The sequence below is a fragment of the Shewanella sp. NKUCC06_TVS genome, assembly GCF_019345515.1.
GTDB classification, from domain to species: domain Bacteria; phylum Pseudomonadota; class Gammaproteobacteria; order Enterobacterales; family Shewanellaceae; genus Shewanella; species Shewanella oncorhynchi.
This window is the reverse complement of the sequence record NZ_JAHKQX010000004.1, coordinates 287,147-340,103: the sequence shown is the minus strand read 5'-3', so window position 1 is coordinate 340,103 and position 52,957 is coordinate 287,147. Positions and strand designations below refer to the sequence as shown.

Sequence of the window (52,957 nt, the reverse complement as noted above, 5' to 3'; positions counted from 1 at the left end):
AGCCGTTCGAGACTAGGACGTTGATAGGCATGGTGTGTAAGCGTTGTGAGGCGTTGAGCTAACATGTACTAATGACTCGAGAGGCTTAACCATACAACCCAGATGGGTTTTACTGAAAATGTTCCAGACATTTTCTAGCACTTCCTCCTTCCATGGAGGTCGTACGAAAAGCCTTAGACTGGATACAGATACTTGATAAAGTTAAAGACTCAACAGAAAATCAGCTTTCCGAATTATTATTAACGTGGTCCAGAGATGGACACGGTAATAAACAGAATTTGCTTGGTGACAATAGCCTTGTGGAACCACCTGATCCCATCCCGAACTCAGAAGTGAAACGCAAACGCGCCGATGGTAGTGTGGGGTCTCCCCATGTGAGAGTAGGTCATCGCCAAGCGCCTAATTTAAATAATCTTAATTGATTAGTATAGAATTGCTGATATGGCTCAGTCGGTAGAGCGCATCCTTGGTAAGGATGAGGTCCCCAGTTCGATTCTGGGTATCAGCACCATTACAATCTAGTGTTTAATCCTAGAATAAAGAATTTGCTTGGTGACAATAGCCTTGTGGAACCACCTGATCCCATCCCGAACTCAGAAGTGAAACGCAAACGCGCCGATGGTAGTGTGGGGTCTCCCCATGTGAGAGTAGGTCATCGCCAAGCGCCTAATTATCTCATTGAGATGTAACAAAGCCAGCTGAATAAGCTGGCTTTTTTGCGTCTGTAATCTGAACATTCTTTGCACTAATAGCAATGCTGCCGACTGTAAGTATTGCTATTAGCTTTGTTGGCGAGTCTTTTCTTCCCCTTAATACACAAGCTTTACTTCCAGATTCTTGCACTATTCATCGATAAAAAAAGCAGCCAGAAGGCTGCTTTGAGGTGGTGCTTTTGCATTACTTTCGCATTAGGTTGCTTAAGCTTCTTTAAGCCACTGGGCAGCACGTTTAGCGAAGTAAGTTAAAATACCGTCTGCGCCTGCGCGTTTAAAGCAGAGTAGGGATTCCATGACGATGGCTTTTTCTGCTAACCATCCATTTTGGATTGCAGCCATATGCATGGCGTATTCACCACTGACTTGATAGGCGAATGTTGGTACTGCAAGTTCAGTTTTAACGCGATGCACTATATCTAAATACGGCATACCTGGCTTAACCATCACCATATCGGCTCCTTCTTGGATATCGAGTGCGACTTCATGCAAAGCTTCGTCACTGTTCGCTGGATCCATTTGATAGCTATGCTTATTTCCACCTTTGAGGTTACCCGCTGACCCTACGGCATCACGGAATGGACCGTAGTAGTTTGAAGAGTATTTTGCCGAGTAAGCCATTATTTGGGTGTTGACGTGTCCTGCCGCTTCTAATGCTTGGCGAATCGCGCCAATACGGCCATCCATCATGTCCGATGGTGCAATGATGTCAGCTCCAGCATCGGCGTGTGACAGTGCTTGCTTCACTAAAATCTCGGTGGTGATATCGTTAAGGATATAACCCGTTTCGTCTATGATGCCGTCTTGACCGTGAGTGGTGAAAGGATCTAGTGCCACGTCAGTCATGATGCCTAGCTGTGGAAAGGCTTTTTTGAGCTCGCGCACTGCACGTTGCACTAGGGCATCTGCGTTATAGGCTTCTTCTGCCATTAATGTTTTTTTCTCTGCAGGCGTCACAGGGAAAAGTGCGATCAATGGGATACCTAACTCAACCAGTTCTTCAGCTTCTTTCAGTAGTAAGTCTATCGAGTAGCGCTCAACACCGGGCATAGAGGCTATTTTTTCACTGCGATTAGTGCCTTCTAGAATAAACATTGGGTAAATCAAGTCATTGACCGTTAGATGATTTTCGGCCATGAGGCGACGGCTAAAATCATGTTTACGCATGCGGCGCATTCTACGCTGAGGGAAGGCACTGGTAATGATATTCACATTTGACTCCTAATTAGGTACTGGTCTTGCTTGATCCGACAAATACAAGCTGACTTGATTACGTCCACCGTTTTTGGCTTGGTAGAGGGCTTTATCTGCTTGTTCTAGTAATTTAGTACTGTGTTGATCGTGGGTCACTATATCGGCACTGACTCCGATACTGATAGTCAAAGGTATCGCTTCACCTTCCCATTCAAAATGAATAGAGGCAACAGCGTCTCTTATTGTTTCAGCAACTTGGAGAGCACCTTCTGCAGTTGTATTAGGAAGGATGATAGCAAATTCCTCCCCCCCAAAACGTGACACTAGATCCGTTGGCCGTTTTAAATGCTGCTGTAATGTTTGAGCTATTGTACGTAATGCTTGATCGCCTGCAAGATGACCGAATCTGTCGTTGATCAGCTTGAAGCGATCTATATCAAGCATTAACAGTGCTATGGGAGTTTCTTGCCTGCGACTGATCCGGCTTTCAGCGATTAAACGTTTATCAAAGGCACTGCGGTTTTTGACCCCAGTTAAACTGTCGATAGTGCTTTGTTCAGTGAGTTTTTGGTTTACTTCATGCAATTCTCTGAGGGTGATTTCAAGCTCTAAGGTACGTTCTTGTACCATTTGTTCGAGTTTCTCATTGCTCTCGGCTTCCGCTTTTAGGGCTTCTTCCCGCGCACTACGAATTTTCTGTGCTTGTTTCAAGGCTTCTTGCTGGATACGTAGTTTAGCTTTGCGCTCATCGTTATAGCGGATGGCGAGCACCAGAGACATGAAGATAATTTCAAAAGTCAGCCCAAGCATCACAGGCGTTTGCGGTTTTAAATTGAGGTCAATCACGCTGAGATAAAGCAAGCTACTGATGCAGGCGCCTGTCAGCATACTCACCCAGCCAATAGTGTACATACGTGCCAGTTTATGGCCATTGATAGCCTGAGTAATGGCAAAGACCATCAGGACTAGGCTGAGTACTGCAACGGAAATGATCTCGATATAGAGCGCCGTTCCATATTGGATAAATGGTGTGGCGAGTCCCACACAGAGGATATACACAGCACTATAGCGACAAGTGAGTAACATACGGCGGTTTAAATATTTGAGCTGTAATATTTTTTCAGTAAACATTAACGCAAATGCCATAACGATTGGCAGTAAAAACGGCACCATAACTTGCTGCAATAGCGGCCAGTCTGGCCAGAGGAATCGGAAGGCAAAACCGTTAATCGTGGCAACGAGTAAGGTCATGCTAAGTACATAGCCAGAGTAATAGCTGTAGCTGAATGAGCCCGATGCTATGGCGATAAAAAGACTAAAAATGCCGATTGCGGCAAGTACACCAAGTTGGAATCCATGCTCAACGGCTGTAGATTCGGCAATTTGAGCTAAGTCATTAGAAGACCATAGGTTTAATGGTACTGCAGCACTACCTTCAGTTTGAATATGCAGATAGAAAGTATGGGAGTCATCTGTGTTGATCTTGAAAGGATATAGGAAAATATTGCTCAAGAATGGTCGATCCTCATAGGGGAATATATCACCCATCAGCACAGTATTCATGAGCTTATTATTGACTAAATGGTAGATAGTTACCTTGTCTAACAAAGGGTTATCTAGCGCTAAAATGCGCGAAAGTGTTTCGTCAGGGCTGGTTAAGCTGAAACTGAGCCAAAAATCATGGCCGCTGAGTTTTTGAATGTCTTTATTGGTAAAGTTATGCCAATCAGTTTTTGGCAAAGCTTGTATTTCGGCCAGTTCTTTTGCTGGTGTAGGGTGGCTGACCATTAGCCAAGGCGTAAGGTTTAAAGGTGTCGTGGTTGACTCGTCAATGCTCAATAGGGTTGCTAAGGCCTGTGTTGGGCATATCCATAGCCACAGCAAGAGCATGAGTGGCATGTTTTTGTTAAGCATGGACTCGATCCAAATTAAAAAACGCTAAGCTATTTTGGTAGCAACGTTTTGCAAACTCATCCGCATCTTCTCCGCGTAGGTTTGCAATATAATTTGCGATATAAGGAAGGTATTCGGGCTTGTTTTTGCTCGATTTAGGTTTGGGCCGCATACTACGGGGGAGTAGGTAAGGGCTATCTGTCTCGATTAAAATGCGATTCTGCGGAATAAAGGGAACGAGTTGCGCTAGTTCTTGGCCGCGTCTTTCATCGCAGACCCAACCTGTTATGCCTAAGTGTAAATCGAGGTCAATATAGGCTTCCATCTGTGCGTGAGTGCCAGTGAAACAATGCAAAAGCGCGCCACTAAGCTGTGGGCGATATTCCCGCAGGATAGCAATAAAGTCTTCGTGGGCATCGCGTTCGTGCATTAGCACTGGCATTTGCAGTTCAACGGCTAAGGCGAGTTGGGCAATAAAAGCTTGGCGCTGGATAGGTCTCGGGGAGAAATCACGATTGTAGTCTAAACCACATTCACCAACGGCAACCACTTGCGGTGCGTGACAGAGTTCAGCTTGTCGGGCGTTTGAGCCATCATGCCAACCACTGGCATGGTGGGGATGCACACCAGCAGTGCAGTAAAGTTGGTTAGGATATTGCTCGCATACAGCAATGGCTGCCGCGCTTTCAGTTAAATCGCTGCCAATAACAATTAACGGCGAAACCCCTTGGTCCGCCGCCGCTTGTATTATCGATACAGTATCTTGTTCGAGTGCGCTGCCAAGTAAATTGACAGCGATATCTATGTATGAGGGCATTATTTTAGGCGTTTTACCCGAACCTTGGCATTGCGATCATCGGTACCCATTAAAAAAGAACCTAAAGCGGCTTTTTCAATATAGACAGTTTCACCTTGCTTAACATTGTACTTACGGCCATCAGTTTGTTTCCATACCTGACCGTTAGTGAAAGTCACTTTAATAGCTCCGTAAGCATCTTCAGCTATAGATTGAATCTCTAAATAAATCTTATCGACAGTATTTTCTTGAGCACGCTTGGCTTCCATCCCAAAGTCATCGGCAATTTTTGCCGCTGGTGCTTGGGGGGCGGTTGCCACTATCGCAGCTGCAGTCGTAGGGGCTGCAACTGTTGCTACTGTAGCCGGTATCGCTTGAGTGTTAATGGTGTCAGGTGTCATGCCTTTTACGCTTTCTGCTAGCTTGTCATAGCAAATCAAGCGGTCGAGTTTATCGGCGGTTGCTGCACATTGGGTTAACTGCTGTTCAATGCTGGCATTTGCTTGGACAGATACAAGCATGATCGCTGCCGTGATAAGAGTTAAGCGCATGAGAATGTTCCTTATTATATTATTCCCCTAACGCCTTCGAGGACGTTAGTCGTTTGTTTGTTCAGTCTCTTCGTCTGACTCGTCATCTGGTTTGCTGTAGAAACGAGCCGCTAATAAACCGCCTTCGAACAATAACAGCATTGGTACAGCAAGCATAGTCTGGGAAATCACATCCGGTGGGGTTAATAGCATGCCGACGACAAAGGCGCCCACTATGATGTAAGGACGTTTTTGCTTGAGATCTTCAGGTGTAGTGACACCTGACCAGCAGAGTAAAACAACGGCAATGGGGATTTCAAAGGATAGACCGAAGGCAAAGAATAGCTTCAGAATGAAGTTAAGGTAACTGGTAATATCTGTCGCAACTTGAACTCCCTCTGGCGCATTGTTAGCAAAAAAACCAAAAACAACAGGGAATACAAGATAATAAGCAAATGCAATACCGAGATAAAACAATAAGGTACTGCTGAATAGCAGTGGCATCACTAAGCGTTTTTCATGTTTATATAAACCCGGTGCCACGAAGGACCAAATTTGAAATAACACGTAGGGCACTGCCACAAAAAATGATAAAACGAGGGTTAGTTTGAAAGGTGCAAAAAATGGTGCAGCGACATCCGTCGCAATCATGCTGCCACCAAGAGGTAAAGACTGCATTAAAGGTATTGCCATGTAGTGGTAGATATCATTTGCCCAGTACACACTACAAATGAACACTAATAACACACTGGCAATGGATTTTAGCAGCTTGGACCTAAGTTCAAGCAAATGGCTGATAAGTGGCTGCTGTTGCGACATGAATTATCCGTTGGCTTTCGGGTTAGAACTGGTATCCACGCCCTGAGATGGCTCACTTGGCGTAGCGGGAGAAGCCGATGTTTGACTCGCCTCTACAGTGGCTGTTGGATTAGTTTGGCTAGCTTGAACTGGATTCACTTGAGCAGGAGTGTGAATTTGATTCTCAGGCGCAGGGGTGTCTTTTGACGGATCCTGAACTTGATAAGGGCGATTCACTGACTGCGCCGCTTGCTTTAGTTGCTCAATAGACTCTTTGAGTTCAGGTGAGAGGTTAGATAAACCTTTGCTCTCGGCTTTTTTAAGATCGGCATGCAACTGCTCGATCTTCAGCTCCTGCTCAAGTTCTTCTTTTACCGAGTTCGCCATGCGTTTCATCGCACGGATCCAACTCGTTACCGAACGCACCGCAACCGGTAGACGTTCGGGGCCAAGAACCACTAGCCCCAAAACACCGATCAGCAGCAGCTCCATAAAGCCGATACCGTCAAACATAAAGAGTTACGCCTGTTCTTTGTTAGACTCAGGTTTCTTTTCAGTCGCCTGTTGAGTTGTTTGCGCTGTTTTAGCCGCTTCGGTGTCTTCTAATGCCTTCTTGTCTTCTTCTGAAGACATGGCGTTTTTGAAGCCTTTAACCGCACCACCTAAATCACCACCCAAAGAGCGTAATTTCTTAGTTCCAAACAACAAGACAACGATTAACGCAACGATAAGCAGTTGCCAAATACTAATACCACCCATGAAGGTATCCTCTTAATTGATATCGGTTCTATTATGAACCTCTGATTAATTAGTGCTAGCTAAAATTTGCGATTCTTTGGCCTAGATCGCCATCCTACAAACCACAATATCATGCCTGAAATTAGACAAACATAAGGGGTCCATAGTGTAGCGTCTCTATTAATCAATAACGTGCCACAGATCAATAAAACGGCAGAAGTGATAAGCAAGTAGTTACTCTTGTGTGCCTGCTGCTGGTATTTCAAATACTTATCTAGCATTTGTTGCTGAGAACTCAGCAATTTCCTGCCTAACTTAAGATTATCGTAAATTAGTTCAGGGAATTCAGGTAGTTTATCAGCCCAATATGGCAGTTTTGTGGATACCTTTTTAAACATAGCTTTAGGACCGACTTGGTCGGCCATCCACTGCTCTAAAAAGGGTTTGGCGGTTTGCCATAAATCCAACTGCGGATACAGCTGACGGCCTAAGCCTTCGATGTAGAGTAAGGTTTTTTCCAACAATACCAATTGCGGTTGCACCACGATATCGAAGTGGCGCGCAGTGCGGAATAATTCCAGTAACACATGACCAAAGGAAATTTCGTCGAGCGGCTTGTTGAACATAGGTTCACACACCACTTTGATGGCCTGTTCGAAAGCTTGTAGATCGGTTTTTTCCGATACCCAGCCAGACTCAATATAGAGCTGGGCAATTCTGTGATAATCGCGATTAAAGAAGGCGAGGAAATTTTCGGCGAGATAGCGCTTATCGACTTCGCTGAGTGTGCCCATGATGCCGCAGTCGAGCCCAATGTAGTATGGGTTCTCAGGATGATCGCGGGAAATAAAGATATTGCCCGGATGCATGTCGGCGTGGAAAAAGTTATCGCGGAATACTTGGGTAAAAAATAGTTCAACACCCCGCTCGGCCAATAACTTAAAGTTGGTACCTTGCGCTTTAAGGGCGGTAATATCCGAGACAGAAATACCGTAAATACGTTCCATCACCATCAGGCGTGGATAGCAAAACTCTTCATACACATAAGGCACATAGAGCGCATCTGAGTTGAGGAAGTTGTTGCGTAGCTTGACTGCGTTTAAGGCTTCGAGCTTAAGGTTTAACTCGCCTAAAATGGTCACGCGGTAATCTTCGATCACTTCAGCAGGGCGCAAGCGGTTACCTTCACCGAGGAGGTATTCAATCAGTTTGGCCGTTTGCGACATCAACTGCAGATCGGCTTGAATCTTGGCTTCTACATTCGGGCGTAGCACCTTAAGTACGACGTCTTTGCCGTTAGATTTGAGGGTCGCGGTATGCACCTGAGAAATAGAGGCTGAGGCCAGTGGCGTTTCATTAAAGTCATCGAATAGCGATTCAATCGGCGCTTTTAGCTCAGCTTCAATCGCTTGGCGGGCAAGTGCACCATCAAAGGGCGGCACCTTGTCCTGTAGCATGGCCAATTCACTGGCCCATTCATCGCTGAGTAAATCGCGGCGGGTTGAGAGCATTTGCCCAAGCTTGATATAAACGGGGCCGAGTTCCTGCATCGCCAGTTTTAAGCGTTCGCCACCGGGCTTATTTTTATGCTTATTGCGGATCCAGAATAGGCTGTTACGGGCGAGCTTGAAGTACCAAGGTGTCATCTTTGGCGGCAATACGTCATCTAACCCGTACTGAAGTAAGGTCTTGATGACGTGGTAACCGCGGCGGATACTGGCAAAGGTCATGGCTTAATTTGGTCTCTTAATTGGGCAATCCGTTGTTCAATCGCGCGAGTATCGGCAACTAAATCATCCATTTGATCGCGAAAGTGCATTAACTCAATTGGGTGCGGTGCGAGGCGATACTCTTCAACTGCGAGTTGCCCTAAGTGGGAGCGGGTTTTACGCAACACTTCGAGTGCAAAGTCTTTTGCCAGATGGCTAGAACAGATGAGTTTGTGAGTGGGACCATCACCTAAATAACGGGAAACTGGCTCGGCAAAGTCAAACTCGATACCGCGTAGATATTGGCTAAAGCTTTGTAATAAATTGAGATCGCCCTCAAGCTTGAGTTTATCTTGCTTGATTAGTTCAGTTAGGTTGGCGCCTTCGGACACGCGGTAAAGCGTCGTCGCATCGGCATGTAGACTGACATCAACATCGCCTTCATAGCGGCTCAGTACTTGGATCTCTTTGGCAAACACTAAATAGAATGGCCAGCTGAGCTGCGATAATTGGATACGAAACACTTTGCCATGCAACTGGCGCTGGCGCTGGCGCGAATAATCGTCGCCCGCTTGGGCCTGAAGTTTTTTCAGACCCGTTTCAATTGCGGCGCAGGCAAGCAGCACAACTTCTTGCGGCATCATTAGAATTTATAACCACGGTGCAATGCGACAATGCCGTCGGTCATGTTGGTGTAGTCGACTTGTTCAAAGCCTGCATCAACCATCATTTGTTTTAATGTGTCTTGATCTGGGTGCATGCGGATCGATTCAGCCAGATACTCGTAGCTGTCGGCATCTTTAGTGATGAGCTCGCCCATCTTAGGTAAGACTTTGAAGCTATATAAATCATACACTTTACGCATAATTTCATGCTGAGGCTTAGAGAACTCTAGCACTAATAACTTGCCACCAGGCTTAAGCACGCGATTCATTGAACGCAGCGCCGCATCTTTATCGGTCACGTTACGCAGACCAAAGGCGATGGTAATGATGTCGAAGTGGTTATCGGGAAACGGCAGTGCTTCGGCGTTGGCTTGCACATAACTGACATTGTTGACTATGCCCTTGTCGCGCAACTTAGTGCGCCCGACTTTTAACATGGAATCGTTAATGTCCGCTAAAACCACTTCACCTTTATCGCCCACTAAGTGAGAGAATTTTGCAGTTAAGTCGCCTGTGCCGCCGGCCAAATCGAGCACTTTCATGCCAGGGCGGGCGCCAGAGACTTCAATGGTGTAACGTTTCCAAAATCGGTGAATGCCGAAGGACATCACATCGTTCATTATGTCGTACTTAGCGGCAACAGAATGAAACACGCCGGCAACGAGTTCAGCCTTTTTATCGGCCTCTACGGTTTTGTAACCAAAGTGGGTACTTTTAGATTCGCCCTCAGACATCAATGTGTTCCTATTGTTTTGCAATGTATTAGTTGCGAGTGTAAGCCATCGCCTGCATTTGCTGAATCTTTGATCTATCACTCTGTGATCGAGCTAGTAAACTAACTGCAATGCCTTAGCTTGAGGCACTCCTGAACAGTCGTAGGATTAAGTGCTTAGCGACCACGTAAAATGGACTGGCATTAGACCACAATATCAGGATTTGGTGAATAGCTTAGCGCCCAGTTGGGTGCAACTGGTGATATTCATTGTGCCAAAAATTGCATGCGAGCCTGCACATAAGCGTAGATAAGCTCGCTTAGGCTTTGGCCAACATCCCTAAAACCGGCTTCAATCCCAGCTTCGTGGCAACTTGGTGCAGCCTCGGCTAAATGCAAATAAGCACATGGGCAGTGGCGAGCGATATAACTGACATAATGCGCCGCATCGAGCAATGGCACACCTGCAGCGGTTGAAGCGCTACTGGGCATTTTAGCGATAGCATCTACGTCAAGTTCTAATCCTACGGGTAAACCTGTGTCATTTAGTTTGGCGGCGATTTCAAGTAAAGCTTGGCTAAGGCTGATTTCACGGCGAATCCAAATTTGTTGCAAGCTATGCCAAGTTCCCCCAAATTCGCTGAGTTGGCTTAGGTTTGCTTCGCTGTTTTTTAACTCGTGTAAACCCAGTACATGGTAGCAACCTAAGGCGCCGCGATCGGCTGCGTAACTAAAGCCATTGCCGCTGTGACGACCTTCGAGCAGACGAAAATCCGAATGAGGGTCAAGATTCACCGCGGCGACTTGGCGTTGGTAGTGGCCGTAGGTTGCCATCAACAAACCATAGGCATTGTTGTGGCCGCCGCCTATGAGTATGGGTTCTAAACCCGCTTTTAAAATCGCACTGACGATGCGGATCACGCGCTCATCGAGTTGCTCCACCGCATCACGTAATTCATCTAAGGTGACGTCACTGTTAGCTGTTGTATTGCTCGTAGTTTGTTGCTGCAGATCGGCGGTGTTCACTTGGCCTAACACTAGGCATTCGGCGCCAGAAAGAAAACGATTCGATTGTAAATTGAGCCATTGGCGCATACTGGTTGTGAACGCATCGGTTGCACCGCCGCGGCCTAAATTGGCACGTGGGCCTATATCTTCACCAACGCCGATAATGGCAAAGCTTGCCCCGTGGGCTTTTGCAGTCGCGAGTATGGTCTCTAACGTGTGTTCGTGATTGGCCAGATGGACGCATTGGCCTAGCTTAGTTTCGCCAGTTCTTGGGCTGACGAGTGAGGCGATATCGGTATGGGTAAAAGGAATAAATTCAGGCATAGATTGATATTCTTATTCGGCCAGAGTCGAGCTATTGTGGCCAGAGTAGGGCGAGGATTCAATGGGGAAACGCTGAAAATAGTGAATAAAAAAGCCAGCTTAGCTGGCTTTCTTGAGTGAACAGTGAGATTACTCAATGTCGAGTGGTTCAGGTGATAAAATTACACCTGTGTTATCAGCATAAATGTGATCACCGGGTAAGAAAGTCACACCGCCAAAATTGACTGGAATTTCCACTTCGCCCACTGAATTGCCATCAGCACCCACTGGAATAGAGGCAAGGGCTTGAATACCAATGTCTAACTCTTCCAATGCATCCACATCGCGTACAGAACCGTAAACGATAATGCCTTCCCAGTTGTTGCTGACCGCAAGTTCAGCGATAGCACCATCGATCAGCGCACGGCGTAATGAGCCACCGCCATCAATGAGTAAGACTTTACCTTGGCCATCCTCTTGTAGGACTTCGGTAATTAGGCCGTTGTCTTCAAAGCACTTGATGGTGCTAATAGAACCGCCAAAAGAGCTACAACCACCGTAGTTACTGAACATGGGCTCGACTACATCTACGACATCTAAGTACATGTCACATAGTTCTGAGGTGTTGTATTCCATATTTACACTCCTATTGATCCGCGTTGCGTACAGTTTAGCGAGTTTACGCCAGTATAAAAGGGATTATTGAAAAGAAAAGTGTTATCAATCACGGTATTGTTGCCACTTGGCTGTTAACACATCTGTAGTAAATTTTCGTCACACTATAGAATTTATTCGGTAAAACTTGATATTGGTCATTAAATAACGGTTTTTTATTACAACTCTGTTGCGCACTTTGGTATTATATCTCAAGTTTAAATTAACTTACTTAACTTAATTTGCTTTAGGGGCATGGACCCCCCGTTACGCTTATGGACGGTAGAGGGCCTTCGAGAGGTGCCTATGGAAGCTGTAAATACGATTGAAATTATTGGTTATTTTGCCTCTATAATGGTGGCGATCTCTCTAATGATGAAGAATATCATTTGGTTGCGATGGTTGAATTTTGTAGGATGCACTCTGTTTGTGGTTTATGGGGTGTTTATTTCTGCTTGGCCTGTGGCCGGCATGAATGCGTTTGTTGCTTGTATTAATATTTACCATTTGACAAAAATTTACCGTGCTAAGGCAAATACTCCCGCCGCAGCCTAAGTTTTATTGGATTGTGTTGCTCTTGAGATTAACGTTTAGAGCAACACAATATCCTGTCTCAGTCCTATCGCTATTCCTAAATAAATCCCTTAGCCCCAGCATAACGTCCCTAGAATCCTTCTAGATCAAAACCTCAGCCATGCTTCTTGTCATAAAACCTTCGAGCAGATGTCACTTAGCCGTCACAGGTCTTTCTTAGTCTCAAGCTATCTAATAGTGCTTTAGCTAATGTGATTTAGGTTTAACTATTAGCAAACAGTAAATTAGTCGTGAGCAGTCAATAACGAATTCAATCGTGAATAGAGCTTTGGTGAGTCGGTTGGTTGCAGACTAAGCACTCTAAGCGTCGTCGAGAGAATGCACAGATTAACATCGCAGTAAAACTCGCTGGTATGCCAGCAAGGAGCCTGTTTTATGTTGAGTTACGTTGCAGACTTAGATAAGCGAATGTTTTGCCATATCGTGAGCTTCACCCAGCACCATGGTTTATATGCCCATGCAAAGCGGGTATCAGCGAGTGGCGATGGGCATGTGTATTTATATTTGTCCGTGGGTTTGATGCTGACGCACGCTCAAGGACAGGCTCTATTTAATTTGATGTTAGCGAGTTTTTTGGTTGAGTTACCTCTGTATTTATTATTGAAAAATAGTATTCGTCGCACACGGCCATGCCATGCATTAGTGGGATTTGAGAGTGGTTTTGAACCATCGGATCGCTTCAGCTTACCGTCTGGTCATACAGCTGCGGCCTTTGTGATGGCAACGAGCGTGGCGCAAATCTATCCAGCTGCGGCTCCTGTGGCGTATTTATGGGCTTTTAGCATAGGGGGCTCACGTATTGCACTTGGCGTGCATTATCCCTTAGATATTCTGGCGGGAGCCTCATTGGGGATTGGGTCGGTATTGCTGGTTCATCCAGTGATTTAATTCAAATATGCGCCTGTTAATCATTTCATTAGTGGGAATTCTCCTTCACTCATCAGTTTAAGGATACGTAATGCGAATACTCTACGGAGTTCAAGGCACAGGGAATGGCCACTTAAGTCGTGCACGCGTCATGGCTAAAGCATTGATGAAACAAGATATTGAAGTGGACTTTCTATTTTCGGGACGCAAGCCTGATCAGTTTTTCGATATGGAGTGCTTTGGTGATTATCGCGTTCAAGCGGGAATGACGTTTGCGACGCACTCCGGGCGCGTGAATGTGCCACAAACTGTCCGACAAAATTTGTCCTTGTCGTTATTTAAAGATATTAAAGCCTTAGATCTCAGTTGCTATGATTTAGTACTCAACGACTTTGAACCTGTGTCGGCTTGGGCTGCGCGGCGCCAAGGCGTGCCATCCATTGGGATTAGCCATCAGGCGGCGTTAACTCATCCGGTGCCAAAACTCGGTAGCACTTGGTTTAATGAGATGCTGCTCAATTATTTTGCACCAGTGGATGTGGCGCTGGGGTGTCATTGGCATCATTTTGGCTTCCCTATTTTGCCGCCTTTTGTCGAAGTGGATGCCAGCCCATTCGAACACACGCATCAGATTTTAGTTTATTTGCCTTTTGAAGATGCGGATATGATTGCTCATTTTCTGTCTCATTTTAGTGATTATCAGTTTTTGGTATATCACAGCCAACAACCTAAAGGCCAAGTTGCTGAGCACATTAAATGGCACGGTTTTAATCGTGAGGGGTTTAAGCAACATCTTGCCAGCTGCGGTGGTGTGATAGGCAATGCGGGCTTTGAGCTTGCCAGCGAAGCATTAACCTTAGGTAAAAAACTCTTAGTCAAACCACTGATTGGCCAGTTTGAGCAGTTATCGAATGTGGCGGCGTTACAACTTTTAGCGGCTGCAGATAGTATGATGAGTCTCGATGTGAACATAGTTAAGCGCTGGCTTAAAACGGCATCACCTAATCCAATTGCATATCCAAAGGTGGGGGATACGCTGGTTAAATGGATTAACGGCGGCGACTGGCACAATAGTCAGCCGCTGTGCCAAGAGTTATGGAGCCAAGTCACGCTTCCCGATACTTGGCGTTAAACAGCGTTGCTGTTTAGATGAAAAGCAACTTAGGCACTAGCTGGCTTAATGGCGTTAGCGTATAATTTCGTCAATTTTGCTGTTAGTCCCTTTCAGCACGTCTATTTTGGCCTAGCCTGGCCGTTAGTTATGTTGTTATAAATGAGCCTGAAAAAGTTTACTCAGTACAAGTTACTGTTTTTAATGTTGTTATTACTTTGTGTCTTACTTCCTTTTATTCCAGATCAGGCTTACCACATACCCGGCCCTGATATCGCTAAGCAAAATTTTCATGTGATTGAGTTTAATGATAAAGGTCAGCCCCACGACGAAAGGCAATGGCAAGGTTTAGAGACGCGAATTTTACACCCAGAGCCTGCACAGATCCCTGAATTATTGATTTTTGTCCATGGCTGGCATCATAGCGCTGAGCCTAAGGATGAAAACTTTATTGCCTTTGAGCAGTTTTATCAGCAAATGGCCGCGTCCGATACCCAGCGCAACTTGTTGGGTTTGTATATTGGCTGGCGGGGCGATAAATACGATCCTTTTTGGATCGATGGCTCAGATGATGCAAAAAGTTGGATAGAACCCTTAGATTTTCCTACTATTTTACAGCGTAAACGGGTTGCTAAACGTATCGGGCAGTTAGGTCTATCACAGCTGCTGGATAAGCTTGATAGCTTAGTAACACAGCATAAACTGCTGCGTTACACTGTGATTGGCCATAGTCTTGGCGGTGCTGTTGTTTTGCATGCGAGTAAAGATCGCATCAAAGCCGCCATTGATAATCAGCAGGATAATCCTAATTTATTCTTACTGTTAAATCCCGCCGTACCTGCTAAAGAGTATCAGCCATTAGATACGTTGGTGAGCTTAGATAGACAAAAACCGAGTATGGTGGTGTTGCAATCGAAGGGGGATTTTGCAGTAAAAGAAGCCTTCAATTACATCAAGGACGGCGAGCGCGCTGTCGGGAACTCTTGGGCTATTACTCACGATATTGACAAATGCTCTGGTGGCAATTGCACCACGCCAATGAAGATGCCTTCGGCCTTGATGGCGCACGATCAAATCCCTGGCTGTATGATGACGCTGCCTCAATCGGGCTGGAAAATTCGTGCTCGCCTGCAGGCTCGTCGTACCGTGCAAACCTGCCCCGATGCCAATATGCAAGCCGTATGGGTACTGGCCGTGTCTGACGAAATCGTCTCTGGGCACAATGGCATTCTCACTCCAGAGCATGGTAAAGCCTTGTCTGAGGTGATGCGTATGATTGATTTATATCGAAATCAATTACCTAAACATGCGGTGGAAAGCCCAGCGAACCAAGATCTCGGCACCTTAGCGCCAGAGTCAGAAGCTGCAACATCTACCGAAGGTGAAACGCCTGTGCCACAAGAGCCAGTGATTATTGTCGAGCCTTTACCTGAAGAGCAAAGCTCACCTACACCTAAGGTTAATGCACCATTGCAGGAGCCAAACGTATCACAGGAACAAGATAAGCCTGCTGCGACTGAGGCGCCACCCGCGCCAATTAAAGCGCCGGAATCAAAGCCTGAGGCTAAGCCAAACGACGGCGCAGAGCCTCAGCCTAAGGTTGAGACTGAAGGCATAAAGTGATCTGTAGCTGTACGGAGTAAGTGATAGGCGATACATCTAGTGTTGTATCTCATTGAAAATAGATAATAAGCTGGTGAATAAACTTTATGAGTCAATATGAGAGCTGAGTTAAGAGCAAAAATCATCACTGTTTGTCATAAAAAAATTGAGACTCAAGGTGATAATGTCGGCCTCTCATTTTACGCTTTCTTTGCGAACAAAAATGATGATCCAGAGTTGCTTATGGAAGCGGCGACTTGGTGGATTCAAACTCATCGCTTAGACCATTTTGTTAAGGCTCATAAGGTGATAGAGATAATCCAAAAGGAATCGGAAGAATAGACTCTAAAGCTGTTACTACGGATTTTTGGTTTGCCACCTGCGCCAAGTAAAAGTGATTAGTGCGGCGAGTATTAGGCTGACCATGGCCCATGTGGGGTACTTATGCTGGTGGTAAAACGCCAGCATGGGAGCGATTTCATCGCGGATTAACACTGGGCCTAATCCAAAGAGTGCCACCCAAATGCTGGTGGCGAGAGCATTGCCAATCACAAATTGTTTTAGTGGCATTTTAGCGAGACCGCAGCCGATAAACATAAATTGTTTTAATCCCTCAACAAAACGACTCAGCACTAAAGCGGCAATGCCATATTGGCCAATAACGCCATGGATTTTGTTTTCCAATTGCGGTTTTATCCAACCCTTCTTAAGCAACACATCACCAAAGCGCCAACCGATAAAATATCCCAAGCTGTTACCGCAGAGTGCAGCGCAAACTGCGACGATTAATACTAATGACAGTGACATTTGCCCTGTAGCGGCTAATAAACTGGCGACAATTAATAAGGATTGTCCTGGCGCCGGAATGCCAAAACCCTCGACAGCAATCGCGACAAATAGCAGAACATAACCATATTGCTGCAGCCAAGGCGTGAGTTCGGTGATGATATGTTGTAGCGCTTCTGGCATAGATGAAAGTGATCAAATCAGTGTGACGATTGGCCCATCATACTCGCCAACTTCTCTGGCTGGATAGATTTATGAGCAAAGTTTCATGCCAGTTTTAGTTAGTGGCGGTGAATAGGCGTTACGCAGGGGGGCAGTTTTTACCTGAAATATAAAAAAGGCCGAACTCAGTTCGGCCTTAATACCTGTACTACAGTCGCGACGATAAAGCGACTAGGCGAATGCTGCTTGTAGCTGTGGTACTACTTGTTTCTTACGGCTTAATACGCCGTCTAACCAGACTTTGCCATCGACGGTATCTTTACCGTAGGCACGTTGGGTCAGCTCCGCATCGTCAGACACAATCAACAACTCTGAACCTTCTTTCATGATGTCAGTCAGCAGCAATAAAACGCTGTGGCGGTTACCTTCCACTTTCAGTGCTTTGATATCGGCTTCTAGCTCGGCCTTGATATCGTCAAATACTGACAGGTCGATCACTTCTAACTGGCCGATACCGACCAAGTTACCGTTCATGTTGAAGTCTTTAAAGTCACGCATTACTAAGTCGCGTGCTGGTGTGCCTTGTACGGCGGATTTCACTTTGAACATTTCCATGCCCAGTTCTTTGAAATCTTCAACGCCGGCGATCTCAGCTAATGCTTCAACGCAGCGAATGTCTGCAGTGGTGCAAGTCGGTGATTTGAAAATCACGGTATCGCTCAGAATGGCGCACATCATGATGCCAGCGATATTTTTAGGGATAGCGACTTGGTAAAAGTCGAACATCATCTTGATCACTGTGTTGCTGCAACCCACTGGGCGGATCCAGCATTCTAACGGGGTATCTGTGGTCAGATCGCCAAGTTTGTGGTGATCGACAATCCCGACGATAGTCGCTTGGGCGATATCATCCGGTGCTTGAGTCAGTTCTGAATGGTCAACGATATACACTTGCTCACCAGCGTAGCTGGTTTTGTATTCTGGAGCTTCGAAGCCGAAACGTTCCAAAATAAAAGCGGTTTCTGGTGACAATTCACCTAAACGTGCGGCAATGGCTTCTTCACCGATTTGGTTTTTTAAATAGGCTAATGCGATAGCACCGCAGATTGAATCTGAATCGGGGATCTTGTGACCGACAACGTAAATGGGCATTTCAGGGACTCTCCTTTAAATTTGTGACAATTTTAGCAATATTTGGCTTTAATCGGAAATAGCCAAAGCGCATATCACTGCGCTCTTCAGTTGCTATTTCTCTAAAAATAGAACGCTCAGGTTCGGCAAAGATGGCTTAAGGTTTAGATCTTCACTTTTATCACGACTTTACGCACCGCCGTGGCTATATCGCCTGTGCCGGGCATATGCATGTCACCGGGGAAAAATAACGCAAACATGCCTGCTTTGAGTTTGATATAAGAGGCATTGGCTTGGTTTGCCTCGTAATCAAACTCGGCGTAATCGTGTTTTTCAAAATAGGGTTTCGAGGGTGTTTGCTCCGCTAGTGGCAAGTAACCAAACTCTTCTTCACCGCTGAAAACATATTGCACATCGATATATTTTTGATGAACTTCAAAGGGTTCTGTTGACTTATGCTTGGTTTGATAGTCATTCACTATCACAAAAATATTGTCGCCATCGAGGGGATAATTGCCTACTGGTAGCTGACTAAAGTCGGTCGTCGCTAGATGTTCTAATGCAGTCGCAAGCCGAGGGCTTAAGGATTGATAAATATGGCGGTTTTTTAAGGTATCGACGATCATCGGCTACTCGACATGGTGGAAGTGAAATGGGCGAATGGTAAAGATTATAATCCGATCACCACAGTTAGGACATAAGCTTTGTCGATTGGAAGCAGGTCTAAACATGTCGGCATAAAAAACAGGCCATTGAATGACCTGTTTCTACATCAAGTATTATTAAACTTAGCTAAAACGAGTTTAGTAAGTGTATTTGGCTTCTAAGAAGTAGTAGCCACCATTAAAGCCAAAGGGGGTATTGGTTAATGGGTATACGAAGATACCATTGAAGTTATTGTTATCTGGTCGTTTTTCTGGATACACATCAAACAAGTTTTGCACCCCAGCGGTAAAGCTTAGCGCATCAGTGGCGGCGTATCTTACCGACAGATCCATCACCCACTGATCGCTATAGTTCACATCGCCCGTTGAATAACCTTCACTATAGTCACCAAAGTAGTTTAAGCGGATATTGGTTTTAAAATCCCCGAGTTCATGGGTTAGCCCAATACTGCCCGTGTTATGCGGCGTAGCAGACGTCATGCGGGTTCTTTCTATACCATCAAAGAGTTTCTTTTCTAATCCGCCTAAAATAGACGGCAGATTGATGTCTTGGATCTCGGTTTTATTATAGGCATAGGCTAAATTCGCCTGTAAATCGCCCCAAGTGCCAATATCAAAGTCTTGGCTAACAACAAGATCGATCCCGCGAGTTCGGCTATCGACGGCATTGACGAAGAAGCGTGCTGAATCAGCATTGGTACCTGCTAGTGCGGTCGCAACCGCGGGGCTATCAGCGGGTCTTAGAGCGCCAGATAAAATGATGCGGTCATCAATCTCTATTTGGTAAGTGTCGAGCGTTACCGCTAGACCAGCGTTATTGGTATAAACAAGACCGAGACTAAATGATTGAGATATTTCAGGTTCTAGCTCGTTAATCCCAAGTGCCTTTGTTACTGGAGATAAGGTGTTGAAAGTACCTGATTCTATAGGAACCAGTTGCCCCGTCACTGGATCGGGATTAAATAACGTCGAGATATTGCTGAAGTACAGCTGTTGTACGCTCGGCGCTCTAAAGCCTGTATTGATCGTGCCACGCAGGGCTAAGTTGTCGGTAAAATCGTAACGACCCGCGAGTTTCCAGCTCGTGTTGCCGCCAAAGTCAGAGTAGTTTTCGTAGCGTAGCGCTGCCGCCCAGTAAAACTCGTTGGTTAATTGGTTTTCAAGTTCGGCATAAATGCCTGTGTTATCGCGCGTTTCATCAACCTCAGACTCAGGGGTAAAACCGGTGAAACCTTGGCTACCCGCCGCTTTGCCATTATAGCCACCATTGATATACGAATCTTCTTCTCCGGCTTCAATTTCATAGCCGTTTTGGCGCCATGAAACACCGGTCGCAAACAGAATTTCAGAATCGTTTATAAAGGCAAAATAACGGGAAATATCTAAATTGATATTGGCTTCACGGGTCGATAACGTTCCTGCGTCGAACTCGGTAGGAGTTTCAGGGCCTAAGGAAGCATTTAAAGTATTGACGATATTATAGTTAAATGAATTCTTGCCATATCCCACTGAGGCATCAATATCCCAGTCACTCAGGTTGAATTCATAGCCTAGGGTAAGAGACGAATCGATAATTTTGGGGTTAATTTGTGGTAAAAAACCGTCGGGATACACTTCGGGTAAGTTACGGGCATCGAGAGCTAAACGGTAAAAAGCACCCGATTTAGTTTCACGTTGGCTAATACCACCAAAGGCATATAGTTTTCCGTCGGTAGATATAGGCTGAGCCGCATTGATAAACAAACCGACATTATCATATTCGGCATCACCAACGTGGTGGCTCTTACGGTTAAATGTCGCTTCGCGCGGATCTGCTGAGCCATCTGCTAACTTAGGGTATTGCTGCCGTGGATCTAACCCTGCGCGGTTTGTGCTGTCTTTGTGATGCGCTTCGAGGGCGAGATTCACAAAGCCATCATTGCTTAAACTGATCCCATGGTTAACGCCTACACGCCATTGCTCACCGTCACCTTGGTAGGTTTGTCCGGCTTGCGCCGAGACGCTTCCCCCTTGATCGCTGTCCTTGAGTACCACGTTAATCACGCCAGCAATCGCATCTGAACCGTATTGTGCCGAGGCTCCATCTCGGAGAATTTCAATGCGTTTTATCGCTGTCATTGGAATCGCATTTAAATCGACGTTAGAGGAGCCTTTTCCCATAGTGCCGCTTAAATGTACTAGAGCAGAACCATGGCGACGCTTGCCATTTACGAGTACTAAGGTGTGGTCTGGCGACAGGCCGCGTAAGCTCGCGGGGCGCACCGCATCTGAACCGTCAGTCACCGAGGAGAATGGAAAGCTATAGCTTGGCGCCGCAAATTGCAGCGCTTTCGCGGTTTCCGTCATACCTGTTGATTCGAGTTGTTCGGCTGTGATGATATCGACCGGGGCAACACTGTCAGTTGCCGTGCGTAGTGCTATGCGTGAGCCTATGATCTCGATTTTTTCGAAGCCGGTTTGTTGCTCTTCGGCTTGGATTGCTGGAATAACCAGTGTGGATGACACTGCCAATGCGATAACGGCTAGACGCATAAAAACCTCTCAATGATGTTTGTGACCCAATACTCGAACTTAGGTGTGCAGATTAAATATAAAATAACAATCTGATGCCGAGAAGGTTATCACTGTAACAATTGTTACATTAAGACGTAAATATGCTAACTCAGAGCCTAGTGTTCTAAATAATATTTAAAATGCAGTTGAATATATTGATGAAAACCTCACTATCGGTCTGCGTGCTTTTGAGGCTTCATACGGCACAAGACAAGTTGCCGCATGCACAATACGACTGAGTTAACTCGATGATATGAATTGTTTATTGACGTATACCTTCGTGGTTTACTATTTTATTTTGCTCTAATGGCATTGGTTTTAAGGTACATAGAATTGTCAGCGTTACGATTTCTTGCAGGACCAACTGCATTTAACACCTTGGTAGAACAAGGCCTTAAAACTGAGCATTTTACCCAGTTGCTTGCCGCCTCTGGTGGACCTAAGTGGCTTGGTATCGCAGGGCTAGATAAGTATTTGTTTGCTGAATTTTTCAAAGACAGGCAAACGCCTTTATATACATTAGGCGCTTCCTCTGGGGCTTGGCGTTTAGCGTGTTTGGCGCAGCAAGATCCCCTCATAGCCTATGGCCGCTTAGAGGATTTTTATATTGGTCAGCGTTACGACAATATGCCGACACCGCAGGAAGTCAGTGCGCAAGTTAAAGGCGTAGTGCAGGGCATTTTAGGGGCAAACGGTGGCAGGGAAATCGTTAATAACGCTCATATTCACAGTCATTTCGTCGTGTGCCGAGCTAAACATTTAAATCGTTTAACGGCAAAGCTTCCGCTTGCGGCGGGGCTGGCGATGACGGCGGCGACCAACTTAGTGAGCCGTCGGAGTTTAGGTTGGCATTTTGAGCGTGTGGTCTTTAGCCAACAAGCTGCAGCATCTCCCTTTTTGCAACTCAACGATTTACCCAGTCAGCAGGTCGAATTAACCGAGGCTAATGTCGATGCTGTGATGTTAGCAACGGGGTCGATTCCTTTGTTGCTGGCCCCTGTGTCCCAAATTGAAGGCGTTGCCGATGGGCAGTATTACGATGGCGGCATTACCGACTATCATTTTGATTTGCCTTTATCCCGTGCTAAGGGGCTGACGTTGTATCCGCATTTTTATCCGACCATCAGCCCAGGATGGTTCGATAAATCCTTGAAGTGGCGCCAAGGTCGCGCTAATTATCACAATGCGCTAGTGTTGGCGCCATCGGCCGAATTTGTCGCTTCATTGCCCTTTGGCAAAATCCCCGACCGTGAAGATTTTAAGCAACTGGACACGGCGCAGCGGATGCAATATTGGCGTACGTCTGTGGCTTTGAGTGAACGTCTTGCAGAGGAGTTTGCCTCGGTTGTTGCGAGGGGAAATGTGCTGGATCGGCTAGAGCACTTCTAGGTTGAAGTGATTTGGTCTCGAAAACTGGGTTTGACATGACGTGGTCGAAATGCCCTGATTCAAAATAGCGGGGTCGCAAATTTCTTTGTGCGCTCAGCGGCTTTAGGAAGGAAATTCTTTCACCTGCTACACTCTACAATAATAGGAAATACGAATGCATTGAGTTCGTTTCCTTCTATTTGGGGCAGGAGGTTGCTATGCAAACACGAGAAATGGCGTTACTCATGCGCGATGCCTTGTTACTGCCACAGGGACGGGTGGAGGTTCGCGTGGTTGACCCCGGTCATCTGCGCATGGTGGCCGATGTATTCAAGGGAAAGTATGTGCTCGCCTTTGCCACCATTAGACCCAGTGGTAGTCCGCCCTGTTATCCCACAGCCACCCAATGTGACATTATCGATTTTAATCAGCTAGAAGATGATTCACTCAGCATAGTGCTCGAAGGGCGTCAACGCGTCAGCATCCTCTCGGCGGCGCAGGCCAAAGATAAGCTGTGGATGGCGCGTACTCTACCTTGCCGTAACTGGCAAGAAGAGCCGATTAAAGGTGAATTTGAGTTGATAAGCGCCGCATTAGAGCAATTTTATGAAGTGAATCCCGATCTGTTTGAGCTCTATTCTCAAGTGCATTTGGAAGACGCCGCTTGGGTGAGCCAACGCTGGCTCGAGGTTTTGCCTATGTATAATAAAGATAAATTAGTGTTAGTGAATCAGCCAGATTGCCATAAAACCTTGGACTTTGTGCTGCAACTCATCAAGTCCCATGTGGACTGAAAAACCACAAAAAGGCTAGAATAGCGGCTTTCTATAGCCGCTTTTTTTGTGATATGACTGCATCTGCCCGCGCCGCCCAACCTTCTTACATAGTGCTTCCTGTGAATGTCACAGATAAACCCACAGTGTTTGCCTTTCTCGCACAACATTTTGCCCGTATAGGTGAAGATGTATGGCGTCAGCGGATCCTCGATGGAAAAGTGCATTGGCGGGATGGCAGTTTGATCGCCTTGGACACTGAATATCGCCCTGCGGCACGGGTGTATTACTACCGTGAAGTGCCGGTTGAAGCGAAAATCCCCTTCGAAGAACAGATCCTATTTCAAGATGACAACGTTATTTTGGCCTACAAGCCGCACTTTTTACCTGTGACCCCAAGCGGCAACTATGTGAACGAATGTTTAGTGCATAGACTAAGATTGCGTACTGGCATTGATACTATTGCGCCCGCTCATAGGCTTGATCGTGAAACCGCTGGAGTGATCCTGATGACGGTCGCGCCTGAAACCCGCGCGCTCTATCATCAACTCTTTATCGACGATGCGATTCGTAAAGACTATCAAGCGATTGCCAAGTTGACATCTGAGATTATTGAACAACATCAAAAAGGCTGCTTAACTTTGCCCCTGCACTGGACGGTAACAAACCGCATGCAGCCGAGCGACCCAAGTTTTACCATGAAAATCGTGGAAGGCGAGGCGAATACCCATTCCGAAATCAGCCTAGTAGCGATAAAAGGCGATCTTGGTTTATTTCATTTGAGCCCGATTACCGGTAAAACTCACCAACTTCGTGTGCATATGCAAAGCTTAGGTATGCCATTGTTAAACGACAGATTTTATCCAAGCTTATTACCTAAAGGGCCGGATAACTTTGCGACGCCTCTTAAGTTGATGGCGCAGCGGTTACGTTTTATTGACCCAGTGAGCGGGATGCACCACGACATGCAATGTCAAGGTTTTGAGTTTTAGTCAGCGGAAAGCATTATTTCCAGTCTGTTTAAAGGAAATAATCGGGTGCAATTGTGTGCTTGGCCCTGTGATGGTATGAATACAATCTGCAGTATCTGAGTCTCTGCCATAGGGAGCCATATTACGATTGTTTAAAGGAAGTCCATTATGACCAAATCTGCGATCTTCTCTATCTTGCTTTGCGCTGCAGTATTAGTGGGGGCCATGTATTTTGGTGACTGGACTAAGCAGCCTTATCTGAATGATATTGCCGCCGAGATCCGTAAGGCGAGTGCGGTGATTGAACCGAAGAAACCAAGTTCGTCAGGCGCATCGACAGCAGAAGCCGATGCCGAGCGAGATCAAAGCCCTAAGATCATTTGGGATCAAATGGCGCATGAAAAACCATCGAATAAGTCGCAGCCAGAAGCACTGATTTTCAATCAGGCTCAGCCAAAACCTGACAAAACCGATGAGGCGCTATCCAAAAATACGCCCTTGATGGATTCTGGTTCTGGTGCCACTCAGCCTGAAACGGTTAAACATAATAAACCTGTTTAATCTGTTATTCCTGTTTGGGTGGTTCGAACAGGGTTTCGCTCATATCGCCATGTAAAACCGCAATTTTTGTTGGTGCACCATCATCAGCTAATTCCAACATACCTATTCCGCTTTTATTCACTAGACGTTTACTCGGCTCACCATTTGGTCGCCTGCCGCGCAGCAACATACGTTTACGTTTTGTCAGCAAGTTAAGTGGTGAAAAGTGGCCATAAAACCAGCCATTGAGTTTATCGAAAATCGGTAACAGCTTCTCAGGGAAGTGATTTTTAATACCGCTGCAGGTGATTTGGTAGATGTTAGGGCTACTGCGTCTAAAACGAATACTGATGTCGTAACTAAAGGAGTAATGTACATCACCGGAGAGGATCACAAACTCCTCTGGGGTTTTACGGTGCATAAAAATACTCAGCAGTGCATTGGCGGCGCCCGGGTGGGCCATCCAGTTTTCGGCGTCTACTAACAGGGAACCGCCGATCAGAGTGGCTGTGCGCTGAACAGCTTCAATCAACTTGACCCCAAACATGGGCGCAGGTGAGACGATAATGACCTTCGACTGGCCGAGTAACTCTTGCTGCAAATCCATTAACGCCTCCCAATCCATCAAGCCGGAAGGTTTTGCGAGATTAGATTCACTGCGCCAGCGGCGGGTACGCGTGTCGAGCACGACCAGTTTGGGCGAGGACTCTAAGGTGTAATGCCACTGCTCAAATTTAAGTAATTCGTCGATGAGCAGATCCTGACTTTCGCTTTCTTGTCGCGCAAAAAACGCCTCGAGCAGCGGGCGGATATCGGCGGTAAATTTATCAGGCGCGTTGCCAAGTCCTTGGAATAAGGTGTAGCCGATTAAGGCATTACCAATGATGCGTTTCGAAAATGCGTGTTCGTAGGCCGCTTGTTCCCATTTAGCCGTCAGGTTCCAATCATCGGTGACGTCGTGGTCATCAAACATCATATAAACGGGAATGTGCGCCATAAAGCGCCTGACTTGCCCCAGCCCAGCTTTAAAGCCGAGCAAGTGTTGCCACTCATTTTGCCAGCGGGCGGTATTGGCGGGTGATAAGCCGTCGACATCCTTCGAGATATTCACTAATTCCCACAGCTCAGGTGACCAAGTGAGTAAATACAGGGCGATGATTTCATTTAGGCTGACCAAATGATTTACGGCGATGGAGGAGGTAAAAATGGGGTGATTGCGATACCAACGCCACAGCGCGGTTTTGGCCGGATATTGGGTATGAGGCAACAGGTTTTTATGCCGTTGATACAAATATGCGGGCTGATAATGAATGTCTTCGCTAGTGGTGATGCTCGCGCCTTCAAATTGCTCATGTTTAAGACTAAGCAAATCGATGACTTGCCCTATGGCGCTTAACATAGGTCCCGCAACATCATCAATATAGACCTGATCACCACTCATTATGATAAGTGCAGGGCGATCATCCTCCGCACCCCTGTTGATTATCTTGGCTAAATGGGTATCTGCGGCGACCAGTGCATCGTCACTGTGGTGATGCGGATTGCGGCAGGAACCGTGGAATACTTGGGTTAATTCAGGGGTAAAACGTACACTTGGCGTCGACGCATCGCCGTAGTTTAGCTGGCTTATCGTGGCAAAAATATCACCATGCTGAGCGGCAGACACTTGGTAAGGTGTGACGATATTGGGCGCGAGCAACTCTGGGCGCGACAGTATTATTAGATATTGATGGGCATGTTGCCCGAGTGGCACATAGTGTAAATCGGCATCCTGCAACAGGTACTCTTGCTCACCAAGACGCAGCTTAAGTTCAGTTAATGGCTCACGACTTACAAACCACAGGGTAAAGTGTGAGGCATCGCAGTGGCGCAGCATGGGGCCAGCTAATATCAGAGGAAGTGTCGTACTCAAATTCTGCCTATGGGTATTTGGGTTAATCTTGCATGAGTTAACCCTAAGTAAGTTTGGTTTAGAAGAGTAAACAAGTGCGTTGAATATGAAAAGCTTTTAGAATTGTTAGCCATAAATATGCGTTGAAACTGAATGGGGCGATATGGCTAAGATTATGGTAACAGGCGCGACTGGGCTACTCGGCCGAGCAGTTGTAAAACAGCTTGAATTAACGGGACATGAGGTTATCGCCACAGGTTTTAGCCGCGCAAGTGAACGAGTGCATAAACTCGATCTTACCGCCCCTTTAGATGTCGAGGCATTTATCGCCCGCGAGCAACCGCAAGTGATAGTGCACTGCGCCGCCGAGCGTCGCCCCGATGTTTCCGAGCAAAATCCGCAGGCGGCATTGGCGCTTAACTTAACCGCGAGCCAAGCCTTAGCTATGGCAGCTAAGGCCAATAACGCTTGGCTTATCTATATTTCCACTGACTATGTGTTCGATGGCACTCAACCTAAGTACGCTGAAGATGCAGTCACTCATCCGGTTAATTTTTATGGTGAATCTAAGCTAAAGGGCGAAGAGATAGTGCTAGACACTAGCGCTGATTTTGCCGTGCTACGCTTGCCAATCCTTTACGGTCAAGTAGAAAAGCTGAGTGAATCTGCTGTGCTAGTGCTGGTTAACCAATTGATTGAGCGTCGCGTTCAGGGGGTTGATCATTGGGCGATACGCAGTCCAACCTCGACCGCCGATATTGCCCAAGCCATAGACAAGATGATTGCACAACATATTGTAGCGCCAATAGTGCAGGGGATTTATCATTTTAGCGCCGCCGAGACTATGACTAAGTATCAGATGTTGTTGACCTTAGGAGAGATTTTACAACTCAGTACAGTGCACTTAACGCCTGAGTCTACGCCGACAGATAACGCCAAGCGGCCAAGGGATTGCACCTTAAGCTGTGCGCGTTTAGCTGCGCTGGGGATTAGTTCTGAAATCAATTTTGCCACTGGCGTGCGCCAAGTATTAGCACAATCGAGTGGTGCACTTGCCACGCTCGGACTCACTCTGTAGGAATCGCCATGGCTAAGATCTTAGGGACCAGTCTACAGGCTGCCGACCAAGTCGCATTACTGCGAACCTTAGGTTTGCTGCTGCAAATAGGCTTAACCACGTTTGCCGCCGATACTTTTGGTCTTAGCCTGCAAATGGAGCCGTTAGTGCATGTGTTAGTGCTGGAGGTGTTATACCTTTCGCTCACATTGGCGCTACGTAAACCCTTATTTGCTAAGGAGCGCGGCCTCTTTATTGCGCTCAGCTTAGACACATTATTTTGGATATCTTGGTTGCACTTTTCCGGCGGCGCGACCAATGCGTTTATCTCATTATTACTGTTGCCGATTGCACTTGCGGCTGTGACTTTGCCAATCTGGGCGCCTTGGGCACTGACGGCAATTTCAACCTTTGCCTACAGCATGATGATCTTTACTGTGCCCGAATCCCCCATGCAGCACCACGGTATGGACATGAGTTCCCACTATTTAGGCATGTGGTTCAACTTTGTGATTTCAGCATTGGTGATGACAACCAGCGTGGCGTTAATCACTAAGCGTATGCGCCGCCAAGATGCGCAGTTAGCCTATATGCGCGAAGGGCAATTGCGTCAGGAGCAGCTCTTAGCCCTAGGTACAGTATCGGCGCAGATGGCACATCAACTGGCCACGCCGCTCTCGAGTCTGAGGTTATTACTCGATGAAGTAAAAGAAGACATGAGCGATACCTCGATAACGATTGTCGAGATGGAAACTGCGTTAGGTCGCTGTGAACATACGCTTGCCGAGCTGAGATTAGCGACGGAGTCGATCCGCGATCGCCGCCAGCGCCCACTAAAGATCATTGAGTTGGTGGACAGTTTAAAGCAAAAAACCTTGCTGTTTATGCCGCAAACTGAACTGAATTGGTTGATCACTTGTATGCCAGAACAACTGGCAGAGCAAAGTATTCTGACTGATATGAGCTTAACGCCAGCCATCATGGCCTTGATTGAAAATGCTGCCCGCGCTAGCGCCGAAACCATAGGTGCGCCGCAGGTGGATATCAGTTTAGATATAGCGCCAAACGAAGAGCAGATCTACTTGCAGATCCGCGATTATGGCACTGGTATCGCGCCCGATTTATTGCCACAGTTGGGCACCTTACTCATAGAAAGTCCCAAGGGTTTAGGTGTTGCTTTGCTACTCAGTCATGCCAGTTTAGAGCGTTTGGGTGCAGAGTTGATTTTGGCTAATCATCCCCAAGGTGGCACTGTGGCACAAATTCGTTTCACTATTTTAAGGGAGCTGGCGCCGTCTGTATCGCACAAGACTAAGGCTAGTGACGAGGTAAATTCATGAAACGTTTGTTGATTGTTGAGGATGACCTTTCCCTTGCGAGTATTTTGGGCCGCCGATTAACACGCCATGGCTTTGAATGCCGATTAACCCATGATGCCAGTGATGCACTGCTGGTGGCGCGGGAGTTTCGTCCTAGCCATATTCTTTTAGATATGAAGCTTGCCGAAGCCAATGGCTTAGGGTTAATTGTGCCGCTGCGTCATCTGCTGCCCAAGGTGACTATGGTGTTACTCACAGGTTATGCCAGTATCGCCACTGCGGTGGAAGCGATTCGTCTCGGCGCCGATAATTATTTAGCTAAACCTGTGGATACCCAAACCTTGCTCGCCGCACTGGAAATGGATGGGCATTCCCATACTCTTCAAGAAGATGAAGTCGACGATTCGCCACTTAATCCTAAGCGTTTGGAGTGGGAGCATATTCAGCAAGTGCTCAATGCTAACCAAGGCAATGTGTCCGCCACGGCTCGCCAATTGGGAATGCATCGCCGGACGTTGCAACGTAAATTGCTGAAGAAACCTGTGGGTGAAAGTGGACATTTGAAGTAACGATTCATCCACGTGTGGGCAAGGGGCAACAGCTTAAGGCAAACCTGATTAGGTAATGAGGCAGAGCCGTTTGACCATAAAAAATGCCACTCAAAAGGGCTGAGTGGCATTAACAAGAAAACGAGAAGTGAATCGATGAATTAGCGCTAGGATTTTACGCTAGCGCCATTGCACGATTAGGTTATGCGATTAAAAATTAACGGTTTCTTCGTTTGAGCAAGGGCCGTTAGTTTCACACACTTTATAGGTGAAGCTTGCGCCAGCTAGGTCGGTGAAACGGTCAATAAACGATGAGCTGCTTGAAGTACCCACCGCAACACCGCTACGGAAGATAGTATACTCATCAGCGTTGTGACCATCCCATTCGAGTGCAACACGTATGCTACCGCGACGAGATTTGTTCGCATTTTTTACTGCCATTTCTAATGCGACTTCAGGGACTTCAACCGCAAATTCTGCCGAAGTGCTTGCTGTTGCGCCATCGTTGTCAGTTACAGTCAGTGTGACTGTGTAGCTGCCTGACTCGGCATACTGATGATTGACACTCGCACCTGCGGCATTTGTACCATCACCAAAATCCCAGTTCCATGATGTCAGGTCGCCATCGCTGTCAGTACTGGTGCTTGTGAAGCTGCCGTTGCCGTTAGCAAAGCTTGCAGTAAAGCCTGCAGTTGGAGCTTGGTTTGGTGTGTCATCTCCGTCATAAGCACCCACTAGGCTTACACCTGTGTAGCTGCTATAGCCGCTGACCATCACCCAATAAGTTCCCGTTTGAGCAGGATCAATAGCACAGCTTTCGGCATTACCTGACTTGTATGGACGACAGTCATAGCTGCTAGACGTTGGTGCTTGACCAAATTTAACATACATGTCCGCATCACCTGTGCCGCCTGACATATTGAAGCTCAGGTTAGTTGCACCGCTAGCGACGTCTAGTTTGTAGTATTTTTTGCTACCTGACGCACCCGCTAAACCTGTCACAGCAACACCGTTCGCGAGCTCAGTGGCTTCTGGTGGTGGCGGTGGTGGTGGGGTTTCACAAGGTGTGATACCCACAGCGGCAAACGCAGTAACCACATCGTCAGCACTTAAGCCTAAGTCAGTTGCGGCCGATTTAACACCACAGGCGCCTTGCCAGAATAAGCTGTCCGCCGTCCAATATAATTGGTTAGCGACTACAAATGTTTGGAATGCTTTGCGTGTATCCCAACCCGGTAAGTTAGCTAAAGTGTAGAAAGCTTTATTGAATACACCTGAACTGTGGTGCACGTCGATGCCATCATAGTAATCGTCGATATGACCGATTGAGATACCGTCTAAGGTTGGATCTGCCATGTAGCGCAGTGCACCGCTGCCTTTAAAGATATCGGCGCCGACTAACCAGTCGTTTGTGCCGTGCATGTAAAATTCAGCGGCTTCACCCGCCATATCTGAGAAGGCTTCGTTCATGCCGCCAGATTGATCTGCGTAAACCAGCCCTGAGTTTTGTTCAGTGAAACCGTGGCTCACTTCGTGTGCCGAGACATCTAAGCTCACTAATGGGTGGAAGGTTGTTGCGCCATCACCGAAGGTCATAGCACTGCCGTCCCAGAAAGCGTTTTCGTAGTTGTTGCTGTAGTGAACTCGCATCGTTAACTGAAAGGTTAACGGTGCAGTGTTGTACCACTCGCTATACATCTTGTAGATCACGTTGCCGAAGTAGTGCGCATCGTTTAATGGCGAGTAAGCACCGTTGATCTCTTTGACTGTATTGCGCGGACAAGTATAAGAGAAGGCAGTGGCGCCTGATGTGGCACCGTTTAGGTTAACGGTTTTCACGTTAGGTGAGTTCATGGTGCAAGTGTCACCGCTCACTTCAACGTCTAAGCTAGAAAAATCAGTACCGTATTCGTATTGGCCTGTCTTAATGTTACCGCCTGGACCTGTACCCGTTGCAGCATGGTTAATCCCTTCCCAACGCTTAATCACTTCACCTGAGTGCGCGTCAACCATAGTGAATGGTCGGCTTGGCTCATCGCCATATACTACAAATGAGGTCACATAAACGAGGCGAGTTTTAGCGGCATCATCGAGGTAAAGCCATAATTTTGCTTGTTTGTTTTCAGCTTTTAGGCCTGCAACGGCTTTATCAGACTTGCCACGGATCGCAATATCTAACGCTTTGTTAGCCGTTAAAGTAGGTTTGACAAAATCAGCCGACTTTTCAATATTTTTTAATACGCGGCCAGACATGTCGCTGTAAAAGCCCATGCTCGATTGTGACGTCGCAACAGAGAAACCATAAACTGGTACGCCATGGAAATATTGTTGTAAACGTTGTTTTTGCTTGCCTTGACCTAGGTTGAGTTTTTTCTCGACTTTGAGTTGGCTACCTGCGTCTAAGCTGAACTGAGACACTAAGTTATTGCTTGACGACGCGCTTCTAAGAGTGCCGACATCGACAACATCGGCAGCAAATGCGGATGTGCCTAAAGTGGCCGACACAGCAATGAAGAGTAGCGACAGTTTTTTGTTTAGCATCATGCTTGAAATCCTTTTTCCGTTTTGTAAATAACGTTGGAATGCCATACAGCTTAACTGGCTCGGGCGAGCGTTTTTTTATTGTGATTTCTACAGGGTCGTCGGCATCCCTCTGCCATGGCCGAATAGAATGAGCTGTTGCTCAGGCGGAAATTCTCAGAATTTTATTCTGTGCAAAGCGTGAATAACCGCACGACCCTAGATGTTATTTAAATGTAAAGGTGTTAACAATCGTACAAAGGAACTATCTTCAACGTTCATTTAGATGCTTTTAAATCTGAATTAGGACTTTTGGGTAATAGCGATTTAGCCAAGCGGAAAGGGTGATGTACTTGAGTGTTTTAAAGTAATTTAATGATTTATTTCAATTGTTTATTTTTTTAGTGTTCTTGAAAAGGCTTGGTTAAGGATGGGTTGTGCGTTGGGGTCATCATCCTATCAAGGGGTTGAAACCCTCGGCTTTGATTTATTCACTTAGAAAGACTCCATCGGAGTTGCCGCTGCTTGACTTGCTCTTCAGCTTATTTCACCAAGGTAACTCTGTGCCATCGTAGGCAAAAAAACGCCCAGTTTGTGCGGGTGTAGCATTGGCAATGATGGGCAGTAAGCAGTTGGCGACATACTCAGGTGTAAACAGTTTGCCTTTGGGGACACTCTGTTGAAATGGCTGAGATAATGGCGTGTCTGTCGTGCCCGGATGCAGAGACAACACTACGCCGTGTTTCATGGTGCGTTGCCATTCAATCGCCAGTGTTTTGAGAAACATATTCAGCGCGGCTTTTGAGGCGCGATAGCTGTACCAGCCTCCTAATTTATTATCGGTAATACTGCCGACTCTCGCCGATATCACGGCAAATCTTGCCGAGTGGCTTTGTGTTAATGCCTTAGCAAAGTGCTTCGCCAACATGATGCTGGGCAGGGTATTGAGCGTTAAATTGTGCTGGAAAAAGTCGATATCGATTGACTGTAGGCTTTTTTCTGGCCCTTTATCTTGGGTGTGTAAGATGCCGACACAGTTAATAATCCAATCTAATTCAGTGAGTTGTTCACTTAGCTGTCTAATCTCAGCTTCATTGGTCACATCTAATGCATGCCATTGGATTTTCTCCTGCCTGTCTTGGGGAAGATGATGCCTGTAGGTGGCGTGCACAGTGGCGTTGGGATAGCTTTCTTGAATTCGCTTAACTATGGCTTTGCCAATACCCCCACTCCCGCCGACGATAAGTACTTTCATAGCAAACTCTCCCTATCCAAATATCTATATCAAGCTATTTATATCAATGAGTTACTATATCAATGAGTTACGCTTAGCATTACTTCGCTACAAACGGTTTAGATGAACGAGGTTGTGTTCCGCTGTGGCTAATATGGCGCTTCTTACGGACTCGTCCATTTTGTCCCAAGTCTGGTATAGCATGCCGATCCTAGGATTTTGCGACAATCGCGCGCGGTGTTTTTCCATAAAATGCCAATAAAAGCTATTGAACGGACAGGCAAGTGCACCGCTGCGCTCTTTTATCTTGTAATGACACCCGCTGCAATAATCACTCATTTTATTAATGTAAGAGCCGCTGGCGGCGTAGGGTTTAGTGCCGACAATGCCGCCGTCGGCAAACAATGCCATGCCGCGGGTATTGGGCATTTCAACCCATTCGATGGCATCAACATACACGCCTAAATACCACTCATCGACTTGATTTGGCTCGATTTCGGTTAATAAGCAGAAATTGCCGATCACCATTAAGCGCTGAATATGATGGGCGTAGGCAAAATCTAATGATTGGGATAAGGCTTGTCGCATGCAGCTCATCTTGGTGTCGCCATGCCAAAAATAATCGGGCAGCGTCCCATGGGCATCGAGCGCATTAGTGCTGGCGTACTGCGGCATATTGGCCCAGTAAATGCCGCGAACGTATTCTCGCCAACCTAATATCTGTCGTACAAACCCTTCAACTTGGGCGATATCAATCTCAGCATTCGTTTGATAACTGTCGATGGCCGCATTGATGACTTCTAACGGGCTGATTAATTTACTGTTAAGGCTGAATGATAGTCGACTATGGTACAAGCTCCACTTGGCGGGATGTTGCGCTGTCATGGCATCTTGAAAGCGGCCAAAGGAAGGCAGGCAAACCTGACAAAAATACGTTAATAGCTCGAGGCTTTGCGCACGGTTTATCGGCCACAGCAATGGCGCATCCATGCGACCCATGGTCGGAATTTGGTGACGCTCAAGCCTAGCGAGAATTTCAGTTACATCGAGGCTAAACATCAATGGCGCTGGCAAGACTTTTATATCCTGAGTTTTAAGTTTCTGACGGTTGCTGACATCAAAGTTCCATTGCTCGCCGAGTGGTTTCCCGTCATGCATCAAGATGTTGTAACGCTTACGCATGCGGCGATAAAAGTGCTCCATCATAATGTGTTTGCCGACGGGGAACTGTGCATCGATTTCGTCAAAGGGTAAGATAAAGTGCTCTGTATCGACACAGTTCACCACGGCAGTATTGAGCTTAAGTTGGCTCAATTGTTTGAGTAAGCGGTATTCATCAGGCCTTTGGTATTCAAACTTGATCGCGCCAACCTGCGTCACTTTATGTTGAATGAGCGCAGGTAGATCGCTATAGCCTTGGGTGTCATCATGAGTGTCATCCAGATTCAAATAGAGCACTTGATGCCCTTGCGCCCGCAGCTCTTGGGCAAATTGCGCCATTGCTGCAAAGAAGGCACATATTTTTTGCACATGGTGGGTTACATAAGTGTTTTCTTGGTGCAATTCTGCAATCACATACAGCACTTGATCATCAACACGGTTAAACCAAGAATGCTGGGCATTGAGTTGATCGCCTAAAATTAACCTGACTGTATGGAATTGCTGTAATTGCATTAAGAGGACTCGTTGAATGACTTTCGCGGTTAAGCATTTCGCGATGGGATATTGCCTGACATTACGAATTGGGTTGCAGTGAGGATCACAAAGCAGGGTATTTGTCGTGATTTCGACAAGGAGGTTTATCTAAACTTGGTTTGATAGCTTTTAAAGCAAAGTCAAAGTCGGGGGCTTCACCCCTTGATTTTCAATCAAGAGTCCTTGCCGAACAACGTCCATGTCTAACTGCCAGTTCGTCATCCTTGGTTCTCGTTTGTACCGCTGTTTCGCAGCACTCACCCTAGCGAAGTTACATGCATTAACTCTTTATTTATAAGCAGGGCTTCGTGCTTATTCAAAATAGCTAACGCTTACGGTGGTACATCCCTATTAAATAAAGAATCCGAAAGCTAACTCGGCATCCATGCCTCGCTCACGCGATTTTCTTCAACGCCCTTCAGCAACTTCGCAGGGGAAGATGAACTTCTGAAGTTTTAGTGTTGTTTGTTAGTATTTAAAAAGAGTACTAACACTCCATTTTTAAAATTTAACAATGGGAGTCTAAATAACACGAGCTAATTCATATAATAAGGCTGGGGGAGCACGTTTTATATTACAAAAATGAGATTGGGTATCCTTAGATATAAAAACATCGGCCTAGACCGATGTTTTGGGGTTATCTGATGCAATAAAATTCACATAAACAGTGAGATAGCTAACCACTAATCCCAATATACTGTATAGACATGATAGCCAGCATACGGCTTAGGGGATAGTTGATGTTCGCCATAGGGCCAGCCTGTCCCCATTCCATCTGCCGCGATTCCTTCAATCCATTCTTCCACTTCCGCCAGAGGCGCACAGGTAAGAATATGAATGTTCTCAGCTGCAGGCCATAGCTCATCATCCTCAAGTGCTTCGGACCATTCATCGTGCATCCCAACATAAACACCTTGCACATCTGACCTATGTTCGATTTCTTTCAAGCAACGATAGATTTCTTTGATGGATGGTCGACCATAACCCCAATTATTGGGTGCGATAGACTCTTCATCTTCGTTTTCTAAAAAGTACTCATTTAATGTCACTACCGGACAGTGCTCTGGATCGGCGGTCGATAAGGCGCTTAATTTATTGAGTAATTCCGTTCTCGTTGTCACTGACAATACTCCATTTCTAAGATTTGTTTCCAGCGAAGGTTTAACTGTTTTATCACATATGCAGGGCTAATAATAAATCTGGCCATCCATTTTAGAGCAACAATATAATGCACTTTCAGGTTGCCTACAAAGAAGCTGTTTTCAAGACACCCAGCTTAAATGGCGTGGTAGTTAACCTCCGACTATAAGCATTAAACAAGGAGGTTTATATGCCGCGTCCTATCAGAATTCAGATAAGCCTTGAAGACATTGCTATAGCCGCGTTGTGCGGCGTGCTTTTTTATGTGGCGATGATGCCTATTCTGGAAAAAATTATGACCATCGCCGTAGTTGGGTTGAGTCACTACTGTTTGAACTTGAAGCCGTTTTTGCTATCGATGTTGCAGCCTTTGCGGTGATGTCGAATTATCTGCATGTGGTGCTGCCAGTCGATATCGACAGTGCTAATCGTTGAACTGACTGAGAAGTGCTGGAGCAGTGGCATAAGTTGTTTAAAGGCGATGAATTAATACAAAAATCCGTTTAAGGAGAGCTAGTTGAGGCGCATGAGGTCAACCGATTAAAGCATTCAATTGCAATTTACCGCAGCCGATTATGCGATATTTCATGCCTAAGTTTTCAAAAGAGTGCGATGTTTGAATGAGCTAATAGCAAGACAAGCAAATCAAGAAAATAACTGTACAGGCCGCTTTTAGGAGGGACGGTTTAAATCACAGGCCTTACTTGATGAAGTTGCTGATTTAAAATGGTAGGCCTGATAATTTTCATTCCATTATCCTTGACCATGTGATCGCAGTGTTCGCGCTTCCTTATGCTGCAAATGGCGCCATCAAGCGCTTAGGGATAACTCATTTTTAAATCAAAGTTGGCGAGTCACTGGCGTAATAGTCTTAATCGTTGGGTGCATTGATCAAAAAGTTATTATTTTATAATATGTTACTCAATTTTAATGCGTCACTTAACGCAGCAGGAGCTTAGTTTGTATGCGGGAATATGATGGGATTGAAAAGCGTTATCAAAGACCTGATACCGATTTAGCTAAAAGTTTGATGATTATCGAAAATTTATTGGGTTTTACGCCGCTAGAGGATAGGTTGGAATTTGATTTGTCTTTTTGGGCTGGCGGCTCAGGTGTATTCGATAAGTTGGCGGTTTCATGTTCTGTGACTCCCGAGCAAATGGTACTCGCGCAAGATAAGTTGAGACTCTATTCCCCAGAGGCGGCGATAGCATTGGATGAATGGCGTGATGATTTTATTTGGTTAGTGGAAGATGAAGACGTTTGTACCGATGTGCTGGTTAGGTCGGCGCATTTTATTAATGAGAATAAAGCGCCATTTCAAGATGTTTGTCTTAAAACGCAGTCCATTTATTTCGCTTACATGAGTGATGTGAATGACTGGACTGCGGTATGGGGTCAGCAAGATAGGCTCAATTATGCTTATTTCTGTCAAGGATAGCCTTTATCTTTAAGTGATTACCGACAATCGCCAGTTAAGTCTTATTCACTAGTCCGTAATCAAGGGCGTAGCTTTTAAGCTTGGTATCGAGATCATCTAGATCTTTATAAAACTCGTCATCGAGCTTATCGAGTACGCTGTACAGGTCTTGGTTATCGGTGGCGGCTAAACGACGATCTCTGTCGATTGGTACTGGCTTTTCGCCAAACACGGCCTGTTTTGCTTGGTGCAGTAAGTTTAACGAGTGGCTTGCTCCCATTTGGATAAGTCCACGTTCAGCGAAGGCGTAATGCTCACCTGAAGAGTTGTCGAAATACTGAATAAATCCACCATTATAGACCTCGCCAGATAAGCCGTTCACCGCATAGTAGTTTTGTTCCTCTGGTCTAAGCGTATAAAAACCTTGATCTTTGTTATGTACCCTTAAAACAAGATCTCGCCAAAAGGCTCGAAAGGGACAGGTTTTATCGAGTTCACGCTCTTGTTGGTAGTATTCCTTCGCACGCTCGAGGTTTGCACGTATGCCATTTTTGCAGGGCATGCATAAACCCTCATTTTTCTCGGCGGTACTCGGAAGGATTAAGGTGTTACATTCTTGGCAGGGGATTTTTTCCGACATGGTCTTTCCTTTGATACTCAAGTCAGTAAGAGAACTCACAGCTTCACAAGCTACCCATTGTTAAATTCTCTGTTTCTAGAGTTTACATCGCACAATTAAGTGTCCATTTACCTAACGTACTAGTTGTACTTTATGTTCATGGCGATCAGTGGCTCGCGTGAGGCTTTTTCTGCGCGTAAGCGGGCGAGGTATTTTTCCCATAGATCCACTTGGTGGGTGGCGAGATCGTAGAGTACTTTCCACGAGAATAGGCCAGTGTCGTGGCCGTCATCGAAGACGATTTTCACTGCGTAGTTGCCGACGGGTTCTATGGCACTGATGTTGACGTTTTTCTTGTGGGTGACCAGTTTTGGATTACCGTGACCATGCACTTCTGCCGAGGGCGAGTAGACTCTGAGCATCTCGCAGCTGAGCTGATATTGCTCACCATTGTCGAAACTGACTTCTAGAATGCGTGATTTACGTTTCAGTTTAAGATCGGTGACATTGGGCGTTGCTGTGGTCATAGGTTGGCTACCAAGAAAATGCTAAGGATAGGATAACGACTCATTAAAATAACACCTGACTAATGTAACCGCTGGCGGCCAAGGATACAAAGGGTAAGCTAGGGTCGCCTAGCGTTTGAAGCCGACTTTTCGGTTGAGTCACACTTTTGCATTTGAGTCGCCGTTCACCGCCAAGTCGTTTGGGCTTGGCGGTGAACGGGTTTTGCACTAGAGGATAAAGCGGCTGAGATCTTCGTCTTGGACCAAGTTATCTAAGTGGGCGCTGACATAGTCGGCGTCGATAACAAAGGCGGAGCCCGATTTTTCCGATGCCTCGTAGGAGATATCTTCCATCAGCTTTTCCATCACAGTGTGTAAACGACGGGCGCCGATGTTTTCGGTGCGTTCGTTCACTTGCCATGCGGCTTTTGCAATGCTGTCGATACCCGATTCGCTGAATTCAACTTTCACGCCTTCTGTGTTCATCAGCGCGATATATTGCTCGGTGAGTGAGGCGTGTGGCTCGGTCAAAATGCGTTTAAAATCATTGGCTGATAGTGCATCTAACTCGACACGAATAGGCAAACGACCCTGTAACTCAGGAATTAAATCCGACGGTTTAGACATCTGGAATGCGCCCGAGGCGATAAACAGAATGTGGTCGGTTTTAACCATGCCGTGTTTAGTGGTGACAGTGCAGCCTTCGATCAGCGGCAGTAAGTCACGTTGCACGCCTTCACGGGAAACGTCTGGGCCTGAGGTTTCGCCGCGTTTACAGATTTTATCGATTTCGTCGAGGAACACTATGCCGTGTTGCTCAACCATTTCAATGGCTTGCTCTTTTAAATCTTCTTGATTAACCAGTTTGGCCGCTTCTTCTTCGATCAATAGCTTAAAGGCTTCTTTGATCTTCATCTTGCGACGTTTTGCTGGTGCTTGGCCCATGTTTTTAAACAGGCTTTGCAGCTGGTTGGTCATTTCTTCCATGCCAGGAGGCGACATAATTTCGACGCCGACCTGTGGTTGTGCCACATCGATATCGATTTCTTTATCGTCTAATTGGCCTTCGCGCAGCTTCTTGCGGAACACTTGGCGGGTGTTTGAGCTGGAATCGGTTTCTGTGCTTTCCCAGTCGTTTTTCGGCTTAGGCAACAGGGCATCGAGAATGCGCTCTTCGGCATTTTCTTCGGCGCGTTGGCGGCACTTACCCATTTGCTGTTCACGGGTCAGCTTGATGGCGATATCGGTCAAGTCGCGAATGATTTGCTCGACTTCTTTACCGACGTAACCGACTTCTGTGTATTTAGTCGCTTCGACCTTGATAAAAGGCGCGTTGGCAAGCTTGGCTAAACGGCGGGCAATTTCAGTTTTACCTACACCGGTGGGGCCAATCATCAGGATGTTTTTTGGGGTGACTTCTTGACGGAAATCCACATCCAGTTGCATCCGGCGCCAGCGGTTACGCAGGGCGACAGCAACAGAACGTTTGGCCTTTTGTTGGCCAATAATGTGTGCATCCAGCTCGTGGACAATCTCACGGGGGGTCATTTCAGACATAATATTCCTCACGGGCTGTTTAGTAATTGAGTTCTTCAATCGTTTTGAATTGATTGGTGAATACGCAGATATCCGCAGCAATAGTCAGGGATTTTTCGGCGATTTCTAAGGCTGACAGCTCAGTATTTTGCAATAGTGCAAGGGCCGCCGCTTGGGCATAGTTGCCGCCTGAACCAATGGCAACTAAGTCGTGTTCTGGCTGAACGACATCACCATTACCTGTGATGATCAGCGAGGTTTCCGCATCGGCCACGACTAACAGGGCTTCGAGTTTACGCAGCATACGGTCGGTACGCCAATCTTTGGCGAGCTCAACGGCCGAGCGCAATAAATGGCCTTGGTGCATTTCGAGTTTGGCTTCGAAACGCTCGAATAGGGTGAAAGCATCGGCGGTGCCGCCTGCAAAACCAGCCAGTACCTTGTTGTGATATAAGCGACGCACTTTTTTGGCGTTACCTTTCATTACGGTATTGCCTAGGGAGACTTGGCCATCGCCGGCGATGACAACTTGATTATTACGGCGTACTGATACGATAGTGGTCACAATGAATCCTCTTCTGGCCCGCAGCAAAAGTTGCGGTGGATGATGGAGTAGATATGGGGATAGATGACAATAATTCAAGTTATAGCGAGAAAAGCCAAAGGAGTTTGCGATCTTTCGCGCACCTTTGGCTGCAAAAATAAGCGCTTACTGGGGAAGGGTTGAGCGACCGACTTCAGTCTTTCCACTATAGGGATAGTATTTAAAATCCCAGTTTTCACTGCCGAAGCTGCGATCGTCCGAGACATAGTTGAAAATACAGTAAGCATTGGGATCGGTAATGTCGACGGCACCATACCAGTAAACAATGTCGACATTGGGAACTGTGCGCCAAGTATATTGAGTAGCAATGATAAATTCATTATTAGCCAAAAGACCTTGCCATAACTGACCGCAATAATCGCCCTGCAATTTAACACCGGCATCAGCGGTTGCAGTCTCTGTTCCCAGTGGAAATCCTGTCGTGCTCGAGTCGAGTTTACCATCGCCATAGCAGGCGAGATCTTGGGTATAACCTGAGTGACCGCCTGCAAGCCAGCAGCTGTGGTAAAGCTTAACGCCAGAGGTAAAGGCCGCAAATGCGGTTTTGGCTCTAGCATCGTGGGCATCTTGGCCTAGGTTTAAAAACTTAGGTGCCGCAACGACGGCCAAGATCCCAAGGATGATAATGACCACAACCAGTTCTATTAATGTAAAACCCTTCGATGACTGCAAACGACTCATATTGCTCACCTATCTGTTAGAGGGGGATATTCTAACGGAACTTCGATTCGCAATCAGTAAGTCATTGATAGTATTTATTTGTTTAACATTCTGTTTAACGTTTTGGTTACATGAACTCAAATAGAAGAGGGCAAGCCGCAAAATGGCAGGGGTTACCTTCGTCATTAATGTCATCGCCCGCAGGTAAACGACTTATAAAGTGGTGTCGTCTATCACTTGGTAGCGGGTTTGTACGTAGCCATTGTCATATTGCTGCGTGTGGATTGGCATTAATTGAAGCGCTTGAGCTAAGTCGCCAAAGAGCGGAATACCTTTACCCAGTAAAGTGGGGATACGAGTGAGCGTGAGTTCTTGAATTAGCCCCGCCGCTAAAAAGCCTTGGATCGTTTGGCCACCATCGATATAGAGATGCTTAAAGCCACGGGTTTTAAGTTGTTCGCTAATGCTTGCTGTATCGCCATTGAGTACTTGTAAGTGCTCACTTAACGCCGACGGCACTGTTATACCTCTGCGGCTTAATACAAATACTGGGATATTCATATAGGGCCAATCACAATCGAAGGAGAGGACTTTCTCAAAGCTTTTACGTCCCATCACTATCGCATCGACAGTGTCGATAAAGGCATGATAACCAAAGTCTTCATCGGGATTTGTACTGGGATGCTGGTTTAAAAAGTCGATATCCCCATCGGGAGTGGCGATATAGCCGTCGAGGGTCGCGGCAATAAAAACGGAGGCTTTCATTTATCTTCCTTAATGCTATTTTCGAGCGTGTTTCTCTAGTGATTCTTTTAGTGCCTGTTGCTGAGCGAGGCAGTCTTGTTTTGCTTTGCCCGACATATCGTTACACGTTTGACCTTTATCTGGGCCTTCTAATATGGCGGCTGCAACATAAACAGCGGCATCGGCTGCATTGCATTCTTGTTTGCTGTAGGGGGAATTTGTATCACATTTTGAATTAAGCGGCCCAACGCAGCCACTCATACAGGTCAAGGCTAAGGCGCTAAAACTGAGTAATATTAAAGGCTTGAACATTCGCTCTTCCATGATTCTTATTATTTGAGACGGTTGGAAAGTATATAACTGCTTTACAGACGGAGCTAGAACTGGATCGTTTCATTTCCACTTTGGTTGTTATCTCAGAGTAAGGCATTCGCGGGTGGGAGAAAAAATCCCCGAGGGCATAGTTACCCTCGGGTGGAGGTTCAAAAAGCAGTGGATTTCTTGAGCGCCTGCGGGGCACAAAGGAAGGAACCTATGGCGTGATTGTGCGGGCTGATACGACATTTCACAAAGCCAAATGCGCAACCTGCGACAGCTTGTCGCAGGTTGGATGAAAACTGTGTAGTTACGGTATCTTGAATGGTCGGGGTAAAAAGGGTTTAACGGTTAAATCCTTATGCGTGGCGAGAAGGCTTAACGATTGTTTAGTGACCACGGGTGATTGACTTATAAGACAGAATTCAGATTGCCTAAGTGTTGCACTAGCTCCGCCATATTGTTCACTTCGAGTTTTTTCATGATTTTTGCGCGGTGTACTTCAATCGTACGCAGAGATAAAAACATCGCCTCCGATATTTGCTTATTGGTCATGCCTTGGATCACATGGGCTAACACTTGCTGTTCGCGCTCGGTCAGTTGGTCAAACTTATGTTGCAGACTTTGCTGCTCGAAGGCCGCCTGGCTTTCACGCTGTGCTTTTTCTATCGCTTGCACTAATGCCTTGCCGGACACAGGTTTTTGAAAAAAGTCGCAGGCTCCCTTACGAAAGGCGCTCAGCGCCATAGGTAAGTCGCCGTGGCCAGTGAGAAAGATGACGCCAAGCGGACTGTGGGTTTCGAGCAGTTTTTGCTGCACTTCTTGGCCGGTGATCTCCGGCATTCGGCTATCTAAAATCACGCAGCCCGCCTGCGATAATGCACAGTGCGTAAGGAAGTCGCGGCCGCTGTTGAAGGTTTGCACTTGGTAGCCAAATTGTCCGAGCATAAAGCCCAGTGAATCCAGAATCGCTTCATCGTCATCGACTAGATAGAGTGGCAATTTTATCGACATGGTGTTCCTTGTAGGTCGGTAAGCATGCTATCAGCTTAAGCTGGGTGCAGAGTGGGCTCAATTTTAAGCCTAGGTCTTGGGAGATACATCACTAAATTAGCCGATTCCCTCTGGGCATAAACCAGAGTTTGGCGGCATTTCACAGCTTGATTTTTAGCTGCGAGCTAAAGTCGTTCCATGACAATGGCATATAAGAGTGGGTAATAGAGGCGATGACGATTGACTCTTGGTGTAAAGCGATATTGATGGGATTCTTGCTGAGTATCATTGGGCTTAATCCGTCCTATGCCAACGAAGCGACAGAAGTGAACCATTTTAGAGTCGGAGTGCTGGCAAACCATGGTGTGTTACAGGCTAAGCAGCGTTGGCAACCTATGATGGATTACCTCAGTGAGCAAGTGCCTAATAGTCATTTTGAAGTCGTGCCAGTGGATTTTAATGGCATGCGTAGTCAGTTACTTGAACATGATTTGCAGTTTATCGTCACTAACCCAGGGCAATATCTGCATTTAAGTAACAACTTCCCGCTGTCTTGGCTTGCGACAATGAAGAGTCGTAAGCATCAAGGCAGTACTTTTACCATAGGTGCGACCATTATTGTCCGCGCCGACAGCCCTATCCGTACCTTGCAGGATTTGCGCGGGCGCAATGTGGTCGCCAGTGATCCGCAGGCTTTGGGGGGGTATCAAGCGGCAATGGGGTTACTGCATAAAATGGGTTTTTTACCCGAACAATTTTTTGGGCAAGTGCGCTTCCTCGGGTTCCCGTTAGAACCGCTTATCTATCAAGTCAGAGATGGCAGTGCCGACGCCGCAATAGCGCCTTTTTGTACCTTAGAGGAAATGATCGCAACGGGTCTTGTTAATCAGGGCGATTATCGGGTTATCCATCCTGCAACGCCTGCAGGATATGATTGCGAGGTGAGCACTCAGTTATACCCAAACTGGTCATTCGCTGCGGCGGATACGGTTTCTCCTAAGCTGACTATGGCGATTACCCGCGCCTTATTCGATTTACCCGCCGATCATATTGCAGCAATTACCGCCGATACTTTGGGCTGGACTGCGCCCGTAAGCCAGTTAAAAGTGATTGAGTTATTTAAAGAATTACAACTACAGGGAGCATCACCACCACTTTATCAAACCGTATACAAATGGATGGCAAAAAATAAAGAATGGGGTGGCGCACTGTTGTTAATTTTCATTATTTCCACCATTTATCACCTGTGGCTTGAATATAAGTTTCGCCAGAAAAGTGAGTTTTTAGTCAGCACTGAGCGCCAATTAAAGGACAAGGCATTGCAGCTTGAGCGGCTGCAAAGTGCGGCAATTCTGGGGGAAATTGGCGCGGGTCTTGCGCACGAACTCAATCAACCCATAGCGGCGATTACCCAATACAGCGAAGGTGCCATGCTGCAATTGGAAAGGCTTGGGCAAGATAATCCGGAACTCTATGATGTACTCGGTAAAATTAATGCGCAGTCGATTCGCGCTGGAGCGGTTGTGCATCGTATTCGCGGTTTACTCAAGCGGCGTCAGGCCAAGGCCGAACCTTTAGATATAGTGCCAGTGGTGAAAGAAGCTTTAGCTCTGTTGCGGCGCGAGCTAGACCGCGCCAATGTGCAAGTGAATGTGCGAGTGCAGGGTGAGCCCTTTGAACTGATGGGCGATAGCGTTGGTTTAAGCCAAATGTGGGTCAATTTAGTAAAAAATAGCTTAGATGCGTTAGAAACCTGCGGCGATAATCGTGTGCGTCAATTATGGATCGATATCTATTATCATCCAAATGAAATCAAAGTGTTAGTTATTGATAATGGCGAAGGGCTACAGGGGCAGGCGAGTGAGTTGATGGCATCTTTTGCCTCAACCAAAGATGCAGGATTAGGGCTTGGCTTAGCCATCTGTAAGGATGTGGTCACCCGCCATCACGGCAGCATTCAAATCGAAAACTGTCAGCAATCCACGCAAGCGTTACTCCCTTGGCAACAGGGCTGTGTGGTGACAGTCGTGCTTCCCAAGGAATAAATTACCATTAGGGCAGTGGATAGTTTTGGGCGAACTGGCTGAGCTTTTCTACTAAAAACTCTATGGTGCGACGGATCTTATGGCTGGGATAATCGGTTTGTAGGTATACCAATTGCAGTGGGATCGGTGGGGCTATTTTATCGGCTAGCACTAAGTGGAGTCTGCCTTCGGTCACATCTTGCGCCACATCGAGCCAACTCTTATAGGCAATTCCACGACCTGAGAGTGCCCAGTCGCGGATCACTGCGCCATCGTTACAAAAACGTTGGCCCCTGACTTCGATTTCAACGGGCGCGCCGTTATGACTTAACTTCCATTTCTGCCACGGCTCACCGCCGCGATTTAAGATCAGTACTGCGTGTTGGCTAAGTTCATTTAGCGTGCTTGGTGTGCCGTGTTGTGCCAGATAAGCGGGTGAGGCGACCAGTACCCTTGGGGTCATGGCGAGCTGACGCCTTTTAAGGTTTGAGTCGTCAAGTTGACCATAGCGCAAAGCCAAATGGATATTTTGGTCGATTAAGTCTGTCATATGATCGCCAAAATACAGCTGCACTGTCAGTTCTGGGGCGCTGTCCATCAATTCATCGAGCCAAGCACGGATCTGGCTGCGACCAATATCCGAAGGTAACGCGAGGCGTACTTCGCCCTTAAGCTCACCCCTGTGTTCGGCTAAATTGGCGCTGGCAGTTTCGAGAATCGCCAGTGCGGGTTTCGCAGAATCGAGAAAAATCCGCCCTTCTTCTGTGAGCTGTAAGCGCCGCGTCGAGCGAGCAAATAGCTGACATCCTAGCTTTTTCTCTAATCTTTGCAGCGCGGCACTTGCCGCTGCCGGCGTCATGCCTATTTCTTTACTGGCTGCCGAGAGACTCTCTAAGGCTGCGATACGCAGCGCTAATTGCAGATCGTTTAAATGATACATATCAAATTATTTTTGAAAATGATTTTAATAATAGCCTGATTATCAATATAGATTAACTAATGCACAATTGCACCACTGATGTTTCATCTTAATTTCTGGTTCGGAGTGTGTATGAGTCTATTCATGTCTTATAAATTAGCGTCACTGGCATTAAACAATCGCATTGTGATGGCCCCTATGACTCGGGCGCGTACTACGCAGCCAGGCAATATTCCGAATGATCTGATGGCGCAATATTATGCCCAGCGCGCCTCGGCGGGGTTAATCATCACAGAAGCGACACAAATCTCCGATGACAGCCAAGGTTATTCATTTACGCCGGGCGTGTATACCGCTGAGCAAATTGAGGGCTGGAAAAAAGTCACAGCGGCAGTGCATCAGGCGGGTGGTAAAATCTTCAATCAAATTTGGCATGTTGGCCGTGTATCGCACCCGATTTTTCAGCAGGGTAATGCCCCGATTGCGCCATCAGCTATTGCGCCCGTTGGCACTAAAGTATGGATTGTGGATGAAGCGCATCCTGAAGGGCAAATGGTGGATTGCCCAGAACCTAGGGCTATGGTGCAAGCCGATATCGACCGCGTTGTGGCCGATTTTGCACAGGCGGGAGTGAATGCGGTTGCGGCAGGTTTTGATGGCATCGAAATTCACGGCGGCAATGGTTATCTGATTGACCAGTTTTTACGCACCAATTCAAACCACAGAACTGATGCCTACGGCGGTTCTCAGGAAAATCGCATTCGTTTTTTACTCGAAATTGTCCAAGCCGTGAGTGCGAAAATTGGTGCCGATAAAGTCGGGGTTCGCCTCGCCCCTTACGTGACGTTTAAAGATATGGCGTGTCCTGAAATTGTAGACACTATTCTGTTAGCGGCTAAGCATTTATCGGCATTGGGCGTGGCATATGTACACCTTTCAGAGGCGGATTGGGATGATGCGCCGCAGGTGCCAGAATCCTTTAGAGTCGAGCTGCGCAAAGTCTTTAAGGGCAGCATTATTGTTGCGGGTCGCTATGATGTGGCGCGTGCCAATGAAGTGATTGATAACGGTTATGCGGACTTAGTTGCCTTCGGTCGACCTTTTATTGCGAATCCTGATTTGCCTTACCGTTTAATGCATCAATTGCCTTTATCTGCATTCGACAAAGGGCCCTTGTTTGGCGGTAGTGCGGCGGGTTATACCGATTATCCTACACACAACGAAGCATTGAGAGCCGTCATCCGATCCGCTGACGATGAGGTGGCATAATGGATCGGGTTAACACTTTGTATGTTCAACGCTTACCCGCTTGGCTCAGCTTAAGTCTATGGTTTTCAGGCTTTATAGGTATCGCTATTGTGGGTTTTAGCTTAGCAAGTCTGAGCATGGATGCGTTAGCCGCTCAAGGGGCAACAACACAGGATAGTGCTAAAGTGCGAGCGGCGTTAGTGCCAAAAGTGGCGGCAATGGAAACGATTTCTGATGAATCACCGCAGGCACAAGCTATCGCCCGCGCCGCTTTGTTATATGCCAGTTTTTGGCACACGGGCGATGCAAGTTTTGCCCACGGCGCATTGGCGACTGGTTTTATCGACCGTACTCTGCCCGCTGGCCGCGCACAGGGAATCACGGGTCCACTCGAAGCCTCAAAGGCATTTAGGGCAGCGGTCCCCGATCTCTCTGTTTCAGTTGAGCATTTGCTAGTCGTTGGCGATCGTGCAGTGGTACGTCTGCGTTTTAATGGCCGCTTTACTGGTGTCTTTGGTGAGCAAAAAGGCCAAGGGCAGAAAATCGATTTTCGTGCTGTTGACATGTATCGAGTACGGGATGGTTTCATCACAGATAACTGGCACCTCGAAGATTATCAAACGCTATTTTCTCAATTAGCTGCAGGGACTCAATCATGAATCAACGTCGACGATTTTTAATGGCAGGTGGCGCCATCGCTGCTGGGTTCGGCCTAAGCCAAACGGCGCTTGCTATTGGTTTACCATCATTAGATACCTTAGAAAATGACTCCAAAAGTTCAGGTGGCAGTGGGATGAACAAAATATTTTGGCCAAGTGGTGAGCAGTTAGTGATTTCAATCTCAATGCAGTTTGAAGCAGGTGCTCAAGATAAAAATGCCGAAGGGCCGTTTCCGCCGATGGAAAAGGGCTATCCAGATACCATCACCCCGACTTGGTACGATTACGGTATGAACGAAGGCATTCCAAGGCTGCTGCGCTTGTGGCGTAAGCACAATATCAAGGTGACTTCTCACATGGTTGGGCGCGCCGCTGAACTACATCCTCAACTTGCCAAACAAGTTGCAGATGAGGGGCATGAGATTTCGGGCCACGGACAAACGTGGACGCCACAATACAGCATGTCGCCAGCAGAGGAACGCGTCTCCTATGTGGCGGGTATTGAGACGCTGCAAAGGATCACAGGTCAGCGCCCCTTAGGTTTTAATGCCTTTTGGATGCGCCATAGTACTCAAACCCTCAATATTTTGCAGGACTTAGGTTTTATTTATCATATCGATGACCTATCGCGGGACGAGCCTTCAATTATCCCTGTAGGAAATAAGCCCTTTGCGGTTGTGCCTTACACTTTACGGAACAATGATATCGGACGTTTTGGTGGCAACACTGCCATGACGGCCACGGCCTTTTTGCAGGAACTAAAGGATGAGTTCGATATGCTCTATCAAGAAGGTTCGACGCAGCGACGGATGATGTCGATCAGTGTGCACGACCGTATTGGTGGCGCTCCTGGACTTGTGACCGCTTTAGATAAGTTTATTCAGTACGCTAAAGGTCACACTAACGTAGGCTTTATGCGTAAAGATGCCATTGCTAAATGGGCGCTGGCGCAAAAGGACACACCGACCAATCCTGCAAGAACATTTTAGCCTGCTGTAGCTTTGTTAGAAGAGGTTTGAATGGTTAACAAAAAGCGCGTTGTATAACGCGCTTTTTGTTTTTGGGAACCCTTATTACAGCAAGTCGGAAGTGATTAACGCATGGCCAGCATGGCCCAAGTGCGGCGACCTTGCTCCAGAATTATCCCCACGGCAAGTCCCGCAGCGGCGTTGATAGCGAGGCAAGTGACGGCTGTGGATAAAATCACAAAGATACAGAAGGGCTTACCATCGATTAAGCGTTTCGACCATGCTAATTGTAGCCCCGCAGTGGTCAGTAAACTGCCGAGGATTGCCATAGGAATAAGGCTTAATAGCCAAGCGATATGACTACCCCAGCATAGGGCTATCATTAAGCACGTACTGCCAAAAATTAACGGCGCCAGATAAGTGCGGGCGCCAAAATGGTATTGCACCGCGAGTCCGCCCGCACCGTGGCACATGGCCGAGGCACCAAAGGGCGCGAGCAATAAGTTGGCAAGACCAGAGCTAATGGCGAAGTTTTTGGGCGTGAGTTTGGCGGCATCTTCAGGGAATTTCTCCTGTGCCATTACAGACGTGGCAATGACCGCATTGGTTAAGGTTAATGCCAGTTGTGGCAAAACCAACAAAACGGCGGCAGAGGTCCATTCAACTGATGTCGGCCACGCTAATTGAAATGGCGCTGTCATTGCTTGAATATCAAAGTTAGTGGCTAAACTAGTTTGTGTACTTGCTTGCCAAATCATCCCCGCTGCTATGACTAAGGGCATGGCAAGGTAACGCAGCGGCAAAAATTTACTGATAAATAACAGTACAAATGCCCCCACGCCAACCAGCCAAAATTCACTCATCATCTTAGTGCCCATCCACATCAGTTGCAGACCTATGGCGAGTTGAATACCAACACTCACAGCTTGGGATAACTGTTTGGCTAACCAAGTGATGGCGCCGCTAAAGGCGAGAATTAACAGGATAATGCCCATCAACATGGCGCTTGCCTGCAACATGCCTGGGGTTAAGCCCTGAGCGATCACCAGTGCAGCGATGACTTTCATCGGTTGTACCGGAATCGGGCGACGGTAAAACAGCGCGCTGAGAATAGCGAATAGACCAAACCCCAAAAATATCCCTTGGGGCGAAAATTGATTGAGGGCAATTAGCCCTAGTACTAAAGGTAAAAAAGTGCCTAAGTCGGCAAAAGCGCCACTGGTTTCACCGAGTAAACGGTTGAATGAAGGATTGGATACTGTTTGGGAAATTTTGCCCGAGGTCATACTGATTGCCGTAATTGAACACGCTATGACTACGCAAAATAAATGCCATAAAAATCAGATGATTTGGGGGGTAAACAGAGTCAAACTACCGTATTGAGTCACTCAATGAGACAAACTGGGGCAAGGCCGAAGAATGGCTGAGTCTAATTGTCTGTACCTGTGTCTATTGCGGCTGCATTGGGTTAATTGTTAACTCAAGCTCATTTGTGAGTCATGATTCAACCGCAACACTGGCGGTCAGTGCCGTGGTTGATATTCTTTATTGTGTAATGTTGCGTGTTAAGGTTGCTGGCGCGTTGGTGCTAGAACGATTTCGCGTACGCACACATTTTGCGGTTGTTGCCATGCAAACAGCGCAGCAGCGGCGACGTTTTCAGGGGCGATAACGCCGCCCATTTCTTCTTTCCAGTCATGGTAACCCGCTTTAATGTCATCGCTGGTGGTATGGCTCAACAACTCGGTTTCTACCGCGCCTGGGGCGATAGTGATAAGGCGTACGTCATCCATGGCGACTTCTTCACGAATGTTTTCTGTTAAGGCGTGCACGGCAAATTTAGTGGCGCAGTAAGCGGCGTGGTTTGGAAAGGTTTTACGCCCCGCCACAGAGCTGACATTAATGATAGTGCCAGTTTTGCGAGCTTTCATGTCGGCTAATACCGCATGAATACCATTAAGCACGCCCATCACATTGATATTGAGCATGCGGCTCCATTCGTTGGGATCTTGCACATCGATTTGGCCCAGTAGCATGATTCCTGCGTTATTGATAAGACAGCCGACCGGGCCAAATTGTGCTTCTGCTTGGGTTATGGCGGTTTTAATAGCTGCGCCGTCGGTGACATCGACGCTGATAGAAAGGCTGTTTGGTAATTCAAGCGCTTGCATTGCTTCAACTCGGCGTGCCAGTAATAGCAGCGGGTGGCCTGCAGCGCTAAAGCTTTTGGCCATAGCGGCGCCAATACCCGATGAAGCGCCTGTGATGACAACCAGTGATTTAGTAACTTGATTCATTAGTATTTCCTATTAATTGGAGCCAATGTAAGCCGTAAACAAACTGTTGTTCGGCGTCTTGAACTTGTTAACCAGTATAGGCTGGGGATTTTCAGTCGAAAAATACTTATTCCAGCTGGATATGATAGGCTCAGCCTATGGCACTATTGTTGAAATTTGTGCTGAACTCGTCGGTTGTCGGAGAAGATTAAATGGTCGATTTGCGTTTGCTGCGTTTCTTTATTGCAATTTTTGAAGAGAACAATATTACCTCGGCGGCTAACCGTTGCTTTGTGAGCCAGCCTTCACTGTCTGCTGGGTTAAAGCAACTAGAAGAAGAGCTTGGTGGTCAGTTATTTGAGCGCAGCAAAAAAGGCGTTAAACCTTTGGACAGCGCGCACTATCTATACCCTTTGGCGGTTAAATTAGTCGAGGAGGCGAGTAAGTTACCAGGCTTGTTTATGGCGAAGGCAAGTCGGCAAAAGCTACGTTTGGCTGTGATGCCAGACTTAAGCCAGCGGCGTTTGGCAGGATTTTTACAGCAGGTGAATCAAGCCATTGATAAGCTAGATCTGGAGCTGGTGGACTATCAAAGCCCTGCAGATTGCCGTTTAAGCATCGACAGCTTGCGCCATGAAGATGAAGTATTTTTTCCGCTGTGGGAGGAGGATTATGTGCTCTGCGTCCCCAAGGATCATACCCTCGCCCAAGTAGATAGCCTACGCCCCGAGCAGCTCAATGGCTTTGACTTTATTGAGTGCCCACCCTGTGAAGCCCATCAGCAAACGATAGGTTTATTGGCGTGCAGCAATATGTCGCTTAATTTGGTCGCTAAGGCTGAGTCAAAATCTCTAGTGATGTCGCTAGTGTTAGCCGGATTTGGCGTGAGTTTTTTACCCGATGGTTTGATTGAAGATGAGCCTAGGCTCAAGCAAGTGAAATTTGATGGTCCGAGAATGTTCCGTCGTATTGGTTTGTGTTATCCCTCCCATCAGGCAGTTGCGCCAACATTGGCGACCTTGTTACGGCATTTAGCCGCTCGATCGAATTAATTCCAAGTTAGTTTTGGGTTATCAGCATTCAGATTAGTGAGTCGCTAAGGGCGATTCAGTGAGATTAAGTGGAGGCTCGACGCCGTAGGATTTAAATAGTTGAGTAATTTCACCTGAGGTGCGCATGTCGTCGACTATCTGGTGAACTTGCTTGGCATATTGATGCTGCGGCGA

General features: G+C 46.7%; 51 protein-coding genes, 1 tRNA gene, 3 rRNA genes and 1 pseudogene (1 of these 56 only partly in view). 23 read left to right on the top strand and 33 right to left on the bottom strand.

Going from position 1 to position 52,957, the window contains the following annotated elements; all coding sequences use genetic code 11:
* From KO531_RS06880 to rrf (KO531_RS06865), 4 genes are all read left to right on the top strand, one after another.
* Positions 1–93: ribosomal RNA gene (locus tag KO531_RS06880) — 23S ribosomal RNA — on the top strand; the annotation flags it as partial.
* Positions 94–281: 188 nt separating this feature from the next.
* Positions 282–397, top strand: a 5S ribosomal RNA gene (gene rrf, locus KO531_RS06875).
* A 38-nt stretch (positions 398–435) separates the two neighbouring features.
* Positions 436–511, top strand: a tRNA-Thr gene (locus KO531_RS06870).
* Positions 512–548: 37 nt separating this feature from the next.
* A 5S ribosomal RNA gene (rrf, locus tag KO531_RS06865) occupies positions 549–664 on the top strand.
* 253 nt (positions 665–917) lie between these two features.
* On the opposite strand, the gene hemB is transcribed toward rrf (KO531_RS06865), so the two are convergent.
* From hemB to rraA, 12 genes are all read right to left on the bottom strand, one after another.
* Complete coding sequence (gene hemB, locus KO531_RS06860; RefSeq protein WP_105251204.1) at positions 918–1,925, bottom strand: porphobilinogen synthase; 1,008 nt, start codon at positions 1,923–1,925, stop codon at positions 918–920.
* Between the two features lie 9 nt (positions 1,926–1,934).
* Positions 1,935–3,821, bottom strand: a complete 1,887-nt coding sequence (locus KO531_RS06855) for a diguanylate cyclase (protein ID WP_219250717.1) — start codon at positions 3,819–3,821, stop codon at positions 1,935–1,937.
* Positions 3,814–4,617 (bottom strand): TatD family hydrolase, encoded by an 804-nt coding sequence (locus tag KO531_RS06850; RefSeq protein WP_219250716.1) that lies wholly within the window; start codon positions 4,615–4,617, stop codon positions 3,814–3,816. The genes KO531_RS06855 and KO531_RS06850 overlap by 8 nt, the downstream gene beginning before the upstream one ends.
* Positions 4,617–5,147 (bottom strand): hypothetical protein, encoded by a 531-nt coding sequence (locus tag KO531_RS06845; protein ID WP_219250715.1) that lies wholly within the window; start codon positions 5,145–5,147, stop codon positions 4,617–4,619. The genes KO531_RS06850 and KO531_RS06845 overlap by 1 nt, the downstream gene beginning before the upstream one ends.
* A 45-nt stretch (positions 5,148–5,192) precedes the next feature.
* On the bottom strand, positions 5,193–5,945 hold the full coding sequence (gene tatC / locus KO531_RS06840) for a twin-arginine translocase subunit TatC (RefSeq protein ID WP_168825778.1): 753 nt from the start codon (positions 5,943–5,945) through the stop codon (positions 5,193–5,195).
* A gap of 3 nt (positions 5,946–5,948) precedes the next feature.
* Positions 5,949–6,437 carry a Sec-independent protein translocase protein TatB gene (gene tatB / locus KO531_RS06835; RefSeq protein ID WP_219250714.1) on the bottom strand — a complete coding sequence of 163 codons (489 nt, stop codon included), beginning with the start codon at positions 6,435–6,437 and terminating at the stop codon, positions 5,949–5,951.
* A gap of 6 nt (positions 6,438–6,443) precedes the next feature.
* On the bottom strand, positions 6,444–6,683 hold the full coding sequence (gene tatA / locus KO531_RS06830; RefSeq protein WP_006083329.1) for a Sec-independent protein translocase subunit TatA: 240 nt from the start codon (positions 6,681–6,683) through the stop codon (positions 6,444–6,446).
* 59 nt (positions 6,684–6,742) lie between these two features.
* Positions 6,743–8,392: a ubiquinone biosynthesis regulatory protein kinase UbiB gene (gene ubiB, locus KO531_RS06825; protein ID WP_219250713.1), complete on the bottom strand. Its 1,650-nt coding sequence runs from the start codon at positions 8,390–8,392 to the stop codon at positions 6,743–6,745.
* Entirely contained in the window at positions 8,389–9,015 is a 627-nt protein-coding gene (locus tag KO531_RS06820; protein ID WP_219250712.1) for an SCP2 sterol-binding domain-containing protein, read from the bottom strand. The genes ubiB and KO531_RS06820 overlap by 4 nt, the downstream gene beginning before the upstream one ends.
* Positions 9,015–9,770: a bifunctional demethylmenaquinone methyltransferase/2-methoxy-6-polyprenyl-1,4-benzoquinol methylase UbiE gene (gene ubiE / locus KO531_RS06815; RefSeq protein WP_006083326.1), complete on the bottom strand. Its 756-nt coding sequence runs from the start codon at positions 9,768–9,770 to the stop codon at positions 9,015–9,017. The genes KO531_RS06820 and ubiE overlap by 1 nt, the downstream gene beginning before the upstream one ends.
* Positions 9,771–10,015: 245 nt before the next feature.
* Positions 10,016–11,080: a formimidoylglutamase gene (locus KO531_RS06810; protein WP_219250711.1), complete on the bottom strand. Its 1,065-nt coding sequence runs from the start codon at positions 11,078–11,080 to the stop codon at positions 10,016–10,018.
* A 129-nt stretch (positions 11,081–11,209) separates the two neighbouring features.
* Positions 11,210–11,695, bottom strand: coding sequence for a ribonuclease E activity regulator RraA (rraA, locus tag KO531_RS06805; protein WP_105251214.1), 486 nt, complete (start codon positions 11,693–11,695; stop codon positions 11,210–11,212).
* A gap of 324 nt (positions 11,696–12,019) precedes the next feature.
* Between rraA and KO531_RS06800 the strand changes: the two genes are divergently transcribed.
* From KO531_RS06800 to KO531_RS06780, 5 genes are all read left to right on the top strand, one after another.
* Positions 12,020–12,268 (top strand): YgjV family protein, encoded by a 249-nt coding sequence (locus KO531_RS06800; RefSeq protein WP_113940145.1) that lies wholly within the window; start codon positions 12,020–12,022, stop codon positions 12,266–12,268.
* 414 nt (positions 12,269–12,682) lie between these two features.
* Positions 12,683–13,195 carry a phosphatase PAP2 family protein gene (locus KO531_RS06795; RefSeq protein WP_105251216.1) on the top strand — a complete coding sequence of 171 codons (513 nt, stop codon included), beginning with the start codon at positions 12,683–12,685 and terminating at the stop codon, positions 13,193–13,195.
* 70 nt (positions 13,196–13,265) lie between these two features.
* Positions 13,266–14,306 carry an MJ1255/VC2487 family glycosyltransferase gene (locus KO531_RS06790; RefSeq protein WP_105251217.1) on the top strand — a complete coding sequence of 347 codons (1,041 nt, stop codon included), beginning with the start codon at positions 13,266–13,268 and terminating at the stop codon, positions 14,304–14,306.
* Positions 14,307–14,447: 141 nt separating this feature from the next.
* On the top strand, positions 14,448–15,908 hold the full coding sequence (locus KO531_RS06785; protein WP_219250710.1) for a thioesterase: 1,461 nt from the start codon (positions 14,448–14,450) through the stop codon (positions 15,906–15,908).
* A gap of 96 nt (positions 15,909–16,004) precedes the next feature.
* Positions 16,005–16,229: a DUF6500 family protein gene (locus KO531_RS06780; RefSeq protein WP_219250709.1), complete on the top strand. Its 225-nt coding sequence runs from the start codon at positions 16,005–16,007 to the stop codon at positions 16,227–16,229.
* Positions 16,230–16,244: 15 nt separating this feature from the next.
* On the opposite strand, the gene KO531_RS06775 is transcribed toward KO531_RS06780, so the two are convergent.
* The 4 genes from KO531_RS06775 to KO531_RS06760 form a co-directional block, all read right to left on the bottom strand.
* Positions 16,245–16,856, bottom strand: a complete 612-nt coding sequence (locus KO531_RS06775) for a DedA family protein (RefSeq protein ID WP_219250708.1) — start codon at positions 16,854–16,856, stop codon at positions 16,245–16,247.
* Between the two features lie 210 nt (positions 16,857–17,066).
* Complete coding sequence (locus KO531_RS06770) at positions 17,067–17,987, bottom strand: manganese-dependent inorganic pyrophosphatase (RefSeq protein ID WP_212600488.1); 921 nt, start codon at positions 17,985–17,987, stop codon at positions 17,067–17,069.
* 143 nt (positions 17,988–18,130) lie between these two features.
* On the bottom strand, positions 18,131–18,592 hold the full coding sequence (locus KO531_RS06765; RefSeq protein WP_105251222.1) for a YhcH/YjgK/YiaL family protein: 462 nt from the start codon (positions 18,590–18,592) through the stop codon (positions 18,131–18,133).
* Positions 18,593–18,769: 177 nt separating this feature from the next.
* Entirely contained in the window at positions 18,770–21,163 is a 2,394-nt protein-coding gene (locus tag KO531_RS06760) for a TonB-dependent receptor (RefSeq protein ID WP_219250707.1), read from the bottom strand.
* A 354-nt stretch (positions 21,164–21,517) separates the two neighbouring features.
* Here KO531_RS06760 and KO531_RS06755 point away from each other — a divergent pair, with 354 nt between their 5' ends.
* The 4 genes from KO531_RS06755 to KO531_RS06740 all read left to right on the top strand — a co-directional run bounded on the left by KO531_RS06755 (position 21,518) and on the right by KO531_RS06740 (position 24,857).
* On the top strand, positions 21,518–22,573 hold the full coding sequence (locus KO531_RS06755) for an alpha/beta hydrolase (RefSeq protein WP_219250706.1): 1,056 nt from the start codon (positions 21,518–21,520) through the stop codon (positions 22,571–22,573).
* Between the two features lie 197 nt (positions 22,574–22,770).
* Positions 22,771–23,346 carry an LON peptidase substrate-binding domain-containing protein gene (locus KO531_RS06750; RefSeq protein ID WP_105251225.1) on the top strand — a complete coding sequence of 192 codons (576 nt, stop codon included), beginning with the start codon at positions 22,771–22,773 and terminating at the stop codon, positions 23,344–23,346.
* Between the two features lie 53 nt (positions 23,347–23,399).
* Complete coding sequence (locus KO531_RS06745; RefSeq protein ID WP_219250705.1) at positions 23,400–24,317, top strand: pseudouridine synthase; 918 nt, start codon at positions 23,400–23,402, stop codon at positions 24,315–24,317.
* Positions 24,318–24,464: 147 nt separating this feature from the next.
* Entirely contained in the window at positions 24,465–24,857 is a 393-nt protein-coding gene (locus KO531_RS06740; RefSeq protein ID WP_219250704.1) for a hypothetical protein, read from the top strand.
* Between the two features lie 4 nt (positions 24,858–24,861).
* Here the strand turns inward: KO531_RS06740 and KO531_RS06735 are convergent, their stop codons facing one another.
* Positions 24,862–26,712 carry an alkaline phosphatase D family protein gene (locus tag KO531_RS06735; RefSeq protein WP_219250724.1) on the bottom strand — a complete coding sequence of 617 codons (1,851 nt, stop codon included), beginning with the start codon at positions 26,710–26,712 and terminating at the stop codon, positions 24,862–24,864.
* Between the two features lie 178 nt (positions 26,713–26,890).
* On the opposite strand from KO531_RS06735, the gene KO531_RS06730 reads away from it, so the two are divergent.
* The 3 genes from KO531_RS06730 to KO531_RS06720 are packed head-to-tail and all read left to right on the top strand — an operon-like array spanning position 26,891 to position 29,672.
* A complete protein-coding gene (locus KO531_RS06730) occupies positions 26,891–27,805 on the top strand; it encodes an SDR family oxidoreductase (RefSeq protein WP_219250703.1) in 915 nt (304 codons plus the stop codon).
* An 8-nt stretch (positions 27,806–27,813) separates the two neighbouring features.
* A complete protein-coding gene (locus KO531_RS06725) occupies positions 27,814–29,124 on the top strand; it encodes a HAMP domain-containing sensor histidine kinase (protein WP_219250702.1) in 1,311 nt (436 codons plus the stop codon).
* Positions 29,121–29,672 carry a response regulator gene (locus tag KO531_RS06720; RefSeq protein WP_105251231.1) on the top strand — a complete coding sequence of 184 codons (552 nt, stop codon included), beginning with the start codon at positions 29,121–29,123 and terminating at the stop codon, positions 29,670–29,672. The genes KO531_RS06725 and KO531_RS06720 overlap by 4 nt, the downstream gene beginning before the upstream one ends.
* A 189-nt stretch (positions 29,673–29,861) precedes the next feature.
* Here the strand turns inward: KO531_RS06720 and KO531_RS06715 are convergent, their stop codons facing one another.
* From KO531_RS06715 to KO531_RS06700, 4 genes are all read right to left on the bottom strand, one after another.
* Positions 29,862–32,195 (bottom strand): M4 family metallopeptidase, encoded by a 2,334-nt coding sequence (locus tag KO531_RS06715; RefSeq protein WP_219250701.1) that lies wholly within the window; start codon positions 32,193–32,195, stop codon positions 29,862–29,864.
* 523 nt (positions 32,196–32,718) lie between these two features.
* A complete protein-coding gene (locus tag KO531_RS06710; RefSeq protein WP_219250700.1) occupies positions 32,719–33,426 on the bottom strand; it encodes an SDR family oxidoreductase in 708 nt (235 codons plus the stop codon).
* Between the two features lie 87 nt (positions 33,427–33,513).
* Positions 33,514–35,079, bottom strand: a complete 1,566-nt coding sequence (locus KO531_RS06705) for a cryptochrome/photolyase family protein (RefSeq protein ID WP_219250699.1) — start codon at positions 35,077–35,079, stop codon at positions 33,514–33,516.
* A gap of 704 nt (positions 35,080–35,783) precedes the next feature.
* A complete protein-coding gene (locus KO531_RS06700) occupies positions 35,784–36,221 on the bottom strand; it encodes a hypothetical protein (RefSeq protein ID WP_113940113.1) in 438 nt (145 codons plus the stop codon).
* A 209-nt stretch (positions 36,222–36,430) separates the two neighbouring features.
* On the opposite strand from KO531_RS06700, the pseudogene KO531_RS06695 reads away from it, so the two are divergent.
* Positions 36,431–36,913: pseudogene (locus KO531_RS06695) on the top strand (transposase); the annotation flags it as partial.
* Between the two features lie 291 nt (positions 36,914–37,204).
* Positions 37,205–37,681, top strand: coding sequence for a hypothetical protein (locus tag KO531_RS06690; RefSeq protein ID WP_219250698.1), 477 nt, complete (start codon positions 37,205–37,207; stop codon positions 37,679–37,681).
* Between the two features lie 34 nt (positions 37,682–37,715).
* Here KO531_RS06690 and KO531_RS06685 read toward each other — a convergent pair whose 3' ends face one another.
* The 8 genes from KO531_RS06685 to KO531_RS06650 form a co-directional block, all read right to left on the bottom strand.
* Positions 37,716–38,300: a DUF4375 domain-containing protein gene (locus KO531_RS06685; RefSeq protein ID WP_219250697.1), complete on the bottom strand. Its 585-nt coding sequence runs from the start codon at positions 38,298–38,300 to the stop codon at positions 37,716–37,718.
* Between the two features lie 119 nt (positions 38,301–38,419).
* A complete protein-coding gene (locus KO531_RS06680; RefSeq protein WP_006083302.1) occupies positions 38,420–38,806 on the bottom strand; it encodes a DUF971 domain-containing protein in 387 nt (128 codons plus the stop codon).
* A gap of 207 nt (positions 38,807–39,013) precedes the next feature.
* Positions 39,014–40,342: an ATP-dependent protease ATPase subunit HslU gene (gene hslU, locus KO531_RS06675; protein WP_006083301.1), complete on the bottom strand. Its 1,329-nt coding sequence runs from the start codon at positions 40,340–40,342 to the stop codon at positions 39,014–39,016.
* Between the two features lie 19 nt (positions 40,343–40,361).
* Positions 40,362–40,886 carry an ATP-dependent protease subunit HslV gene (hslV, locus tag KO531_RS06670; protein ID WP_006083300.1) on the bottom strand — a complete coding sequence of 175 codons (525 nt, stop codon included), beginning with the start codon at positions 40,884–40,886 and terminating at the stop codon, positions 40,362–40,364.
* 144 nt (positions 40,887–41,030) lie between these two features.
* Positions 41,031–41,606, bottom strand: a complete 576-nt coding sequence (locus tag KO531_RS06665) for a prepilin-type N-terminal cleavage/methylation domain-containing protein (RefSeq protein ID WP_006087084.1) — start codon at positions 41,604–41,606, stop codon at positions 41,031–41,033.
* Positions 41,607–41,798: 192 nt separating this feature from the next.
* On the bottom strand, positions 41,799–42,350 hold the full coding sequence (locus tag KO531_RS06660) for a dihydrofolate reductase family protein (protein ID WP_219250696.1): 552 nt from the start codon (positions 42,348–42,350) through the stop codon (positions 41,799–41,801).
* Between the two features lie 15 nt (positions 42,351–42,365).
* On the bottom strand, positions 42,366–42,641 hold the full coding sequence (locus KO531_RS06655) for a hypothetical protein (protein WP_006087082.1): 276 nt from the start codon (positions 42,639–42,641) through the stop codon (positions 42,366–42,368).
* A gap of 414 nt (positions 42,642–43,055) precedes the next feature.
* On the bottom strand, positions 43,056–43,658 hold the full coding sequence (locus KO531_RS06650) for a response regulator (RefSeq protein WP_219250695.1): 603 nt from the start codon (positions 43,656–43,658) through the stop codon (positions 43,056–43,058).
* A gap of 212 nt (positions 43,659–43,870) precedes the next feature.
* On the opposite strand from KO531_RS06650, the gene KO531_RS06645 reads away from it, so the two are divergent.
* Complete coding sequence (locus tag KO531_RS06645; protein WP_219250694.1) at positions 43,871–45,682, top strand: PhnD/SsuA/transferrin family substrate-binding protein; 1,812 nt, start codon at positions 43,871–43,873, stop codon at positions 45,680–45,682.
* 7 nt (positions 45,683–45,689) lie between these two features.
* On the opposite strand, the gene KO531_RS06640 is transcribed toward KO531_RS06645, so the two are convergent.
* Complete coding sequence (locus tag KO531_RS06640) at positions 45,690–46,601, bottom strand: LysR family transcriptional regulator (protein WP_219250693.1); 912 nt, start codon at positions 46,599–46,601, stop codon at positions 45,690–45,692.
* A gap of 111 nt (positions 46,602–46,712) precedes the next feature.
* Between KO531_RS06640 and KO531_RS06635 the strand changes: the two genes are divergently transcribed.
* Genes KO531_RS06635 through KO531_RS06625 form a run of 3 tightly spaced genes read left to right on the top strand, consistent with a single transcriptional unit; the run spans position 46,713 to position 49,476 of the window.
* The gene (locus tag KO531_RS06635; protein ID WP_168825721.1) at positions 46,713–47,849 is read left to right on the top strand and encodes an alkene reductase; all 1,137 of its coding nucleotides are present in this window, start codon (positions 46,713–46,715) and stop codon (positions 47,847–47,849) included.
* Positions 47,849–48,487 carry an ester cyclase gene (locus KO531_RS06630; protein WP_219250692.1) on the top strand — a complete coding sequence of 213 codons (639 nt, stop codon included), beginning with the start codon at positions 47,849–47,851 and terminating at the stop codon, positions 48,485–48,487. The genes KO531_RS06635 and KO531_RS06630 overlap by 1 nt, the downstream gene beginning before the upstream one ends.
* Complete coding sequence (locus KO531_RS06625) at positions 48,484–49,476, top strand: polysaccharide deacetylase family protein (RefSeq protein ID WP_219250691.1); 993 nt, start codon at positions 48,484–48,486, stop codon at positions 49,474–49,476. Before KO531_RS06630 ends, KO531_RS06625 begins: the two co-directional genes overlap by 4 nt.
* 104 nt (positions 49,477–49,580) lie before the next feature.
* Here KO531_RS06625 and KO531_RS06620 read toward each other — a convergent pair whose 3' ends face one another.
* Both KO531_RS06620 and KO531_RS06615 read right to left on the bottom strand, forming a co-directional pair.
* Positions 49,581–50,741, bottom strand: coding sequence for a putative sulfate/molybdate transporter (locus tag KO531_RS06620; protein ID WP_219250690.1), 1,161 nt, complete (start codon positions 50,739–50,741; stop codon positions 49,581–49,583).
* 279 nt (positions 50,742–51,020) lie between these two features.
* The gene (locus tag KO531_RS06615; RefSeq protein WP_105251250.1) at positions 51,021–51,752 is read right to left on the bottom strand and encodes an SDR family oxidoreductase; all 732 of its coding nucleotides are present in this window, start codon (positions 51,750–51,752) and stop codon (positions 51,021–51,023) included.
* Positions 51,753–51,943: 191 nt separating this feature from the next.
* Here KO531_RS06615 and KO531_RS06610 point away from each other — a divergent pair, with 191 nt between their 5' ends.
* Positions 51,944–52,783, top strand: coding sequence for a LysR family transcriptional regulator (locus KO531_RS06610; protein ID WP_212600507.1), 840 nt, complete (start codon positions 51,944–51,946; stop codon positions 52,781–52,783).
* Positions 52,784–52,816: 33 nt separating this feature from the next.
* On the opposite strand, the gene KO531_RS06605 is transcribed toward KO531_RS06610, so the two are convergent.
* Positions 52,817–52,957, bottom strand: partial view of a transporter substrate-binding domain-containing protein gene (locus KO531_RS06605; protein WP_219250689.1) — the 3' portion only. Its footprint extends 636 nt past the window's final position; the window shows 141 of its 777 coding nt (coding positions 637–777); its start codon lies beyond the right edge, outside the window — the gene reads right to left on this strand; it ends in the stop codon at positions 52,817–52,819.

Bases quoted from the DNA above. Each gene is read 5' to 3' on its own strand.
- KO531_RS06855 (WP_219250717.1), bottom strand. From the start codon at position 3,821: ATGCTTAACAAAAACATGCCACTCATGCTCTTGCTGTGGCTATGGATA.
- KO531_RS06850 (WP_219250716.1), bottom strand. From the start codon at position 4,617: ATGCCCTCATACATAGATATCGCTGTCAATTTACTTGGCAGCGCACTC.
- KO531_RS06845 (WP_219250715.1), bottom strand. From the start codon at position 5,147: ATGCGCTTAACTCTTATCACGGCAGCGATCATGCTTGTATCTGTCCAA.
- tatC (WP_168825778.1), bottom strand. From the start codon at position 5,945: ATGTCGCAACAGCAGCCACTTATCAGCCATTTGCTTGAACTTAGGTCC.
- tatB (WP_219250714.1), bottom strand. From the start codon at position 6,437: ATGTTTGACGGTATCGGCTTTATGGAGCTGCTGCTGATCGGTGTTTTG.
- tatA (WP_006083329.1), bottom strand. From the start codon at position 6,683: ATGGGTGGTATTAGTATTTGGCAACTGCTTATCGTTGCGTTAATCGTT.
- ubiB (WP_219250713.1), bottom strand. From the start codon at position 8,392: ATGACCTTTGCCAGTATCCGCCGCGGTTACCACGTCATCAAGACCTTA.
- KO531_RS06820 (WP_219250712.1), bottom strand. From the start codon at position 9,015: ATGATGCCGCAAGAAGTTGTGCTGCTTGCCTGCGCCGCAATTGAAACG.
- ubiE (WP_006083326.1), bottom strand. From the start codon at position 9,770: ATGTCTGAGGGCGAATCTAAAAGTACCCACTTTGGTTACAAAACCGTA.
- KO531_RS06810 (WP_219250711.1), bottom strand. From the start codon at position 11,080: ATGCCTGAATTTATTCCTTTTACCCATACCGATATCGCCTCACTCGTC.
- rraA (WP_105251214.1), bottom strand. From the start codon at position 11,695: ATGGAATACAACACCTCAGAACTATGTGACATGTACTTAGATGTCGTA.
- KO531_RS06800 (WP_113940145.1), top strand. From the start codon at position 12,020: ATGGAAGCTGTAAATACGATTGAAATTATTGGTTATTTTGCCTCTATA.
- KO531_RS06795 (WP_105251216.1), top strand. From the start codon at position 12,683: ATGTTGAGTTACGTTGCAGACTTAGATAAGCGAATGTTTTGCCATATC.
- KO531_RS06790 (WP_105251217.1), top strand. From the start codon at position 13,266: ATGCGAATACTCTACGGAGTTCAAGGCACAGGGAATGGCCACTTAAGT.
- KO531_RS06785 (WP_219250710.1), top strand. From the start codon at position 14,448: ATGAGCCTGAAAAAGTTTACTCAGTACAAGTTACTGTTTTTAATGTTG.
- KO531_RS06780 (WP_219250709.1), top strand. From the start codon at position 16,005: ATGAGAGCTGAGTTAAGAGCAAAAATCATCACTGTTTGTCATAAAAAA.
- KO531_RS06775 (WP_219250708.1), bottom strand. From the start codon at position 16,856: ATGCCAGAAGCGCTACAACATATCATCACCGAACTCACGCCTTGGCTG.
- KO531_RS06770 (WP_212600488.1), bottom strand. From the start codon at position 17,987: ATGCCCATTTACGTTGTCGGTCACAAGATCCCCGATTCAGATTCAATC.
- KO531_RS06765 (WP_105251222.1), bottom strand. From the start codon at position 18,592: ATGATCGTCGATACCTTAAAAAACCGCCATATTTATCAATCCTTAAGC.
- KO531_RS06760 (WP_219250707.1), bottom strand. From the start codon at position 21,163: ATGCGTCTAGCCGTTATCGCATTGGCAGTGTCATCCACACTGGTTATT.
- KO531_RS06750 (WP_105251225.1), top strand. From the start codon at position 22,771: ATGCAAACACGAGAAATGGCGTTACTCATGCGCGATGCCTTGTTACTG.
- KO531_RS06745 (WP_219250705.1), top strand. From the start codon at position 23,400: ATGACTGCATCTGCCCGCGCCGCCCAACCTTCTTACATAGTGCTTCCT.
- KO531_RS06740 (WP_219250704.1), top strand. From the start codon at position 24,465: ATGACCAAATCTGCGATCTTCTCTATCTTGCTTTGCGCTGCAGTATTA.
- KO531_RS06735 (WP_219250724.1), bottom strand. From the start codon at position 26,712: ATGCTGCGCCACTGCGATGCCTCACACTTTACCCTGTGGTTTGTAAGT.
- KO531_RS06730 (WP_219250703.1), top strand. From the start codon at position 26,891: ATGGCTAAGATTATGGTAACAGGCGCGACTGGGCTACTCGGCCGAGCA.
- KO531_RS06725 (WP_219250702.1), top strand. From the start codon at position 27,814: ATGGCTAAGATCTTAGGGACCAGTCTACAGGCTGCCGACCAAGTCGCA.
- KO531_RS06720 (WP_105251231.1), top strand. From the start codon at position 29,121: ATGAAACGTTTGTTGATTGTTGAGGATGACCTTTCCCTTGCGAGTATT.
- KO531_RS06715 (WP_219250701.1), bottom strand. From the start codon at position 32,195: ATGATGCTAAACAAAAAACTGTCGCTACTCTTCATTGCTGTGTCGGCC.
- KO531_RS06710 (WP_219250700.1), bottom strand. From the start codon at position 33,426: ATGAAAGTACTTATCGTCGGCGGGAGTGGGGGTATTGGCAAAGCCATA.
- KO531_RS06705 (WP_219250699.1), bottom strand. From the start codon at position 35,079: ATGCAATTACAGCAATTCCATACAGTCAGGTTAATTTTAGGCGATCAA.
- KO531_RS06690 (WP_219250698.1), top strand. From the start codon at position 37,205: ATGCGGGAATATGATGGGATTGAAAAGCGTTATCAAAGACCTGATACC.
- KO531_RS06685 (WP_219250697.1), bottom strand. From the start codon at position 38,300: ATGTCGGAAAAAATCCCCTGCCAAGAATGTAACACCTTAATCCTTCCG.
- KO531_RS06680 (WP_006083302.1), bottom strand. From the start codon at position 38,806: ATGACCACAGCAACGCCCAATGTCACCGATCTTAAACTGAAACGTAAA.
- hslU (WP_006083301.1), bottom strand. From the start codon at position 40,342: ATGTCTGAAATGACCCCCCGTGAGATTGTCCACGAGCTGGATGCACAC.
- KO531_RS06665 (WP_006087084.1), bottom strand. From the start codon at position 41,606: ATGAGTCGTTTGCAGTCATCGAAGGGTTTTACATTAATAGAACTGGTT.
- KO531_RS06660 (WP_219250696.1), bottom strand. From the start codon at position 42,350: ATGAAAGCCTCCGTTTTTATTGCCGCGACCCTCGACGGCTATATCGCC.
- KO531_RS06655 (WP_006087082.1), bottom strand. From the start codon at position 42,641: ATGTTCAAGCCTTTAATATTACTCAGTTTTAGCGCCTTAGCCTTGACC.
- KO531_RS06650 (WP_219250695.1), bottom strand. From the start codon at position 43,658: ATGTCGATAAAATTGCCACTCTATCTAGTCGATGACGATGAAGCGATT.
- KO531_RS06645 (WP_219250694.1), top strand. From the start codon at position 43,871: ATGACGATTGACTCTTGGTGTAAAGCGATATTGATGGGATTCTTGCTG.
- KO531_RS06640 (WP_219250693.1), bottom strand. From the start codon at position 46,601: ATGTATCATTTAAACGATCTGCAATTAGCGCTGCGTATCGCAGCCTTA.
- KO531_RS06635 (WP_168825721.1), top strand. From the start codon at position 46,713: ATGAGTCTATTCATGTCTTATAAATTAGCGTCACTGGCATTAAACAAT.
- KO531_RS06630 (WP_219250692.1), top strand. From the start codon at position 47,849: ATGGATCGGGTTAACACTTTGTATGTTCAACGCTTACCCGCTTGGCTC.
- KO531_RS06625 (WP_219250691.1), top strand. From the start codon at position 48,484: ATGAATCAACGTCGACGATTTTTAATGGCAGGTGGCGCCATCGCTGCT.
- KO531_RS06620 (WP_219250690.1), bottom strand. From the start codon at position 50,741: ATGACCTCGGGCAAAATTTCCCAAACAGTATCCAATCCTTCATTCAAC.
- KO531_RS06615 (WP_105251250.1), bottom strand. From the start codon at position 51,752: ATGAATCAAGTTACTAAATCACTGGTTGTCATCACAGGCGCTTCATCG.
- KO531_RS06610 (WP_212600507.1), top strand. From the start codon at position 51,944: ATGGTCGATTTGCGTTTGCTGCGTTTCTTTATTGCAATTTTTGAAGAG.